Annotated in this window: 48 protein-coding genes (2 of these 48 running past the window's edge); 34 read left to right on the top strand and 14 right to left on the bottom strand. The window is 44.1% G+C overall.

What is annotated here, in order from left to right; all coding sequences use genetic code 11:
• From ACNQO6_RS02490 to ACNQO6_RS02430, 13 genes are all read left to right on the top strand, one after another.
• Positions 1-835, top strand: partial view of an amidase gene (locus ACNQO6_RS02490; protein ID WP_440207996.1) — the 3' portion only. Its footprint begins 278 nt before the window's first position; the window shows 835 of its 1,113 coding nt (coding positions 279-1,113); its start codon lies beyond the left edge, outside the window; the stop codon is at positions 833-835.
• 18 nt (positions 836-853) lie between these two features.
• Positions 854-2,020, top strand: a complete 1,167-nt coding sequence (locus ACNQO6_RS02485; protein WP_440207995.1) for an acyl-CoA dehydrogenase family protein — start codon at positions 854-856, stop codon at positions 2,018-2,020.
• 41 nt (positions 2,021-2,061) lie between these two features.
• Positions 2,062-2,589 carry a nuclear transport factor 2 family protein gene (locus tag ACNQO6_RS02480; protein WP_440207994.1) on the top strand — a complete coding sequence of 176 codons (528 nt, stop codon included), beginning with the start codon at positions 2,062-2,064 and terminating at the stop codon, positions 2,587-2,589.
• A 30-nt stretch (positions 2,590-2,619) separates the two neighbouring features.
• A complete protein-coding gene (locus ACNQO6_RS02475) occupies positions 2,620-3,900 on the top strand; it encodes an aromatic ring-hydroxylating oxygenase subunit alpha (RefSeq protein WP_005229177.1) in 1,281 nt (426 codons plus the stop codon).
• 10 nt (positions 3,901-3,910) lie between these two features.
• On the top strand, positions 3,911-4,396 hold the full coding sequence (locus ACNQO6_RS02470) for an aromatic-ring-hydroxylating dioxygenase subunit beta (RefSeq protein ID WP_440207993.1): 486 nt from the start codon (positions 3,911-3,913) through the stop codon (positions 4,394-4,396).
• A gap of 9 nt (positions 4,397-4,405) precedes the next feature.
• Entirely contained in the window at positions 4,406-5,143 is a 738-nt protein-coding gene (locus tag ACNQO6_RS02465) for an SDR family NAD(P)-dependent oxidoreductase (RefSeq protein WP_032867720.1), read from the top strand.
• Positions 5,144-5,177: 34 nt separating this feature from the next.
• Entirely contained in the window at positions 5,178-6,131 is a 954-nt protein-coding gene (locus ACNQO6_RS02460) for a PDR/VanB family oxidoreductase (RefSeq protein WP_440207992.1), read from the top strand.
• A 66-nt stretch (positions 6,132-6,197) separates the two neighbouring features.
• Positions 6,198-7,157 carry a p-hydroxyphenylacetate 3-hydroxylase reductase component gene (locus tag ACNQO6_RS02455; protein ID WP_440208071.1) on the top strand — a complete coding sequence of 320 codons (960 nt, stop codon included), beginning with the start codon at positions 6,198-6,200 and terminating at the stop codon, positions 7,155-7,157.
• A gap of 143 nt (positions 7,158-7,300) precedes the next feature.
• The gene (gene feaR, locus ACNQO6_RS02450; protein ID WP_440207991.1) at positions 7,301-8,215 is read left to right on the top strand and encodes a transcriptional regulator FeaR; all 915 of its coding nucleotides are present in this window, start codon (positions 7,301-7,303) and stop codon (positions 8,213-8,215) included.
• Between the two features lie 203 nt (positions 8,216-8,418).
• Positions 8,419-10,734 (top strand): primary-amine oxidase, encoded by a 2,316-nt coding sequence (tynA, locus tag ACNQO6_RS02445; RefSeq protein ID WP_440207990.1) that lies wholly within the window; start codon positions 8,419-8,421, stop codon positions 10,732-10,734.
• 143 nt (positions 10,735-10,877) lie between these two features.
• Positions 10,878-12,095: a hypothetical protein gene (locus tag ACNQO6_RS02440; protein WP_440208070.1), complete on the top strand. Its 1,218-nt coding sequence runs from the start codon at positions 10,878-10,880 to the stop codon at positions 12,093-12,095.
• Positions 12,096-12,161: 66 nt separating this feature from the next.
• The gene (locus ACNQO6_RS02435) at positions 12,162-13,769 is read left to right on the top strand and encodes a GMC family oxidoreductase (RefSeq protein WP_440207989.1); all 1,608 of its coding nucleotides are present in this window, start codon (positions 12,162-12,164) and stop codon (positions 13,767-13,769) included.
• A 44-nt stretch (positions 13,770-13,813) separates the two neighbouring features.
• Positions 13,814-15,301 (top strand): NAD-dependent phenylacetaldehyde dehydrogenase, encoded by a 1,488-nt coding sequence (locus ACNQO6_RS02430; RefSeq protein WP_440207988.1) that lies wholly within the window; start codon positions 13,814-13,816, stop codon positions 15,299-15,301.
• A 61-nt stretch (positions 15,302-15,362) separates the two neighbouring features.
• Here ACNQO6_RS02430 and ACNQO6_RS02425 read toward each other — a convergent pair whose 3' ends face one another.
• The 9 genes from ACNQO6_RS02425 to ACNQO6_RS02385 form a co-directional block, all read right to left on the bottom strand.
• A complete protein-coding gene (locus ACNQO6_RS02425; protein ID WP_440207987.1) occupies positions 15,363-17,777 on the bottom strand; it encodes a penicillin acylase family protein in 2,415 nt (804 codons plus the stop codon).
• A gap of 323 nt (positions 17,778-18,100) precedes the next feature.
• Positions 18,101-19,510 carry an MFS transporter gene (locus ACNQO6_RS02420; protein ID WP_440207986.1) on the bottom strand — a complete coding sequence of 470 codons (1,410 nt, stop codon included), beginning with the start codon at positions 19,508-19,510 and terminating at the stop codon, positions 18,101-18,103.
• A gap of 135 nt (positions 19,511-19,645) precedes the next feature.
• Positions 19,646-20,452 carry a 3-oxoadipate enol-lactonase gene (gene pcaD / locus ACNQO6_RS02415; protein ID WP_440207985.1) on the bottom strand — a complete coding sequence of 269 codons (807 nt, stop codon included), beginning with the start codon at positions 20,450-20,452 and terminating at the stop codon, positions 19,646-19,648.
• Positions 20,453-20,468: 16 nt separating this feature from the next.
• The gene (gene pcaF / locus ACNQO6_RS02410; protein WP_440207984.1) at positions 20,469-21,677 is read right to left on the bottom strand and encodes a 3-oxoadipyl-CoA thiolase; all 1,209 of its coding nucleotides are present in this window, start codon (positions 21,675-21,677) and stop codon (positions 20,469-20,471) included.
• Positions 21,678-22,278: 601 nt separating this feature from the next.
• Complete coding sequence (locus ACNQO6_RS02405; protein WP_440207983.1) at positions 22,279-22,932, bottom strand: 3-oxoacid CoA-transferase subunit B; 654 nt, start codon at positions 22,930-22,932, stop codon at positions 22,279-22,281.
• A complete protein-coding gene (locus ACNQO6_RS02400) occupies positions 22,929-23,618 on the bottom strand; it encodes a 3-oxoacid CoA-transferase subunit A (RefSeq protein ID WP_440207982.1) in 690 nt (229 codons plus the stop codon). The genes ACNQO6_RS02405 and ACNQO6_RS02400 overlap by 4 nt, the downstream gene beginning before the upstream one ends.
• Positions 23,619-23,738: 120 nt before the next feature.
• Positions 23,739-24,659: a catechol 1,2-dioxygenase gene (gene catA / locus ACNQO6_RS02395; RefSeq protein ID WP_005238934.1), complete on the bottom strand. Its 921-nt coding sequence runs from the start codon at positions 24,657-24,659 to the stop codon at positions 23,739-23,741.
• 120 nt (positions 24,660-24,779) lie between these two features.
• Positions 24,780-25,070 carry a muconolactone Delta-isomerase gene (gene catC / locus ACNQO6_RS02390; RefSeq protein ID WP_005238932.1) on the bottom strand — a complete coding sequence of 97 codons (291 nt, stop codon included), beginning with the start codon at positions 25,068-25,070 and terminating at the stop codon, positions 24,780-24,782.
• Between the two features lie 14 nt (positions 25,071-25,084).
• Positions 25,085-26,194, bottom strand: coding sequence for a muconate/chloromuconate family cycloisomerase (locus tag ACNQO6_RS02385; protein ID WP_440207981.1), 1,110 nt, complete (start codon positions 26,192-26,194; stop codon positions 25,085-25,087).
• Positions 26,195-26,298: 104 nt separating this feature from the next.
• Between ACNQO6_RS02385 and catM the strand changes: the two genes are divergently transcribed.
• The 7 genes from catM (at position 26,299) to ACNQO6_RS02350 (ending at position 34,733) form a co-directional block, all read left to right on the top strand.
• Positions 26,299-27,216, top strand: a complete 918-nt coding sequence (gene catM, locus ACNQO6_RS02380; RefSeq protein ID WP_199974977.1) for a cis,cis-muconate-binding transcription regulator CatM — start codon at positions 26,299-26,301, stop codon at positions 27,214-27,216.
• Positions 27,217-27,508: 292 nt separating this feature from the next.
• Positions 27,509-28,774: an OprD family outer membrane porin gene (locus tag ACNQO6_RS02375; RefSeq protein ID WP_440207980.1), complete on the top strand. Its 1,266-nt coding sequence runs from the start codon at positions 27,509-27,511 to the stop codon at positions 28,772-28,774.
• 421 nt (positions 28,775-29,195) lie between these two features.
• On the top strand, positions 29,196-29,543 hold the full coding sequence (locus ACNQO6_RS02370) for an iron transporter (RefSeq protein ID WP_343579289.1): 348 nt from the start codon (positions 29,196-29,198) through the stop codon (positions 29,541-29,543).
• A 4-nt stretch (positions 29,544-29,547) separates the two neighbouring features.
• Entirely contained in the window at positions 29,548-31,248 is a 1,701-nt protein-coding gene (locus tag ACNQO6_RS02365) for a PepSY-associated TM helix domain-containing protein (protein WP_440207979.1), read from the top strand.
• On the top strand, positions 31,245-31,580 hold the full coding sequence (locus ACNQO6_RS02360; RefSeq protein WP_343579287.1) for a DUF3325 domain-containing protein: 336 nt from the start codon (positions 31,245-31,247) through the stop codon (positions 31,578-31,580). The genes ACNQO6_RS02365 and ACNQO6_RS02360 overlap by 4 nt, the downstream gene beginning before the upstream one ends.
• 361 nt (positions 31,581-31,941) lie before the next feature.
• A complete protein-coding gene (locus ACNQO6_RS02355) occupies positions 31,942-34,410 on the top strand; it encodes an acyl-CoA dehydrogenase (RefSeq protein WP_440207978.1) in 2,469 nt (822 codons plus the stop codon).
• 212 nt (positions 34,411-34,622) lie between these two features.
• Positions 34,623-34,733, top strand: coding sequence for a hypothetical protein (locus ACNQO6_RS02350; RefSeq protein WP_005229212.1), 111 nt, complete (start codon positions 34,623-34,625; stop codon positions 34,731-34,733).
• 82 nt (positions 34,734-34,815) lie between these two features.
• Here the strand turns inward: ACNQO6_RS02350 and ACNQO6_RS02345 are convergent, their stop codons facing one another.
• Positions 34,816-35,511 carry an alpha/beta hydrolase gene (locus tag ACNQO6_RS02345; RefSeq protein ID WP_343579285.1) on the bottom strand — a complete coding sequence of 232 codons (696 nt, stop codon included), beginning with the start codon at positions 35,509-35,511 and terminating at the stop codon, positions 34,816-34,818.
• 200 nt (positions 35,512-35,711) lie between these two features.
• Between ACNQO6_RS02345 and ACNQO6_RS02340 the strand changes: the two genes are divergently transcribed.
• Positions 35,712-36,596 carry an AraC family transcriptional regulator gene (locus tag ACNQO6_RS02340; RefSeq protein ID WP_440207977.1) on the top strand — a complete coding sequence of 295 codons (885 nt, stop codon included), beginning with the start codon at positions 35,712-35,714 and terminating at the stop codon, positions 36,594-36,596.
• Between the two features lie 91 nt (positions 36,597-36,687).
• Here ACNQO6_RS02340 and ACNQO6_RS02335 read toward each other — a convergent pair whose 3' ends face one another.
• Positions 36,688-37,365 (bottom strand): hypothetical protein, encoded by a 678-nt coding sequence (locus ACNQO6_RS02335; protein WP_440207976.1) that lies wholly within the window; start codon positions 37,363-37,365, stop codon positions 36,688-36,690.
• 49 nt (positions 37,366-37,414) lie between these two features.
• Positions 37,415-39,586 carry a TonB-dependent siderophore receptor gene (locus tag ACNQO6_RS02330; RefSeq protein WP_440207975.1) on the bottom strand — a complete coding sequence of 724 codons (2,172 nt, stop codon included), beginning with the start codon at positions 39,584-39,586 and terminating at the stop codon, positions 37,415-37,417.
• A gap of 435 nt (positions 39,587-40,021) precedes the next feature.
• Between ACNQO6_RS02330 and ACNQO6_RS02325 the strand changes: the two genes are divergently transcribed.
• Together ACNQO6_RS02325 and ACNQO6_RS02320 are read left to right on the top strand one after the other, a co-directional pair.
• Positions 40,022-41,113, top strand: a complete 1,092-nt coding sequence (locus tag ACNQO6_RS02325) for an amidohydrolase family protein (protein WP_440207974.1) — start codon at positions 40,022-40,024, stop codon at positions 41,111-41,113.
• Positions 41,100-41,942: an SDR family NAD(P)-dependent oxidoreductase gene (locus ACNQO6_RS02320; protein WP_440207973.1), complete on the top strand. Its 843-nt coding sequence runs from the start codon at positions 41,100-41,102 to the stop codon at positions 41,940-41,942. The genes ACNQO6_RS02325 and ACNQO6_RS02320 overlap by 14 nt, the downstream gene beginning before the upstream one ends.
• A 225-nt stretch (positions 41,943-42,167) precedes the next feature.
• Here the strand turns inward: ACNQO6_RS02320 and trbK are convergent, their stop codons facing one another.
• Entirely contained in the window at positions 42,168-42,365 is a 198-nt protein-coding gene (gene trbK / locus ACNQO6_RS02315; RefSeq protein ID WP_440207972.1) for an entry exclusion lipoprotein TrbK, read from the bottom strand.
• 552 nt (positions 42,366-42,917) lie between these two features.
• On the opposite strand from trbK, the gene ACNQO6_RS02310 reads away from it, so the two are divergent.
• On the top strand, positions 42,918-44,618 hold the full coding sequence (locus ACNQO6_RS02310; RefSeq protein ID WP_440207971.1) for an NAD-dependent malic enzyme: 1,701 nt from the start codon (positions 42,918-42,920) through the stop codon (positions 44,616-44,618).
• A gap of 84 nt (positions 44,619-44,702) precedes the next feature.
• On the opposite strand, the gene ACNQO6_RS02305 is transcribed toward ACNQO6_RS02310, so the two are convergent.
• Positions 44,703-45,125, bottom strand: a complete 423-nt coding sequence (locus tag ACNQO6_RS02305) for an Lrp/AsnC family transcriptional regulator (protein ID WP_004771166.1) — start codon at positions 45,123-45,125, stop codon at positions 44,703-44,705.
• Positions 45,126-45,346: 221 nt separating this feature from the next.
• On the opposite strand from ACNQO6_RS02305, the gene ACNQO6_RS02300 reads away from it, so the two are divergent.
• From ACNQO6_RS02300 to ACNQO6_RS02255, 10 genes are all read left to right on the top strand, one after another.
• Positions 45,347-46,621, top strand: coding sequence for a Glu/Leu/Phe/Val family dehydrogenase (locus ACNQO6_RS02300; protein WP_104021888.1), 1,275 nt, complete (start codon positions 45,347-45,349; stop codon positions 46,619-46,621).
• Between the two features lie 82 nt (positions 46,622-46,703).
• On the top strand, positions 46,704-47,909 hold the full coding sequence (locus ACNQO6_RS02295; protein WP_343580585.1) for an aspartate aminotransferase family protein: 1,206 nt from the start codon (positions 46,704-46,706) through the stop codon (positions 47,907-47,909).
• Positions 47,910-47,930: 21 nt separating this feature from the next.
• Complete coding sequence (gene astA, locus ACNQO6_RS02290) at positions 47,931-48,974, top strand: arginine N-succinyltransferase (protein WP_440207970.1); 1,044 nt, start codon at positions 47,931-47,933, stop codon at positions 48,972-48,974.
• Positions 48,974-50,443 (top strand): succinylglutamate-semialdehyde dehydrogenase, encoded by a 1,470-nt coding sequence (gene astD, locus ACNQO6_RS02285; RefSeq protein ID WP_440207969.1) that lies wholly within the window; start codon positions 48,974-48,976, stop codon positions 50,441-50,443. Before astA ends, astD begins: the two co-directional genes overlap by 1 nt.
• Positions 50,444-50,475: 32 nt before the next feature.
• Complete coding sequence (gene astB, locus ACNQO6_RS02280; RefSeq protein ID WP_262755172.1) at positions 50,476-51,816, top strand: N-succinylarginine dihydrolase; 1,341 nt, start codon at positions 50,476-50,478, stop codon at positions 51,814-51,816.
• A gap of 33 nt (positions 51,817-51,849) precedes the next feature.
• Positions 51,850-52,824 (top strand): succinylglutamate desuccinylase, encoded by a 975-nt coding sequence (gene astE / locus ACNQO6_RS02275; RefSeq protein WP_440207968.1) that lies wholly within the window; start codon positions 51,850-51,852, stop codon positions 52,822-52,824.
• Between the two features lie 169 nt (positions 52,825-52,993).
• Complete coding sequence (locus ACNQO6_RS02270) at positions 52,994-54,484, top strand: amino acid permease (RefSeq protein WP_343580578.1); 1,491 nt, start codon at positions 52,994-52,996, stop codon at positions 54,482-54,484.
• 261 nt (positions 54,485-54,745) lie between these two features.
• On the top strand, positions 54,746-55,396 hold the full coding sequence (locus tag ACNQO6_RS02265; protein WP_343580576.1) for a paraquat-inducible protein A: 651 nt from the start codon (positions 54,746-54,748) through the stop codon (positions 55,394-55,396).
• Entirely contained in the window at positions 55,393-56,166 is a 774-nt protein-coding gene (locus tag ACNQO6_RS02260; RefSeq protein WP_440207967.1) for a paraquat-inducible protein A, read from the top strand. The genes ACNQO6_RS02265 and ACNQO6_RS02260 overlap by 4 nt, the downstream gene beginning before the upstream one ends.
• A 45-nt stretch (positions 56,167-56,211) precedes the next feature.
• Positions 56,212-57,671, top strand: partial view of a PqiB family protein gene (locus tag ACNQO6_RS02255; protein WP_343580571.1) — the 5' portion only. It continues 193 nt past the right edge of the window; 1,460 of the gene's 1,653 nt are visible here — the first part of the coding sequence; the start codon lies at positions 56,212-56,214; its stop codon lies beyond the right edge, outside the window.

Here is a 57,671-nt window from a genome sequence, read left to right as displayed (position 1 = left end):
GGGTGGTTCTTCGAGTGGCTCTGCGGCAGCGATTGCGGCTGGTCTGGCAGATTTCAGCTTGGGTACAGACACCGGTGGTTCCATTCGTATGCCAGCAGCGTGTTGCGGTGTGTATGGTTTAAAACCCACCTTTGGCCGTGTCAGCCGTGCTGGCGTACATCCTGCAAGCAGTTCACTAGATTGTGTTGGCCCTTTTGCAAACTCAGTTGAAATGCTTGAAAGCGCCATGCAAATCATTGATCCCACTTTTCATGCACAGGCTGAATTAGCACAGGCACCGAAACTGGCGTGGCTCAATGTCGATGCTGATTCAGCCGTGATTGAAACGATCCAGCAATATCTAACCCCAGCCAATTTGACAGTGTCAACTGTAACGGTGGAAGGCTTTGCAGCGGCCTTTGATGCGGGCATGCAGATTATTAATTATGAAAACTGGCAGGCTTACGGTGGCTTGACCCAAACAGGCTTGCTGGGTGCTGACGTCAATGGACGTTTGCTGAAAGCAGCTGACACCACATTGGCCCAAGTCAAACAGGCAGAACAGGTTAAAGCAGATTTTACCGCTGAGATTGATGCTTTGCTGACCCAATACGATGCCTTGATTTTACCGACTTTACCGCAGCTACCGCCTAAGGTTGCTGATGCTGAGAATACCGTGGCTTTTCTAAACCTTACGGGGCTGGTTCGACCATTTAATCTTTCTGGGCATCCTGCGATTTCAGTACCACTGGAAACTGAACAAGGTCTGCCAGTGGGTTTGCAAATTGTGGCGAAACGGAATGCGGATGAATGTTTGTGTGCGATTGCGAAATATATCGTGAAAGCTGCGCAATAAATGACAAGGAATTAGGGAATGAATCATTTAGCGACAAAGGAATGTGTAATGGATAGCAATACAACGCAATTAGATGCCTTATGTCAGGAAATTCGTGAACGTGCCTGCACAGGGGAGTTCGATAATCAGGCCTATGTCAGTCAGGACATTATCGAAAAACTCAAACAGATTGGGGTGTATCGTGCTTTGGTTCCAAAACGGTTTGGCGGCAATGAATGGTCTCCAAAACAGTTTTGTGAATTGATCGAACAATTGTCTAAGGCCGATGGCTCAGTTGGTTGGGTCGCCAGTTTTGGTATGAGTCCTGCCTATTTGGGCAGTTTGCCAGAAGCAACGCTTGAGCAGTTGTATAAAGATAGCCCTGATATTGTGTTTGCTGGTGGCATTTTCCCACCACAACCCGCTGAAATTACTGATGATGGCGTGGTGGTGAGTGGACGCTGGAAATTTTCCAGTGGCTGTATGGGGGCGGATATTGTCGGGGTCGGGATCTCTCCACAAAAGGACAACGAAGCCCAAGGTCTACCGCGTATGGCGGTGATGCCAGCCAATAAAGCACACATTGATATGACGTGGGACACCGTTGGTCTAAAAGGCACAGGCAGTCATGATCTGGTCGTCAAAGATGTGCTGGTGGCGAAAGAGTGGACCTTTGTCCGTGGCGAACCTTCAAAACTGCCTGAACCATTTTTTAAATATCCATCTTTATCTTTAGCCACTCAGGTCTTAACCGTAGTCGGGATTGGTGTGGCAGCCGCAGCGATCGAAGAATTTCAAAAACTTGCGCCAGGCAAGTCTTCAATTACTGGCGGTGCTGAAATTGCCAGCCGACCTGTAACCCAATATGAATTTGCTCAAGCCGAAGCTGAGTTTAAGGCTGCACGCGTCTGGTTCTACGACACCATGCAAATCGTCTGGAATGAAGTTGTCGCAGGACGTACCCCAAGCGCAGAACAAATTAGCGATATGCGTTTGTCATGTACTCATGTGGCCCGTGTCTGTGCCCGTGTCACGCGCAAAATCCAGATGCTGGCAGGCATGACCGCCATTTATACCCATAACCCGTTTAGCCGCTTTGTCAATGACACCAATGTGGTGACGCAGCATGCCTTTATGGGCGATGCCACTTTACAGAATGCAGGTTTGGTCAGCTTTGGCATGAAACCAGCACCTGGTTATTTATAAGCCGGATTGAATTAAAGAGTGTGATGGCAAGGATCAATGAGATGAATACGCAAGTGGATTTAACGGTTTTGTTACAACGTCTACAACAGCTTGAAGCCCAAAATGCGATTCGTAACTGCATTAACCGTTATATGGAAATTTGTGATGCCTTGAATGCCGATACCGACCTGAATGAATTGATGGATTTATTTGATCAGGACAGCATTTGGGAAGGCAGAGGCGAAAAATATGCCCAGTCTTTTGGTCGTTACGCTTCATGGCAAGCCATTTATGACATGTTCAAAAGCTATACCCAACAGCAGTCGCATTTTGTCATGAATGCGCATTTTGTCAGCTCAGAGCAAATCTATATCGAAGCAGATCAGGCCAATGCCAGCTGGTTGATGTTGCAAACCTCAACCTTCCGTGATGGGCGTAGCCATTTAAATGCCGCCAAGCTTACGGTGCAATTTAAACAGCAACGTGATGGTCGCTGGAAGATCAAACATTTTCAGACTGAAAACATTTTTAGTCGCCCTGTATCTCACTGGGACAGTACAGCCGCATTGCCAGTACCGTCGCAGCAATAACCAATGGATAGACCGAAAAGGATCGTGGATATGAACAGCAATATTATTCCAATGCAGAATATTGAGATGGATTACAGTAGCTTGGTGCAAAGTGATCGTGCGCATACCTCATTGTATAAAGACGAAAAAATCTTTGAAGATGAGATGGAAAAGATTTATTACAGTACTTGGGTGTGGGTGGCACATGCCAGTGAAATTCCTGATGCAGGCAGTTATAAGACCATCAATATTGGCAAGCAACCTGTGGTGGTGGTGCGTGATCGTAAGAAAAAAGTCCATGTCTTACTAAACCGCTGTCGCCATCGTGCTGCAACCGTGTGCGAACATAAAAAAGGTAAAACCAACAGTTTTGTTTGTCCATATCATGGCTGGAGCTATGCGCTAGACGGTTCATTACGTGGCGTGCCTTCTCCTGAAAGTTATGGCGAATGTCTGGATAAATCTGAATTTCCATTAATCAGCCTGCGTGTTGAAGAATACAACGGCATGATTTTCGCCACCTTTAAACAGGATATTGAACCATTAGAAGATTTCCTCGGCGCTGCGAAAAAATGGATCGACCTGTTTATGAAACAAGGTGCAGGTTATCCGATCAAGGTGTTGGGTGAGCATCGTTTCCGTTTCCCGGGGAACTGGAAAATTCAGTTGGAAAATACGACCGATGCTTACCACTTCCCATTGGTGCACAAGTCATTCCTCAGTTCAGTCGATGAAAAAACTGAAGAACTGTTTAACTTTGAAAATCAGCCCGGCTATGTCGAAGACCTCGGCAATGGTCACAGTGTGATGGTGATGATTCCTGAACTGGTTGACCTGGATGAAGAATTAATGGAACGTCCGATTCAGGAACGTTTTGAAGACCTGGCTCAAGCCTTGCGTGATGAAGGGCATGAAGAACTGGAAGTACGCCGTATTGTCCGCGCGGTGGGTGGTTCCGGATTTAACTTGAACATCTTCCCGAATATTGCCTGCTCAATGGCATTCTTCCGAGTGATGCAACCGATTTCGGTGAATGAAACTGAAATTCACCATTCCGTGATTACCATGGATGGTGGTCCACAAATTGCCAATCAGTATCGTTTACGTTTGCACGAACATTTCCAGGGCCCATTTGGATTTGGTACGCCAGATGATTCAGAAGCATGGGAGCGTGTACAACATGGTGCCAATGCGGGGAATGATTTATGGATCATGCTGAATCGCGGTCTGCCTGGTGAAGTCAAAACTGAAGATGGCTTAAAGAGCGATGTCAGTGCTGAAACAGGGATGCGTGCTGCTTATCAGCAGTGGAAAAAGTTGATGACGGCTTAAGGAGAGCGCCATGAAAATCGATCTAAATTTACTCAATGAAGTGACTGCATTTGTCTGGGCCGAAGCCGATATGCTGGACCATTCTGAACATGATACTTGGCTGGACCTGTGGAATGAAAAAGGCGTGTATATCATTCCGATTGATCCCAAACTGACTGATTATGAAAATAATCTGAACTATGCCTATGACGATCATCACATGCGTAAATTACGCGTTGCCCGTCTGGAAAATGGTGAGGCGATTTCAGCTTCGCCAAAAGCCAATACGGTACGTAGTGTGTCACGCGTTCGTATTCTCAAAGATGAAGATGGCGAAATTGTCTTACGTTGCGCACAAAACTTGCGTGAGTTCCGCAAAGAAAATCTGAAACATTATAGCGCTGACGTGACTTTCCATCTGGTTCGTGATGCGGAACAAGGCTTTAAGATCAATCGTAAAATTATCAATTTAGTGAACTCGACCGATAGCTTGGCGGGTATCAGTTACATTCTCTAGGAGCAAAAAATGAAACAGGTTGTTTTAGTCACAGGTGCCGCTTCAGGTTTAGGGAATGTCATTGCCGAATATTTTGCAGCGCAAGGGCATCAGGTGATCCTGTCTGCCAGTACTTTAGAGAAAGCAGAGCAAGCCAAAGCGCGTAGTCCACATGCAGAGAATCTGTTCCCGCTGAAACTGGATATCTCGGTTGAAGCCGATTTTCATGCTGCCGTGCAGTGGATTCAGCAGACATTCTCAAAACTGGATGTGTTAATCAACAATGCCACCATGACCAAAGCAACGCCTGTTTTAGACATTAGCGCGGCGGATTTTGACATGATCACGCAAGTGAATCAGCGTGGCACGTTCCAGTCTTGCCAGATCATCGGCAAATATATGGCAGCGCAAGGTTATGGTCGTATCGTCAATATGGCATCTCTGGCTGGACAAAATGGCGGTACGGCCACTGGTGCGCATTATGCAGCCACCAAAGGTGCCATTATCACCCTGACCAAAATCTTTGCCAAAGAGTTTGCAGCCAAAGGGGTGACGGTGAATGCGATTGCGCCTGGACCGATGGAATCACCGATTGTGCATAGCGTGGTCTCTGACGAAAAAATGGAACAGTTCATCCAGAATATCCCGGTCAAGGCACTCGGCAGCATGGCGTTTATTGCCGAGACTTGTGCTTTATTGGCCAGTCCAAGTGCAGCCTTCGTGACTGGGGCGACATGGGATATTAACGGTGGATTATTTATGCGTTAAGCCTTGGGCGAGATGCATATCAGGGAGAGAAATCATGACGAAACTGTATAACGTGGTGGTAAAAAACCGTCATGTCGAAGGTGGGAATGTTGCAGTCATGGAGTTTGAATCTGCAAATTCGAGCCTATTACCCAAAATTGAAGCAGGAGCGCATATTGATGTGCACCTCCCGAATGGCATGGTGCGTCAGTACTCATTATGCCAAAACCCGAATGATGTCGGTAAGTTCCGACTCGGCATTCTACGTGATCCAGAATCACGTGGTGGTTCAGTGTCGGCCTTTGATGATTTAAAGGATGGCATGCAGATTCAGGTCAGTGAACCGAAAAACCTGTTTCCTTTAGTGAAATCCAAACATGCGGTACTGATCGGTGGCGGTATCGGGATTACTCCCCTGATTACTATGGCCTATCAATTGGCACAGGAAGGCACTTCTTTTGAATTGCATTACTGTGGTGCAAGCCCTGAACGCTGTGCTTTTGTCGATGAAATTAAACATGGCATCCTGGCACCGTTTACGACCTTTCATTTTAAATCGGAAGGGGCCAGCCACCGTGAGTTTTTCCAATCCGCCATTCAAGACATTGATAAAGATAGCCATATCTATACCTGTGGCCCGAATGGATTTATGGATTGGGTGATCAATTTAGCCCTGATGCAGAATTTTCCCGAACAGCAAATCCATAAGGAATATTTTCAGGTTGAAGTTGAAACAGGTGGCGATGCATTTGAAGTCGTGGCGCAACAAAGTGGCAAGATCATTATGGTCAATGCAGAAGAAACCATTTTGCAGGCGTTGGCGCGTGAAGGCATCGAGATTGAAATGTCATGTGAACAAGGCGTTTGCGGTACCTGTATGTGCGATGTGATCGAAGGTGAACCTGATCATCGTGACGTGTATTTTACCGATGAAGAAAAAGCCAGTAATGAGCAGATATTGGTGTGCTGTTCACGTTCTAAGTCAGCACGATTGGTACTGGATATTTAAGCGATTTAATCAGGATAAATCGGTAGTAAATATCGGCCAGAAACAGGATAAAAGATTCAGGAGAGAATAATGAATTCACTAAAATCAATGGATGAAATCACAATAGATCCAATGCGATTCAGACGTGCTTTGGGGAATTTTGCCACAGGTGTCACCATTATGACCGCGCAAAATGATCAGGGTGAAAAGGTAGGGGTGACGGCTAATAGTTTTAATTCAGTGTCTTTAGATCCGGCGCTAATTTTATGGAGTATTGATAAGAACTCGTCCAGCTTCCCTGTATTTGAACAGGCTTCACATTTTGCAGTGAATATTTTATCGGGCTCGCAGATCGAGTTATCCAATAAATTTTCACGTCGTAATATCGATAAATATGAAGGCACCAGTTATCAGACTGGGGCAGGTCAGGCTCCGATTCTGGATCACTGTTCTGCGGTGTTTGAATGTGAGCGTCATGACATTATTGAAGGTGGTGATCACTGGATTATTATTGGCAAAGTGGTGCGTTTCCGTGATGAAGGACGTAGTCCACTGGTTTATCATCAAGGCGCTTACTCGGGTGTGATTCCTCATCCGTTACTCCAGTTAAAAGAGACGGTTGAAGCTGAAGACATTGGTGAAATGCATCAGGGCCATTTATATAGCAATGTTTGCTATCTGATGAGCCGTGCATTCAAGTTTTATCAGACCGATTATATTCCCAAGCAACTGGTAACTGGCTTCCGCACCAGCGAAGCACGTTTATTATTGGTGCTGGGTAGCGGGACTGCGTCGAATAAGGCAGATCTGCCACGTGATATTGCCATGCCGATGCGAGAAGTGGAGCAGGCTGCATCGATTTTGCAAAAAGATGGTTTGTTGATTGAGAGCGACGGATTTTTTAAACTGACCGAAAAAGGCAAAAAAACTGCACACTATCTATTTGATATTGCAGATAGCCATCAAAATGAGGTGTTTGAAAAATATTCAGATGAGCAAAAAGATATTTTTATTACCATGTTAAGAGACTTTGCTGGTGTAGCATAAGCAGGATGAGGCTGATAAGTTGAACTGATTTATCAGCTTTCTTATATCAACTCTCTAAGCAATCAATAAAAAGAATGTGCAAGGACGTATATTTGACAGAAAAATTTAAAGTGTGAATACCGTAGCAACAAGGACGTGAGCGGATGAACCAATATGTAAGTGATGCACTGTTAAGCTGGACGCATCATATTAAAAATGTGTGTGGTAATTTTGAAACGGATTTTGATGGTACCCGTAATTTATTCATTGGTGAGGTGCAATGTTTTTTATTAGGCGATACCGAGATTGCCTTCATTAAAAATAACGCCAATAAAATTGTCCGAAAGGCGGATGAAATCGATCGGGTCAATAATCGCTTCTGTTTTTTGATTTTGCAGAATTCGGGCAAAATGCTGCTCGAGTATAAAAATGAAACCTTAACCCTGAATGAAGGCGATATCGTTTTACTTGATCCCGTTGAAACCATTTCGATGTTTCCCCAGGGTTTGGTCAGTCAAATTTCGGTGCATTTGTCGCGGGAAAAGTTACTGAATGAGGGGATTAGTTCGGAATATTTTGGCAAACTCATTACCCAAAATATGAGCGGATTTTTACTCAAGAATATTCTGAAAAATATGTCGCCTGAAAATATTAATCTCTGGTATGCGACTGAGGATGGCAATGCCTTTGAAGATGCGCTGATTGCCCTAATCAAGCCGACCATTAATTATAAAAATATGAATCATGTCGATAATCTTTTAGAAAAAGCGGAGCGCTATATTATAGAAAACTTAGCCAAACCCGATCTTTCTCCCAAGCTCATTGCCGCACATATTGGGGTCTCGCTACGGCATCTTTATCGATTATTTGTGCAGGAAAACCTATCGATTAACAAATATATACAGCTCAAACGTTTGGAAAGAGTCAAAACAGATCTGCTGGATAAAAGAAATAAACAAAGTTCGATTACCCAACTTGCCTTGAAATGGGGCTTTTGGGATGGCGCGCATTTCTCCAAAATCTTTAAAAAAACCTACGGCATCTCTCCGAAAGAATTTAGAGAAACGATGTTGGCTTAAGCATTTTTGATGTCATTTTTAGACAAGTTCTAGGTCATTCCTGAACAAGCTAGACCGGTGCAACTGTGTTGAAATTAAATCAATAAGAGAAGGTTCGAACGATCGAAGAAAACCAAAATCGTAGATTGATCTTACCTGTTTCACACATCGGAAAGTGCATTTTAACGATCCTTAAAAGATCGTTCAGGGATAGACAGAAAAGGATGAAGATGATGCTTAAACAACAGTTATTTAAAGATATACAAAAAATACTGGCACTTAACCTATCCATCGCTGCGAGCTGTTGGGGCTTAACTACGCAGGCTTATGCGCATGGTGGGCATGCTGAAATGGTACCGCTTTATCAAAATATGAGTGAGCAGGGCGCCAAAGTCGTTAAAGATGATTTTACCAATAGCTATACCATCACCAAAGGTTCCATGCAGGTCAGAGCCAAACCTAATTCAGATCAGGTCTTGGTGAATGGAAAACCATTAAAACTGAGTGTCCCGTTACTCATTAAAGATGGCAAACCCGTTATTGGGAAAGACTTTTTCAATGAAGTGTTCCAGTCAGGTTTAGATCAAACTTTTAAAATTGAAAATACCTTTCATCCACTGAATAGCCTCAATACAGATGAAATCAAAAAGACTTTTGATGTGATTAATCGCTCAAAGTACGCCTATAAAAATATGCGTTTTGCCGAGTTAAAACTGAAAGAGCCAGAAAAGGCTAAAGTCTGGGATTTCTTTATCAATCATAAAGAATATAAAGATGACCGTGTGGCGTCGTTCATTTTATTGAAAGGCAATCAGGCGATTGAAGGTGAAGTGAATCTGAATACACAGCAAGTCACGAAATGGAATGTCCTTAAAGATACGCACGGTATGGTGTTATTGGATAACTTTGAGACGGTTCAGCGTGTGATTGAGGCCAGCAAAGAATATCAGGAGGCTTTACGTAAACGTGGCATCACCGATGTCAAGAAAGTGATTACCAATCCATTAACCGTTGGCTATTTTGGCGGTAAAGATGGCTTGGATAAACAGCTGAATGTTTTAAAAGTGGTGTCTTATCTGGATACGGGCGACGGTAACTATTGGGCGCACCCGATTGAAAATCTGGTCGCTGTGGTGGATCTGGATAAAGAAAAAATTATTAAAATCGAAGAAGGGGCAATGATTCCTGTGCCAATGGTAGATCGTCCTTATGCGACTAAAAATACCAGACCGCCAAAGATTAAGCCATTGAACATCAGTGAACCCGAAGGCAAGAACTTTACCATTACCGGACAAACCGTACATTGGGGCAACTGGTGTTTCCATGTCGCACTAGACTCTCGTGTGGGTCTGCAACTTTCAACCGTGACCTATAAAGATAAAGGTGTAAAACGCAAGGTCATGTATGAAGGTAATCTGGGCGGGATGGTGGTTCCTTATGGTGACCCAGATATGGGATGGTACTTTAAATCTTATCTAGACTCAGGCGAGTATGGGATGGGAACACTCACATCAGCCATTCAACTGGGGACTGATGCACCAGAAAATGCAGTTTTACTAGATGCGGTCATTGCTGACTATAAAGGCCAGCCACAAGTGATTCCAAATGCCATCGCTATTTTTGAGCGCTATGCAGGGCCTGAATATAAACATCAGGAAATTTTTGGTGATCAGGATGCCAGCGAAGCGCGCCGTGAACTCGTGGTACGCTGGATTAGTACGGTGGGTAATTACGATTATATGTTTGACTGGGTCTTTGCCCAAAATGGTGTAATTGGAATCAATGCGGGTGCGACAGGAATTGAAGCGGTTAAAGGTGTTAAAGCCCGTACCATGCATGACAGTACCGCCAAAGAAGATACCAAATATGGCACTCTGATTGACCATAATATCGTTGGAACAACCCATCAACACATCTATAACTTCCGCTTAGATATGGATGTAGATGGGGAAAACAACAGCTTTATGCATATGGATCCTGTGGTAAAGGCCAATGATCGAGGCGGTGTGCGTACAAGTACGATGCAAATTGACAGTAAAGTGATTAGCAATGAGCAAAATGCGGCTGAAAAATTTGATCCGTCTACCATTCGTTTACTCACGAATTTCAACAAGGAAAATAAATTAGGCAATCCGGTTTCCTATCAATTGATTCCTTTTGCTGGTGGAACACATCCCGTGGCGAAGGGTGCCAATTTTGCCCCAGATGAATGGCTATTCAAACGCCTCAACTTTATGGATAAGCAGATTTGGGTAACGCAATATAAGCCTGAGGAACGTTATCCTGAGGGTAAATATTCGAATCGTTCGACTCATGACACAGGTTTAGGCCAATTCATTAGCAACAATGACAATATTGAAAACAAAGACCTCGTGGTCTGGATGACGACAGGCACCACCCATGTGGCGCGCGCTGAAGAATGGCCGATCATGCCGACAGAGTGGGTTTATACCTTGATCAAACCGTGGAATTTCTTTGATAGTACCCCGACATTGAATTTGGGTGAAGAAGAGCAAAATACGCAGCACGACCATCACTAAAAGTGCAGATCAGCTAGAAAGGGTAATTTGAGGTTACCCCGAGCTGAGTGTCCAGCAGTCCGCTGACAAAAAAGGAATTTTGTATGAAAAATTTATTTTCTCAAGTTATGAGAGGGACTCTCTTTGTCTCATTTTTTTCAACTGTGCATGCAAGTGAGCTTGAAATTAAACCGATTTTTGAGGCAACTTTCGGTGCTTTTAGCAGTGCTAAAAGCTATAACGGTGAAAATCTAGAGGATGAACGAATCAATTGGCAAGAAGGCCATCTTAAATATGGTGCTAAAGGACAATATACATTTAATAACAACCAGCTCTATGCAAGCTTGAGCGGGATTAGCTCGGCAACCTTTGGGGATGGTGACGCAGGCCAAAATAGTAATGGTAAAGAGCGTAAAACCGATGTAAATGAATGGGTGATTGGCTTTAAAGATGGTACCCATAAAGATGAGTTAACGACCTATGATTTAAGTATCGGTCGACAAAATATCATGATTGGTGATGGTTTTTTTATTGCAGGTGATGCATTAAACCTCGGTAAAGTGCCTGCGGATGGGGCACTGGATCGAGGTGGGGCCTATTATCTGGCAGCCCGTCGAAGCTTTGATTTTACCAGTTTGCTTCAGTACAAACCGCAACAAGATATAACGCTAAAGCTGGCTTATTTAAAATCGGACAATAAAGCACAATTTTCACCTGAACTGTTTGTGACGGATCTGATCTATCAACTCAAAGATAAAGGCATTGGTTTTACTTATTTAGATGTCTTGGACCTTGATGATGCCGAACACATTTCAGGACGTCAGGATCTTAAGAATTATGCCTTACGCTTGAATTATCAAGTCTTGCCTGAACTGCAACTGAAGTCTGAATGGGTGGTTCAGGATAAACAGGACAGCACGGAAAATGCAGGCTATCTGGGGCTAAACTATAACTTCTTATCTACAAAATATACGCCGTCGCTAGGCTACCGTTTTAGCCATTTTTCGGATCAGTACGACCCCATGTTTTACGGCAATACGGTTGGATTTGGAACATGGTTTCAGGGAGAAGTTGCTGGAAACTATGCTGGTCCATTTAATAAAAATGCAGATATTCACCAAGTTTCTTACAGTATGAATCTAAAAGAAAATTTTATGCTGGGTGCTTTGGCCTATAAGTTTCAAACCGTAAATAAGTCTTTAGGCAATGTCGATGGGCATGAGCTGGATGTGTTTTCGGTTTGGTCGGTCAATCAAAAATTCAATGTTATTCCTTTAATCGGCCTCTATAAACCGAAACACGATATTCATAATAGCGGCACTCAAAACTACGATGACAAAACCAATGTGTATGCGCAGTTGATCTTGCAATACATCTATTAAATAAGATTGAAGCAGATCATATGTATTGACGGTACATTGATAGAAATAAGTTGAGGATGAAATCAGATGACTAAACAATATGACTACATCGTGATTGGTGCAGGCTCGGCAGGTTGTGTGGTTGCAACACGTTTATTACAAGCCAATGCAGGCTCGGTACTGGTATTAGAAGCGGGAGAAAAAGATAGCAGTCTATTCCATACCATCCCTGCGACAGTGGTTAAGGTATTCCAGCAAAAATCATGGCAATACATGACTGTTCCGCAGAAATATTGTAATCATCGTGAAATGATCCTTGCACAAGGAAAAGTGTTGGGAGGTGGAAGCTCGGTCAATGGCATGATCTATTGCCGAGGTCAACGTCAGGATTATGATTTATGGGCCTCGGAATGGGGATGCAATCATTGGTCTTATCAACATGTGCTGCCTTTTTTTAAGAAAGCAGAAAAAAATGAAAGTCTTGCTGATGAATATCATGGACAAGATGGCATTTTACCTGTCAGTGAAAACCGCTATCGCCATCCATTGACGCTTGCTTGTATTAAAGCAGGTCAACAAATGGGGATGAATTACGTCAATGATATTAATGGCTGGGATCAGGCGGGTGTAGGGTTTTATCAAACGACTACTCAAAACGGTTCTCGGGCCAGTACCTCAAAAACTTATTTAAAGTCAGTCGAAAACCACCCAGACCTTACGGTTATTACGGATGCTTTAGTTCATAAAATTGAAACTCAAGGGGATCAGGTGACTGGGGTGACTTATAGTATTGGCGGAAAATCACCGATTACGGTACAGGCTCAAAAAGAAGTCATTCTGAGTGCTGGTGCTATTGGCAGTCCTAAGGTTTTATTACTTTCGGGAATTGGTCCAAAACAGCACTTGGATGAACTTGGAATCGAATGTGTTCGTGACTTACCTGTGGGTGAAAATTTTCACGACCATTTGCATATGTCGGTTAATGCGACAGTAACAACCCATAATAGTCTGCTCGGTGAAGACCAAGGTTTAACCGCAGTACGACACTTTTTACAGTGGTGTTTTACCCGTTCAGGATTGTTAACCACCAATATTTTAGAGGGTGGTGGTTTTATTGACACCAACAACAACGGTCGACCTGATGTCCAATTTCATTTTTTACCTGTACTGGATAATTTCGATAATACCCCAGGTGAAAAAGCAGTTGCTCAGGCACATGGCCTCACTATTAAAGTCGGACATATACAGCCAAAAGCACGTGGGACTTTACGTTTAAGCAGTAAAGATCCAAAAGATTTACCTGTCATTGACCCTAATTATTTAGGTCATCAAGAAGATATTGATGCCAATATCCGTGCGGTACAGGCCGGACTTCGCCTATTACAACAGCCCGCATTGAAAGCGATTGTCAAAGAAGTGATTGAGCCTGAAAATCTCGATCCTGATGATATTGAAGGGATTGATACTTGGATGCGCCAGAACATTAAAACGGTTTATCACCCCGCAGGTAGCTGCAAAATGGGCAATGCTCCGCAAGATTCGGTCACAGATCAGAGCCTTAAAGTTCATGGTTTTAAAAATTTACGTGTCGTTGACTGTTCGATTTGTCCACAAGTTCCTAGCGGTAATACCAACGCGATTGCCATCATGATTGGTGAGCGCGGTGCAGACTTTATTTTGAATCAGGTCGCCTAGTTGCTGTCATAACAAAATTTTAGAAATGAAAAGAGGAAAAGAACATGAGTGAAGTTCAGGTTTTAGCAAGCGTACAGCAATTTATGGCACGTCAACATGGACATTTTATTGATGGAAAATCAGTTGCTGCTGAGCATTTAGATAAAGTGGATATTGTGAATCCATCGACTGAACAAGTGATTGCCCAAATTAGTATAGGCAGTCAACACGATGTCGCAAATGCGGTCGAAAGTGCTGAACATGCTTTTCATAATGCTTGGGCTGAAACGACACCATATGAACGTGGGGTTAAATTGAACAAGCTCGCCGATTTAATTGAGCAATATGGTGAAGAACTTGCACAGCTCGAGTCGTTATCTAGCGGAAAACTTATCAATATTTCTCGTCATCTTGAGGTCGCACAATCTGTTATTTTCTTAAGATATTTTGCTGGGTGGGCCACCAAAATCAATGGTCAAACCATGCAGCCCTCTATCCCGTCTATGCAAGGTGAACAATATACGGCCTTTACTTTAAGACAACCGATTGGTGTGGTTGCAGGAATTGTGCCCTGGAATTTTTCACTGATGATTGGTGTGTGGAAAATAGGCTCAGCATTAACCACAGGTTGTACCATTGTGCTTAAACCAAGTGAGTTTGCCAGCTTATCTTTATTACGTTTAGCTGAACTTGCCATCGAGGCCGGTATTCCGGCTGGTGTGATTAATGTGGTGACAGGTAAGGGTGATACAGGACAATATTTAATTGAATCGCCACTGGTTAAGAAAGTCTCATTTACAGGTTCAGTCCCAACAGGTATTGCGATTGGTAAACTTGCGATGAGTAGTGATTTAACCCGTGTCAGTCTGGAGTTGGGTGGTAAAAATGCGATAGCCATCTTGGCTGATGCAAATATTGATGAGATTTTACCGACTTTGTTGCAAGCAACTTTTGTACATCAAGGTCAGGTTTGTGCATCCCCAGAGCGTTTTTTTGTCCACCGTACAAAACATGATGAACTGGTCGAGAAACTCTCTAAAGCACTTTCTAGTTTAAAAATTGGATCGGCGATGGATGAGGGGAGTATGTTTGGCCCACTTGCTAACCAGCCACATTTTCATAAAGTAAAACATTATTTAGATATGGCAAAAGCCAATGACCAGATTATTGCGGGTGGTGAAGCTTTAGACCAGACCGGATATTTTGTACAGCCGACTTTAATTTCCTTCAAAAATACCGCTGATCCTTTATTTTCAGAAGAAACCTTTGGCCCAGTGGTTGGTGTAATGCCATTCGAAACTGAGGAAGAGCTTATTCAGTTGATGAATCAGTCGCGTTTTGGCTTAACCGCAAGTATCTGGACCAATGACTTATCTAAAGCTTTGCGGTTAATTCCTAAAATTGAAGCAGGAACTCTATGGGTCAATATGCATACGTTCTTGGATCCTTCCGTTCCATTTGGCGGGGTGAAAGCTTCGGGAATTGGTCGAGAATTTTCAGATGCATTTATTGAAGATTACACCGAATTAAAATCGGTGATGATTCGCTATTAACTGAAAACGAGGTTTGTCATTAAATAACAAACCTCGTTTTTAAGATCAGTTGAACTAAAAACTAATAATTTAACGTGATAGTTTGCTGGGTTGCTTGATCGATTTGCTTTTGACTCACCGCATCCTCTTTACATTTATAATTTTCAAATAAAGGCAGTTGATCTGCAAAGTGAGCATCCAGTTTTCCATTTTGATGGATAAAGCCACTTTGACCCGGGGCCAAAATTGAACACATGCTGACCTGATTTGGATTTAACACCACTCTAAAGGTCGCACTTCCCGTATTGCCATAGGTGCTGAGTTGTTGTTCATGTGAAGCATCCGCCCATGGAATACCGACCGAATTTTTGCTGGAAAAGGCCATGGTTGCCACTGGAATGTTCCAGTCATTCGGGTCAGTCGAATGATACTGTTTTGAAAGTTCAGTCAGTGCAGTTTCTAAGGCTTTTAACACCACATCATCTGCTGTTTGTCCTTTTAACAAATCAACCTTCTGGGGAACACTGGCCTGTTTTCCTTGCAGTGCATTCCAGATTAATTTTGAAGCACTGGCTGGCTGGGCACTACGCGGATCATGATTGACCGGATAAAGCGTATCGGTATAACGCTGATAAATATTTTCAGACAAGTTCGGTTTTAATACCAAGATAATCATCTGATTCAGCCATGCACGCATAATCGCTGGTGCTGCACCCTGATAATATTTTGCTTCACGATCTGGGCGTAATTTTAGATCCCATTCTGCCAACAGTGGTGCGACTTTTTTCGCTTGGGCCGAGGCTTTTTCGCTTTGTGCAGCCTTAATCATAGAGGGAATAAAATAGCGTGCATTCAGATCCGACCAGGCACCTGTTTTATTGATGTCCCAAATCTCTTGCTGGCTTAACTTGGGTTTGCTTTCCAAAGGTTCAATCAATTCATTGACACGATCAACATAAGAGAAATTTGAGGAATCGGAACGTAACCCTGCAAAGGCTTTATTATTCCAGCTACTGATATAACCTTTTTTGGGATTATATTGTTTAGGGTTATGTGAGAAATCGTAGAAACCCTGCCATTCCATTGAACCATCGCCAAGTGCAGGAAGCTGAATATGCTGGTTTTCAGGACGGATCGGTAAACGGCCTAAAGCAGCCACTCCGATATTATTTTGGGTATCGGCATAGAACCAGGTGATTGAAGCTGCAACACGTTTGGCTTGGGCAAGAAACTCATTCCAGTTGCTGGCTTTGGCTGCATTGGCCCAGCCTAATAAGCTTTCAATTTCTACACCTTCCCAACTCCGTTTTTGAGCATAGGCGGTGTGATTTTTTTCATCCCATGTACTGACGAAACCCTGTTTACTTTGATAAACATCTAAAATATGGTCGGCCTGATTTCTCACTTTTATTTTTACTTGTTTGTGCTCAAATGGAATATAAGCGCCTTTGTATAAATATTCTTTTGAATTGCTTGGATTTAAAGTGAGTTGGTAAACATCATTAGTATCCAGTGAACCGACGGTCGAGCCCCATGCGATTTTGCCATTGGTACCAAATAAAATTGCCGGTAAACCCACAGGGGTAATTCCGGTTAAGTCATAGCCAGCGCCGTGTAGTCCAATTGCATAGGTGATCGCAGGGGTATACCAGCCTTGTTGTGGACCATTATATAAAACAGTCTGGCCTTCAATGGTTTTATCTGCCTTCACTACCCAGGCATTGCTGGCTGTTGGAACACCATCAATCACGCTTTTTCCCATGGCAATACGGGCTTGGGCTAAATATGTTTCGGCCGCATGACTGGAAATCGGTAACACCTTTTTCGAGATAGTTTGCTGCCGTGCTGAAAACTGTGGGGCTTGTTCGGACTGAATAATGGTTGGCGCTTGGGGGTCATCTAACCAACGTAATTGTTGATAGACTTTAAGGCCCTCAGCTTGCCCTTTTTCTTTTTGCAGTTGGGTGAGTAAATCTAGATTTGCAACTTCAGAACTTGCTGAAAAAAAGCGGTTGAGGATGAGGCCGACCCAAACCATGGCGATATCTTCTGATGCCCAGAGGGAGGGTTTAAAATCATAATCAACAAATTCTTTGGGCATGAGTGCTGGATTGGCTAATACTTCTTTGACCCGTTGATTAAAACCTGCTGCATAGCCCTCAAAAATTGCACGGTCTTCAGGGGAGAGTTGTGCAATTTGTTGTCTGGTATTTTCTGGATTAAAGCGACTATGCGTGGCGATATCATATTGCAGATAGTCGGGACCCAATACTTCAGCCACAGTACCTAAACCTGTGCGCTTCGACATCTCCATCTGGAATAAACGATCGGTTGCAACCGCATAGCCATAGCCGTAAAACAGGCCAAAGCTATCTTTGGCATAAATATGAGGAGTACCAAAGTTATCTCGTTTGATGGTGATTAAATTTTTGGGCGGTGTCACGTCTGAATTTGAAGATGAGTGACAGCCGATGAAAAAGGCGCAACCTAGTGCCATGATTCCATTTTTCAGCACAGTCGGTTTATAAAAGGGGGGATGTGTGATCAATTTTAACGATCCTTATTGTTGCTATTGTTTAAATGTAATGTCGAGTCAATCTTCTGCTGGAAGCTGACGAGATATACCCATGAACATGCCTTGTTCATTAAATAAAATTATGATGATTTATCTATGTAATTTTCCATTACCTTATGGGTATATCTTTATACTTTATAAGACAAGGCTTTTATCAGTTGATTGAAAGATCGATATGAAAACTCAAAACAAAAAACATTTAGGTCTGTTGAGCTGACTCAGATGATTTACGGATAAAACAATGATTAGCGCATTAATTTTTTAGCCAGCCGATCCGGGTTGAGAAAGACCATATTGAGGATTCCCACCACAATCAGATAAACACCTATAGCGCTAAAACCCTGATTCATCCCCATGATTAAATTTTCTATCATCTGTGGACTAAGAGGAGCACCTTTGACCGGATTGATATAGCCTGCCTGATCCATCAAATAGCCGACCATGGTTGGGGAAATGATTCCGCCTATAGATGCAGTGGCCACCAGTGTTGCCATAACTGCGGCACGTTGCTGCGGGCATACACTATAACTGACCGTCATGGTCGCCAGCGGAAAGCACATCGAAAATCCGGCTGCTACCGTAATCAGGATAAGATTAAGATTTCCCGTTGAGAACGGAAGCATATAAAAGGCACCACCTGAACATAACAGCAGTAAGCCAAAAACAATCCCAAACGCGACATGAACACTTTGGCCTTTTTGTAGAAGTACCTTTGAAATATAGCCAGCAAGTGCCAAGGTAATGGCGCCTAAAATCCACGGAAAGCTTGAAATAAAAGCAATCATTTCAGGTGCGAATTGATGGGTCGATGCAATATATTTAACCGCCCAAGTGGTTAAAAAACCTAAAGACCAGAAGCAGCCCAAGCCAGCAAGCAAGGCAGCAATAAACATTTGAGAAAAAAACACGTTGAAAATCGGGACAGGTTTTAATTGATCTACAAAATCTATAATGCTTTGGCGACTAGTCTCAGCTTTTTTGGTTTCAGTAATAGAGGAAGCTGCTAAATTTGGGGCTTGATGAAAATGACTATAAGGTCCTTCTTTACAGATACAACGCCATAAAAGACTCCAGATGATGCCGACAATACCGAGAAAGCCAAAGGCCCAACGCCAGCCCCAATCCGGATGTGCAATGATATAAGCTAAAATAGGTGCTGCAATAATGGGGCCAAGCATGGTTCCTGAAGCGACCAGACTGCTTGGGAAACCACGGGCACTGGGTTCGAACCAACCTTGGACATGCGTCAAAGATATGGAAGAAGCAGGACCTTCTGCTGCACCGAGTACAATCCGAGTAATCAATAAGGTGGTTAAACCCCCACCGAAGAGCATAGGGAACTGTAATAGTGCCCAACTTGCGCCCATGATCAACAGTAGCCAGCGGGTTTGAACTTTTCCTGCGAGAAAGCCCACCGCAATTCCTGAGATTGCAAATAAGAAGAAAAAGGCACTGCCGATAAAACCAAATTGAGTTGCACTGAGTCCCAACTCAGCCATGACGGGCTCGGCAACAAGCGCTAAAACAGCTTTATCCGCGAAATTAATCATCTGAAACAGCACCAGCAGGGCGGTAATAAGCCAAGCCCGTTGCCTATTTGCAGAAGATAATAAGGATGCTGAAACCGTTTTATTTTGTAAATTGTTATTATGCATTGCATGATCCTTATGCAGAGACCCAAGACATATTGGTCAAAAAATAATGGCTAACCATTGATTTAAATAAATATATTGTCTTTGACAAAGCTTATTCAGGCGGTGCGTGTTTTTAGTTCTACGATCAAGCGCTGCTTATGAAGCAGCGCTTGATTTCAATTCGGTAGGGGTTATAAAGCTGAATACTGCCTGATTAAATGCATCGGCCTGTTCAATATTGGAAATATGTGAGGCACTGATTTGTACCAGTTGGGCATCCGCAATCTGCTGTTGCATAAACTGTCCATCTGCGACGGTAGTAACGGGGTCTTGGGTTCCGGCAATGATCAAAACAGGGAGATGGATGTCTTTGAGTTGATTTCGGACATCCGCTTTAGCCAAAGCCTCACAACAATTGGCATAACCATCTGCGCTGCCAGCACTTAAGTCGTTACATAGATTATTGACAATGGCAGGATGACTTTGGATAAAGGGATCTGTAAACCAGCGAGAAGCTGCTGTGGTGGCGATAGGACCTAAACCTTGCTTTCGAACCAATTGGGCCCGATCTAGCCAGGCCTGTTCCTGTCCAATTTTTGCTGCAGTATTGGCAATCACCACGTGGCTAAATCGTTTTGGATAATGAATTGCCAGCCATTGGCCAGTGATCCCACCCATGGAAATCCCGCAAAAACTGGCTTTTTCTATTTTTAAATGGTCGAGCAGGCGGATGACATCTTCACCCAGTTGTTGCAAGGTATATGGACCTGCTGGGGTAGAAGAGGATCCATGTCCACGAGTGTCATAACAGATTACATAAAAGCGTTGTTTAAAATAATTGAATTGCTGTTGCCACATCCCGTAGTTGGTCCCCAAAGAGTTGGAAAACACCAGTGCAGGGGCGTTGGGATCGCCAAAGGTTTGATAGTGAATTTGCGCATCGGCAGACTGAAAAACTGACATGTACTATTCCTTTATTTTAATCAATACGTTGAATAATCAAGGCAATCCCTTGACCGACACCAATACACATTGAACACAAGGCATACTGCCCCCTGATCTGTTCAAGCTGGTTTAGGGCCGTGGTCACCAGACGCGCACCAGAGGCACCGAGTGGATGACCCAAGGCAATTGCACCGCCATTCGGATTAACCCGTGCATCATCATCTGCCAAACCTAAATCACGGGTGACCGCCAAAGCCTGTGCCGCAAAAGCTTCATTCAGTTCAATCACATCCATCTGTTCTAACGTGAGATTGGCCTGTTTTAGCAGTTTCTTGATCGCAGGTGCAGGCGCAAAGCCCATAATCCGTGGTTCAACCCCAACCGTAGTCGCAGCAATAATTTTGGCGCGTGGTTTGAGCTGATATTTTTCCACTGCGTCGTCTGAAGCAATCAATACAGCCGCCGCACCGTCATTAATTCCAGAGGCATTACCTGCCGTCACGGTACCTTCAGCTTTGACTACACCTTTGAGTTTGGTTAAGGCTTGCAATGTGGTTGACGCACGTGGATGCTCATCACGATCCACCACAATGGCATCACCTTTACGCTGTGGAATCGTCACCGGGATGATTTCATTACTGAAGAAGCCTTTGGCTTGTGCAGTTGCAGTACGTTGTTGGCTGTTTAATGCAAACTGGTCCTGATCGGCACGGTTGATATTGAACTGTTCCGCCACGTTTTCTGCGGTTTGCGGCATAGTATCAACGCCATACAGCTCTTTGAGCTTTGGATTGATAAAACGCCATCCCATGGTGGTGTCTTCAATCTTTTGACTACGGCCAAAAGCACTGTCTGATTTGCCCATCACATAAGGGGCACGGCTCATGCTTTCTACGCCACCAGCAATAATCAGGTCGGCTTCATTGGCTTTAATCGCACGGGCAGCCATGGCAATCGCATCCAGTGATGAACCACACAAACGGTTCACTGTAGTAGCAGGCACCTGATACGGTACACCTGCTAATAGTGCTGACATACGTCCGACATTACGGTTGTCTTCACCCGCCTGATTGGCACAGCCATAGATGACATCATCGACCTGTTGCCAATCCACAGTTGGGTTACGTTGCATGAGTGCTTGGATTGGAACTGCTCCCAGATCGTCGGCACGGACAGGTGCAAGACCGCCTGCATAACGACCAAATGGGGTACGGATGGCATCGATGATATACGCGTTTTTCATTTTAAATCTTGTCCTTTACTTCAGGCCTTTCAGCCATTCTCCGTAGGTATCTCGCGGCGGCGGCATGGATGCCGCCCGTTGGACTGTGGTATATGGATATACCATCAGTCCTACAAAGGTTTTTGTTACTTTTGACCTTTCAAAAGTAAGGTATTGCCTATACAAACGGTTTTCGAAAATCACTTTCATTTATCGGCAGTGATGGTATTCGTCGCTTTCATTCATAAGAGTTAGTCACGACGGAGTCTTAAGGTGCTTAATCCAATACCCACAGCTAGTTCTCGTCACTTTTTTAAAAAAGTGACCAAAAACCTTTGTTACTCAGACACAACTTCCTTGTTGTGCTGAGTAACGGGGCGACATCCCTGTCGCCAATCACGATAGCAACTCTCAATTTATCTTCGAATATGTGAAAATCTCGATCTGAGGCTTTCCCATAAGCATTTCGCGATGGCGGCATGGATGCCGCCTGTTAGACTGTGGTATATGGATATACCATCAGTCTAACAAAGGATTTTTGTTACTTTTTATCCTTAAAAAGTAAGGCAATGCCTATACAAAAAGCCTTTGCTTTAACCCGTAATTATTGGCTGTGTAAACATTATCCTTGCGTCGCATCAATCAGTTTCGCACCCGTCAACGCCTGTAACTCTTCAAAGCTCAGACCATCCACTTTTTCAATCACTTTTAAACCGTCTGTGGTCACATCAATCACACACAGGTCGGTATAAATCCGATCGACACATTTCAAGCCTGTTGCCGGATAAGTAAGTGCTTCAACGATCTTCGGTTCACCTTGCTTGGTGTTGTGATCGGTAGTGATAAATACTTTCTTGGCACCGACAGCGAGGTCCATGGCACCGCCCACCGCAGGAATGGCATCTGCCGCACCGGTATGCCAGTTGGCCAGATCACCATTGGCCGCCACCTGGAATGCACCGAGTACCGCAATATCCAGATGTCCGCCACGCATCATGGCAAAGGAGTCACCATGATGGAAAAAGCTGCCACCCGTCAGCATGGTCACATATTCCTTGCCTGCATTAATCAATTCAGGATCTTCCTCACCTTTGGCAGGCGGTGGACCGAATGCGAGTAGGCCATTTTCCGAATGTAGGAATACATCTTTATCGGCTGGAAGATAGTTTGAAATCTTTGTTGGCAGACCGATGCCCAGATTGACATAAGCACCATCTGGAATATCTTGTGCGACACGTTCAGCGATCTGGTCACGGCTTAATTTTTGATAGCTCATTGTTCTGCTCCTATGCCATTGGCTGCATCGACAGCGACCACATGCTGTACAAAAATCCCGGGGGTAATGATATGTTCAGGATCAAGTTGACCGAGTTCAGCCAGTTCAGACACCTGCGCAATGGTGACATCTGCGGCCATTGCCATGATCGGGCCGAAGTTACGCGCAGATTTGTTATAGACCAGATTGCCCCAGCGATCGCCTTTGTGTGCTTTGATTAAGGCAAAGTCGGCTTTAATCGGATACTCAAGCACGTAGTCTTTACCATCGATATGACGGGTTTCTTTACCTTCTGCCAAAAGAGTACCAAAGCCAGTTGGGGTAAATACGGCACCGAGCCCCATTCCTGCGGCTTGAATACGACAGGCCAGATTGCCCTGTGGGACCAATTCCAGTTCAATCTTGCCGGCACGATACAGTTCATCGAAGACCCAGGAATCGGACTGACGCGGGAAAGAACAGATGATTTTACGAACCGCACCTGTTTTAAGCAGTTTGGCCAAACCGTAATCGCCATTGCCTGCATTGTTATTGACGATGACCAGATCCTTGATACCAAGCTCAATCAATCCATCAATCAGTTCAGCGGGTTGTCCTGCGGTGCCAAAGCCACCAATCATGATGGTTGCGCCATCCTTGATCTGTGACAGTGACTCAGTCAATGAGAGCGTACTTTTATCAATCATAAGGCCAACCTTTTATCCATGTTTTCAAATTTCTATACATACTGGTTTCGGTATAAACGGATATGTATAGAAATTTAAAAACTGTGAGCTAATTCATAGCTCACAGTAATTTGAGGGAAGTTAAGCACCAACGCGACGGCGGTCAACTTCGGTACTTGGCGCGCCTGTTTTTTCCTTCACCAGCTCCACATTAAAGGTAATGTGTTTAAATGGTTTATTGAGGCCACGACGAGCGATCTCAGCTTCATCGGTTACATCAACAGCAGTTGCAATGAGGCCTTCACGTGTTGCAAATGCGAAGTCATCCCACAGGTATTGATCACCTTCGATATTGAACTGTGTGGTTAATTTGCGATAACCCGGTGCAGACACAAAATAGTGCACATGAGAAGGGCGGTTACCATGACGGCCGAGTAAGTTCAGCACAGCTTGCGTGGTCCCTTCTGGTGGGCAGCCATAACCGACAGGCATGGTGGTTTGTGCCACGTAGCGACCATTGGCATCAGACAAAATGGTACGGCGTAAGTTAAAGTCTGATTGTGATTTATCAAAGAACGAATAATTGCCTAAGCTGTTGGCATGCCACACTTCAACTTTAGCACCTTCGATAATATTACCTTCAGGATCAGTCACGGTTCCTTCGATGAATAAGGTATCGACTTTATCCGATTCAGAACCATCATCCATACGGGCAAAACCGACAGATTCAGGCGCACCTGCAACATAGAGCGGACCTTCAATGGTGCGTGGTGTACCACCGGTAATACCTGCCTTGGCATCGGCTTCATCGGCACGTAAATCCAGATAATGTTCAAGCCCTAGACCTGCTGCCAATAAACCCAGCTCATTGGCCTGACCTGCATCAGTAAAGTATTCCAGACCTTTCCATAGTTCGCTTTGTGAAATATCTAGATCTTCAATCGCCTGAAAAAGATCACCGAGCAGACGAACCACGATTTGTTGTACACGTGGATTGACGTCGCCTGTGGCGGTATCCACATTCATTTTTTTAACCAGTGCATCGATTTCTTGACGGTTCATACATATTCTCCTGAAGTATGATAATTTTTGGTGGCTCGCGGACTTGCTATTTTTGCTGCTTGCTTGGCTTGCCACATTCCTTGTTCAAATTCGGTTTTTCACTTTGCCTGCTATACGCGTTTAGCTGTCATCTTCACGAATGGCAGAGGGATGACGGTTCAAGGCCATCACTTCGATATTCATGTAGGGATATAAAGGCAATCCCTGCAAAATATTGTGTAATTCCTCATTGCTATCCACATCAAAAATACTGATGTTTGAGTATTGTCCCGTGATGCGCCAGATATGACGCCATTTACCCTGACGTTGTAAATCTTGAGAATAAGCCTTTTCTACGGCTTTAATTTGATTGGCTTGTTCAACTGGCATATCCAGCGGGATGTTTACATCCATTCGTACGTGGAAAAGCATGTCAACTCCTTGAATTATTGACGACGCAGGTTGTCGATTTTGTCTTGATCCAGCTCAATGCCGAGGCCAGGCCCTGTTGGAAGCTTGAGCTCAAAATTGCCATATTGAAGCGGTGTTTTTAAAATTTCTTCCGTGAGTAACAGTGGGCCAAACAGTTCAGTTCCTGCTGCAAGATTACTAAAAGTAGAAAATGCATGTGCAGAAGCAATCGTCCCTACAGGTCCTTCCAGCATGGTGCCACCATATAGGTCGATCCCTGCCAGATTGGCAACTTTGGCAACATCACAGGCTTCAATCAGACCGCCAGACTGGGCAATTTTGACTGCAAACACTGAGGCCGCATTGGTTTTTGCCAGTTGATAAGCACTTTGCGGACCAGTTAACGATTCATCCGCCATAATGGCAATATCAAACTTACGGGTGAGGCGCTGCATAGCATCAATATTGTGAATTGCACACGGTTGCTCGATCAGATCAACACCGCCATCCTGAAGCATTTGAATCCCTTTAATCGCATTAAGTTCAGACCAGGCACGATTGACATCGACACGGATTGAAACGTCCTTGCCTAAGGCTTTTTTAATGGCCAGCACATGTTCAACATCTTGCTCCACCGGACGTGAACCGATTTTTAACTTGAAAATATTATGGCGTTTGAGTGCCACCATTTTTTCTGCTTCAGCAATATCTTTTTCGGTATTACCCGAAGCCAGTACCCACAGCACAGGCACGCTATCACGTAAGCGTCCACCCAAAACTTCACTGAGCGGCAAGCCCAGACGTTGTGCCTGAATATCCAGCAAGGCGGTCTGGATGGCGCATTTGGCAAAACGGTTCCCATTAATATTTTGCTGGATGGTTTTTAGGGTTTGAGCCACATTAAAACCGTCCAGTGTTTTTAACAATGGCGAAAAGTATTGCTCAATATTGGTTTTGACACTTTCAGGACTTTCTTCCCCATAACCTAACCCTCCAATGGTCGTTGCTTCGCCCCAACCGGTAAAACCATCTGCTGTGGTGATTTTAATCAGTACCAGGGTTTGGGTTTGCATGGTTGCAACCGCCATCTTATGCGGACGGATGGTTGGAATATCGACAAGTAAGGTTTCTATGGATTTATACATCTTTGGTATTTCTTCAATCTTTGCCTGTTTACATACCCTAAATTAATGTAATATTTAGAACTAGGCTGAATTTGGTATTTTTAGATACTTAAAAGGTATATTAAATGGAATTAAGACATCTTCGTTATTTCGTGACGGTGGTCGAGGAACAGAGCATTACCAAAGCGGCGGAAAAGTTATGTATTGCGCAGCCACCTTTGAGTCGCCAGATTCAAAAGCTGGAAGAGGAACTTGGTATCCTGTTATTTGAACGGGGCTCACGTCCAGTAAAAACCACCGAAGCGGGGCAATTCTTTTATCAGCACGCGGTGCAGATTTTGACCCATACCGCCCAAGCGGCTTCCATGGCAAAACGCATTAGCACAGTCAATAAGATCGTCCGTATTGGCTATGTCAGCTCCTTACTGTATGCGCTATTACCGCAGGTGATTTATTTATTTCGCCAAAATCATCCCGAGATTCAGGTCGAACTGATTGAACATGGCACCAAAGACCAGATTGAAGCGTTAAAACTGGGTAAAATTGATTTGGGTTTTGGACGGCTTAGAATTAGTGATCCAGCAATAAAACGGATTTTATTGCGTAAAGAAAAACTCAAACTAGCCATCCATAAAAATCATCATTTAACCCGGTTTATCGATCAGGGGATTTACCTGTCGCAGATTATTGATGAGCCTATTTTTTCTTATCCCGCCACACAAAAACCGAATTTCTCCACCTTGATCCAGTCAATTTTTACTGACTTGGGCCTGGTACCCAAAGATATGGTCGAGGTACGTGAAATCCATATGGCCTTAGGTCTGGTGTCATCTGGTGAGGGCATTTGTCTTATTCCTGAGAGTGCCAGCGATATTGGCATGAAAAATCTGGTCTATATACCAATTCTGGATTTGGAAGCCTATACCCCGATTTCACTGGCGGTACGCAATATGGATCAGAGTCCGTATCTGCCGCAGATACTGCAATGTATTAAACAGGTATTTGAAGAAGAGGGAATACCGATACAACTGGATGGTGATTAAGACCAGTCAAAAAACTAATGACTTTCAGAGCGGTCCTAAAGACCGCTTTTTTAATGCGATACGATGGTCAGCAGCTAAAACCAGACTTAAAAGGTATAACTATATACTTCGTTATCTATGGAAAATTACATTAATTATTCAAATAATAAGTCCAGCCTGAACTTTCTCTAAAGATATTTTCTTGAATTTTCGGATATTTAAAAGAAATGGGACTCAGGTCGGCAGGACTAGGCAAGTTGTGAAACTTTATTTACAGCAACAAGAATTTTAAAAACTCAGGAAAGGATTTCCCATGTTAATACCGAATAGGCTGTATAAAGCCCAGCGCGTGGCGTTATATACGCTTTTTGGCTGTCTGAATGTCAATGCGGCTTATGCCGACTTTCTAAAGGACAGTGAAAAGAGTATTTATTTACGAAATTTCTATGTCGAACGTGATTTTGAAGGCACAAATCAAGATCTGGGCAGTTGGTCACAAGGCTTATCAGGGCGGTTTGAGTCAGGCTATACCGATACACCGCTTCAAGTCGGTCTGGATTTAGGGTTTCAATATGCATTGCGTTTGAATAACCATAATGATGAACGGCTGGATACCGTGTTTAAATATGATCAGCATGAACGCCGTCAGGAACGTGATTACTTAAAATTGGGCGCGACCCTAAAATTGAAATATCACAATACCGAACTGAAAGTGGGGGAGCTTTTTCCTAAAACACCGGTACTGTTTATTGATGACTCACGGCAACTGGTTACCACCTATGCCGGTGCAATGCTGGAAAGCAAAGAGATTACGAATTTAAAAGTATCTGCGGGCCGTTTTACCCATGTGAATGCCCGTGATGATGACGAGTATCGAAAATTCACATTAGGCAACTCGACTGATCCGGCAAAAAGAAGTGATGGACTCAATTTTCTAGGTCTGGACTATAATTTCACGCCGAATTTATCCGGGGCTTACTGGTTTGGACAACTGGAAGATATTTATCAACAACACTATATCAATGCGGCCTATACAGAGCAGATTAAAAACAGCAAGTTAAAAGTGGATGCTCGCTATTTTAACTATAAAGAAGATGGTGACGCCTATTTCGGCGATATCGATACGCAATCGATTGGGCTGCAAGCCAGTGTTCAGAATGGGCCACATACTATTTTGACCGGTCTGCAAAAACATATGGGAGAGGACAATATTCCACTGTTAAATGGTTATGTCCCGCAAAGTTATTTACAGAGCTGGTCTGCGCTGGCCTTTTACAAAGCCAAAGAATTGACCTGGCATGTTTTATATAGTTATGACTTTAAAGAGCAGGGCATACCCGGATTAAAACTGACTTTACGCTATTTAAATGGCAGTGAAATCTATCGGGAAGGTTTCAAGGACAATAAAGAAACCGAGAAAAATGTCATCATCAATTACAGCGTCCCTGAAGGAAAACTCAAAGGTCTCGGCTTCGAATGGCGACATATTCGTGCCGATATTAAATATGGTGCAGGCAACAATCCTGGGACAGATTTTGTTGAAAACCGCATCATGACCACCTACACGCATAAGTTTTAATAGCCTACCACCCACCTGATTATCATTTTTCGGGTGGGTAAACTGCATTTCAACAGAATTTGCAGCATTGAATTTCCTGAATTTAGGTTAGTGCTTGACTCTGAATCGGCCTAAACCTCATATATTTTTTACTTCAATCACCTGTTTTTTCTCTTTCGATTAGTAAAATGCCTTCACATCAAGATTAAAATGAGACTAATTCTCATTATTATTGTTATTTTTGTTGAATTTGATTATGATGCGTTGATTTTTTAAGGCTGGTTTAAGCTTGGTCAGGTTTGCCATCTGAGCCATTAGACCGCTTGCCATGTACATGAGATGGGGGTGCTGCATGGGCGATCAGCTAAATCATCCATTTTTCTCATCGTTCTATAAAAGGTGAACATTATGTCGGCTGATGTCACTTTGCTTGGTGTTATTTATGACGATTGAAGCATCTGTGTCCTTGGTGTCAAACACCAGTGCGGTTAAAAAGAAGGTAGAGCAAGCATCAATGATTAAATATCGATTGATGATTTTTTCCCGTTTTATATTGGCTATTGTTGGGGGTTATTACTTTGCTGCAATTGCAGCAATGTTGATCGGTTTCTTATTTTCATCTGAGCCTTCCAGAGCGAATGCGGTTTTTAGTGCAACCATGCTGGCTTTTGTGGTGCATTGCATCCTGTTTATCTGGATATTTATGGTCAAATCGACCCTGAAAGTCTGGTTAGGTGTGATTATTCCTAGCCTGATCATGACATTGATGTATGGCTTGTTAAAAGGGTAAGGGCATGCGTGTTGATGGTAAGAATGAAGGCCCGCGCCAATCGATGTCATGGTTACATACCTGGACCAGTCTTTTACTGGGGTGGTTGCTCTATGCTGTTTTTCTGACAGGGACACTCAGTTTCTTTCAAAATGAAATTACAGTCTGGATGAAACCGGAATTGCATCAATCAGTAAATACAACTTCGCAGCAACAACAATTAACTTATGCCTTGCACTATTTAAATCAGAAAGGACACGCTGCCGAGAGCTGGAATATCCGTTTTGCCAATGAACGCCAACCCGCCATTATGCTGAATATCCGCAAGCCAGGTGAGGGACGCCGCCGTGGGGGCGAAATTTATCTAGATGCACAAACGGGGCAAGAAATTAAAGCCAGAGAAACCCGTGGTGGTAGTTTCCTTTATCGCTTTCATTTTGAACTATATGGTATGCCACGCATCTGGGGGCGCTGGATTGTTGGTATTGCAACCTTGTTCATGTTTGTTGCGATTATCAGTGGCATTATTACCCATAAAAAAATCTTCAAGGATTTCTTTACTTTCCGTCCAGCCAAAGTTCAGCGTTCATGGCTGGATGCGCACAATGCAACGGCCGTGTTTGCCTTGCCATTTCATCTCATGATTACCTTTAGCGGTTTATTACTATTAATGCATCTGTTTATGCCATGGGCAATGAACACGCACTATGGCAATGTTCGAAATTTTTATCAGATTTTAAATGAACCCGTTGCTCAAACTCCTGAACAGGTACGTTTACTGGCAGAGCAAAAGCAGAAACAGGCAGTTGAAGAAGGACGTGGCAATCGAGGTGGGGGCCGTGGTGGCGAGACTGAACAAGTCGCCCCCATGCTTGCAGCAGCACCCATGGTCAACCTAGTGGCATTAAGCCAGCAGGTTCAACACGGTTGGGGGGATAATCCGATTGCGTCGGTTCGGGTGAATCAACCGAATACCGTGAAAGCGGATGTACAATTTAATGCAACCCATACCACGACCTTGCTGGATCGGGAAAGCGTACCGTCACTCAAGTTTAATGCGGTGACTGGGCAACTGATCGACGAAGCCAAGCCTGTAAATTCGGCATCCAAAGCTATTTATACCTTAGTGACATGGCTGCATATGGCACGGGGTGTCGATTCGGTCTTACGCTGGTTGCTCTTTTTATCGGGTGTCTTAGGCACGCTGATGGTCGCTTCCGGTTTGATTTTGTGGGTGGTGAAGCGTATTCCAGAGGTGCAAAAGTTAGGTTATAAACCGTTTGGCCATCGTGTGGTTGAGGTCCTGAATATTACAGCGATTACAGGGCTACCGATTGCCTGTGCGGCGTACTTTTTTGCCAACCGTGTTATACCGGCACAATTGGCAGAGCGTTCTCCGCTGGAAATTAATGTGTTCTTTAGTGTCTGGTTATTGTGCTTGATGCATGCTGCTGTTCGGGCACACCGTCCAGCGTGGCTAGAGCAACTGGCCTTGGCTGCCGCAATGTTCCTGTTTATCCCCATTCTGAACTTCGTTACAGGTGGGCAGGCCTTATGGATGAGTAGCTATCATGGACAATGGATGATCGCCAGTTTTGATCTGGTCTGCATTATTTTAGGTCTGATTTTTATCTATTCTTATTACAAATTAAAGCGTTATCAAGGTCTCCCGGTTAAGCAGAAAAAACAGCCTAAGGTACAAATGGTACAGGAGCATACTGGATGACAGCATTGATGTTGTGGTGTGTTGCCGTGGTGGCATTATCGAGTCTGGCATGTGGGATGAGTAAGCATCAACGTGATATTTTTATATCCCCGATCTCGGCTCGAAACAGCCGACGTTTTGAAATTGTAGGCTGGGGGATGTTGTTGCTTTCTGCTGTAGCTGCAATTGACTTAAAAGGTGCTTCGATCGGTTTATCCGAATGGTTGGGTTGTATCAGCTTTGCTGCTTTGGTCGTGGGGCTGTTATTGACTTATCATCCTAAAAAGCTATTACAGGCCAATGTGATTGTGTCAGCCTTATTCATACTATTGTTAATGCTGTTTCTGATTTAGGCGAGATGGCATTGCATTTTAAAAAAAGAGCAAAGCAAAGTTTGCTCTTTTTTTATTTAAAGCCGACAAGGCTCAGGCTGAACGATCAAATTTTACAGCGCTTTAACCCATGCTGGCTGAAAGGCAGGCAGGATCAATTCAATGCTGTTGTTCGGCTAAAAAAGGGAATGCATTAAAGTTACGGGGAGAATATTGAGTGTCATCTCGATGAATTTATGTAAATTTTAGTAGTTAAGCAAGCAAATAAAGATTCGATATGTAGAATAAAAAATAATCATTTTATTAAAGAATTATCCTAACTATAAATTCACTCAGCATTTCTCATTTCTGCTTCATGCCGATCTGAGCCAAAGGAGTAAACATGATTGTATTATTCATATTGCTTGGTCTACTGATTCAGCTGCTTGTAATTTGGGCTCTCTTTTATTTTGAAGCCACGCGAAGCATTGGCTGTGTGGTGGCGATTGTCACTGCCATTCTGTGTAGTGTATTGATTACGCCGTGGAGTCTGTTACTGGGTGTACCTATTATTATCGCCAGTATTATTCTGCTGATTACGCCATTGCGTGAGGCTTTGATTAGCCGACCTGCTTTTAAAGTGTTGTCTAATGCCATGCCGAGTATGAGTACGACGGAAAGAGAAGCGTTGGATGCCGGTACCAGCTGGTGGGAAAAAGAACTGTTTATGGGGGCGCCGGATTGGGAAAAGTTTGATCAATATCCTTATCCCGTGTTATCGGCAGAAGAACAGGCTTTTTTAGAGAATGAAGTACAACAGCTTTGCTCAATGCTGGATGAATGGCAGATTCATCATCAGGACAAGGACCTGCCGCCAGAGGTGTGGCAGTTTATTAAGGACAATGGTTTCTTGGGGCTGATTATTCCTAAATCATTTGGTGGAAAGCAATTTACCCCCTTTGCACAAAGCCGCATTATGAGCAAGATTGCTTCCCGCTCACTAACTGCTGCGGTGAGCTGTATGGTACCCAATTCGCTTGGGCCAGGGGAGTTACTGCTACACTATGGTACAGAGGAGCAAAAACAACGTTATTTACCCGGGCTTGCCAATGGTACAGAAGTCCCTTGCTTTGGCTTGACCAGCCCTGAGGCGGGTTCGGATGCTGGTGCGATCCCGGATACCGGTGTGGTGTGTTATGGACAATATCAAGGCCAACAAGTATTAGGCCTGAAAATGAATTTCTCCAAGCGCTGGATTACCTTGGCCCCGATTGCGACCGTGATTGGTCTGGCTTTTAAGTTATATGATCCGGAAGGTTTGCTGGGCGATAAAACTAAAGTGGAATATGGCATTACCTGTGCCTTGATTCCGGCTGACCATGAAGGCATTCAGATCGGGCCCCGTCATAATCCGGGTGCGCCATTTATGAATGGTACGGTTGAAGGTCGTGATGTATTTATTCCTTTGGACTGGATTATTGGCGGTCAGCAAAATGCAGGTAAAGGCTGGCGGATGCTGATGGAATGTCTGGGTGTGGGGCGGGGTATTTCATTGCCTGCTTTGGCAACCGCAGCGGGAGAAATGAGTTATCTGCTGGTGGGTGCATTTGCCAGTGTCCGTCAACAGTTTAAAATTTCGGTTGGGCATTTTGAAGGGGTACAAGAGGCGACCAGTGATATCGCCAGTGATGCTTATATGCTGGAATCATTCCGTTATCTGGTGACCTGTGGTTTGAACCAAGGCGGAACCCCAGCAGTGATGACCGCCATGGCCAAATACTATGCCACCGAAACCATGCGTAAAGTGGTCAATCATGGCATGGACGTGGTGGGTGGACGGGCAATTCAGTTAGGCCCACGTAACTTCCTTGCCCTGACTTATCAATCCATTCCCGTTGCCATTACCGTAGAGGGCGCCAATATTCTGACCCGTTCTCTGATGATTTTCGGTCAGGGCTCAATGCGTTGCCATCCTTATCTGTTTGAAGAATTGCAGCTGTTACAGGCTGAAGATAAAGCCGCTGCTTTTAAGGAATTTTCACCATTATTGTTTAAACATCTGGCCTATACCTTCAATCGCGCAGCCAAAGCACTGGCATTTTCCATTACAGGTGGTTCAGATGAGGGCTCTAAACAGGCCGATGATTTTTCAAAAGCCTATTACAGTAAAATCAACCGTTTTAGTGCCGACTTTGCTTTAACAGCGGATATGGCACTGGGAATTCTGGCGGGTGATCTAAAACGCAAAGAAATGCTGTCCGGACGTTTGGCCGATATTCATGCGCATTTATTTATTGCGACGGCAATCCTGAAATATTATGAACAGGGTCAACGCACCGAAGCAGAAAGAAAACATGCCGAATTGGCCCTGAATAAAGCCTTGTATCAGGTGCAAGAAGCTTTCTTTGGCTTCTATGAAAATTTCCCGATGCCGCTTGCCGCCTGTATGGTGAAATTGCTTTGCTTCCCATTTGGCCGACCAATTGCAGCACCATCGGATCAATTGAAACAGGAGGTTGCTGCATTAATCATGCAAGAGCATGCGTTCCGGGATCAGTTGAAGCAACATGTCTATTACAACACGGATGCCAATGATGTAATGGGACGGATGGAATCGACATTCCAAAGCTTATTGCAACTGCAACCGTTGTGGAACAAGTTTAAAAAAGCAGAATCCAAAGATCAGTTCAGTGGTCTCACCTTTGAAGCGCATATTGCCAATGCAATCGAGACAGGATTTATCAGCACTGCTGAGGCGGAGTCACTTTTAGACTACAATGCCAAACGTTATGACAGTATGTTGACGGATATTTTTGATGAGCATTTAGTCGATGACCTGCCGCTGGAAAATCCTCATCTCCGCAACTTATGATTGAATCGTGTAAGCATAGATTGAAGCAGTCCTGAATGTATAAAAGATGAGGTTATGGCGCATCCTTTAAATCTATTCAGGGCTGTTTCCATAACAGTCTCGAGTTTTTAAGCTCATCTGTTATATTTTTTTTAGAAAACTCTGTGTCTTTTTTTGTTCTGTACCTTCCTGCACTATAACAGTATGAGTTGAGCAAAGCCAAAGGTGACATCATGAGTTTTTTGAAAAAAAAGAATAATGCCAGTTTTGTATTCTTCATTATTACACTATATGCCTTTTTGGGTTTTGGTATTGGCTATGTGATCTGGGAATATCTGTTATAAGCCGTGAAGCGAGTATGCTGTTGACGTTCAGAGTAATGAAGAAGGCTCTTTAGGGCATATTACTCCCTAAAGGCCTCAATCTTTACTGAGTTAAGAATTTCACAGCTTCTATAATTAAGGCCGTCACTTCTTTGGGTTGTGAAGCCAATGATGCGTGACTTGCGTTTAAAGAAATGACTTTTTGGGGATGGATACGATCAGACATGACAGCTTGGTTCTCTGGACTGATCATGCGGTCTTGGGTTGAGATTTGATACCATGATGGTTTGGTTTTCCAGGCAGGCTGCGTAATGTTATCGCCAAAAGTACTGGCCAAAGGGGCTTTTTGAGTCACGCCCATAGCAAAGCCTTCATCTTGACTGAGGTCCTGACAGAAACTTTCGTGAAATTTATCTACTTTTAACCAGAGATAACCATCACTATCGGGTTCTAGATTTGGCGCTGCAACAGGTAAATGTTGTTGAGTAATTGCGCCGGGACTTTCATTTTGATCGGGTGCAAAGGCAGCTATGTACACTAAACCCACGACATTCGGATGATTGCCAGCTTCGGTAATGACTGCTCCGCCGTAAGAATGGCCCACCAACAGGACATCTCCATCAACTTGGGCAATCATTTTCTGAGTTCGTTCCACGTCATCTGCGAGTGAGGTTAAGGGGAGTTCGACGGCACGTAAGGACTTATAGCCTTGATGGGACAATTCGTTAATCACTTTTGTCCAATGGGCGGCACCGCCCCAAAAACCATGTACGAGAATAATAGTAGGTTGAGTACTCATATTTATCTCCTGAATAAATTCTATTGTATTGAATTTTCTGTATTTAATAGGGGAAGATTTACAGTATAAAGAGGTAGGTGGGTGAGTGTTTTTTATACTAACCAGATCTTCTCAAAAGATTATTGACGTTTTGTTAGGCTTTCACAATAACTGAAACGCCAATGTTTTTGCAGAAACACTTTTAAGGACAAAAGCACAAAATGCGTGATGAGCAAGATAAGCAGACGTTAACCGATATCTTCTTTGATATTTATCGTTTTGCTGATATCTCGGGTGAAATCTATGGTGTGGAACAGCTTTCGGCACCCAAAAAGCTGTGTTTTCCCGCTCAATATGCCTATATCCATATTATTCAGCAGGCAAGCTGTCTATTTACAATCAAACGGCTACCAGTCAGCCTGATGTTGCAGCCCGGTGATATTCTCGTGTTGCCTGCCAAGTTGGAACATTCGTTCGAGGTGTGTAAGGGACAGACAGCAACTGCTGCTGTGATAAGCTGTATTTTCCGGTTGAATGGCATTTATGGTGAGGCAATCAGTGAAGGATTGCCGAGTTATATCCATGTGCCTTCCGCTCATGAAGCTGAAAAAGTTGCAGAATGGATCCCGATGACAGTTATGGCAATTCAGCTGGAACTTGAACATCCGACACTGGGTAGCCGAGTGATGTTGTCTCGAATTATCGATTTACTGCTGGTTTGGTCGATACGCTTTTGGTTGGCGAAGGACAACATGGAGCATAAAGGCTGGATTTCTGCATTACGTGATCCGATGATGAGCAAGGCTTTGTCTTTGCTACATACACAACCTGCGTATGAATGGGATGTAAATTCGCTTGCCCAACTTACTAAACAGTCCAGATCCGGCTTTTCCAAAAAATTTGTTGAATCGGTGGGCGTACCGCCGATGACATATTTAAAAAATTGGCGTATGAAATTGGCCAGCCGGTTGCTTAAGGAAACAGATCAAAATATTGCACAAGTTGCTGAATCCGTCGGTTATTCATCTCAAGCCGCTTTTAGTCGGGCCTTTACCCAAAGTTTTGGTTGTGCACCTAAAAACTTTAAGGCAACTATGAGTCAGTAAATAGCTTGGTGCATCAGAGAAGCCACATGGGTGTGCATGTAAACGGATACACGTTGAAATGCATCCGTTGATTGAGATACAGATTAGGATGTTAGCTGCTGAGTAACCACTGAATGGAGGCATCAAACAGTTTGAGGCCATCTTCTGAAAGATTGGTAAATGTCTCATTATTGAGAAAGAACATCAGCCGTTTTGCTGGTGCCAGCGATTCATAGTCCATGGTTGCACCTTTTTCGTAGCCCCAGATGGCCACTTTTTCAGGTTGCCCATAAATCGTTGCAATAATGGTCGCGCCTAATCCCGGCTTGCCCCAGCTCATGGGTGCCTGTGCTTGATAAACGTTGCGGGTTCCCGCAGGAAGATGCGCAGAGAGGGGATGCGGTGCATTGACCAGCCACAAGTAACGTTCTTTTTCGACTTCACCAAAATCGGTATCAATCCTCTTGCCGGTCATGGCCAGATCATCGAGATAATCATTTTCCCAAGTCATCAGTGGAATCGGGAGTTGGCGCCAGCCTGTTTTTAAATTTTTGGACGCAACCGTTGAAGAAAGGAGGACCAGATCAGGCTGGTTTAACTTGCTTGGCGAAACCGATTGATCCAGCATTTCAACGTGGTAGCCTTTGCTTTGCAAGTATTTCTGAATGGCGATATCGGTACTCGCTGACGCACTGTTCAGTTGTGAGATCAGCGCAATTCGGGTTTGAGCATACACAGCAGAGCTCAATAGCATGCCAAGCAACATAATGATAGAAAGAAACGTTTTCATCTTGATCTCAAACAAGGGCAGTGAACCCATCACTGCCTTGATTCCATAATTAGAATTTAAAGGTGGCACGTAATAGTGCTTGGCGAGCGTCACCTTGTGATACTGCCAGATTATTAACGCTGGCCGTATAGTAGGTTTTATCAAAGATATTATTTAAATTAAACTGGAAGTTCACTGCCTGTTTGGCAATGGTGGTGTCATAGCTGATAAAGGCATTGGCCAGGGCATATTCAGGCAGGTCAAAGGTATTCTCTGAGTCTCCGGCACGTTTACCGACATAATTACCGCTCAAGCCCAAACGTAAATGACCATTGTAGAGTTCGCCATAGTTATAAGCCAATGCCAGAGATGCGGTATCTCGTGCTACATTATTTAAGCGGTTACCTTGCAGACCAGTTTCATCTTCAGTGACTTTGGCATCGGTATAGGCATAGGTCAGGGTTGCATCGAGTTGATCGGTTAGACGTCCAGTTAAATCTAATTCAACGCCTTTGGAACGGACTGCACCTGTGGTATGCAGCTCTACTTCTTTGCTTGATGGGTTGGTGATTTTGGCAAGCACATTACGCTTTTTAATATCGTACAGCGCAAAATTGGCCTTAATACGGTCATTGAATTCGTATTTTGCACCAACTTCATAAGATTTTGCCTGTTCCGGTTGGACATCCGAGTCAATCACGGCATTGCCCCCTAAAGGTGCAATCGAGGAGTTCGGTTTAAGTGACTCGGTATAGCTGCCATAGAGTGAAAGCTGGTCATTCCATTGATAGACCAAGCCTGCATGCGGTAGCCAGGCATCATCATTGGTGTTGGTATTTTCCTTAAACGGTCTACCGCGGCCAGCAGTTTGTTGATAGTTCAGGTAACGTCCACCGAGCACGGCAATCCATTGTTCATTTAAATGGATCGCATCTTGCAGATAAAAACCATAGGTATGCAATTTATCGGTTTGATCACTATCAGATGCAACGATATTACGCGATGCTTCCACCGCACCAAAATCCGGATTTAAATAGTCGAGGGTTGAGGTATTGCCACGAACCATATCAGGACGGAAATATTTACGGTATTCAATATCTGAACCGATTTGAATATCATGCTTTAAACCAAACAAATTGGTTGAACCATTGAGATAGGCTTGGGCATTACTATCGATGCTTTTTGCATTTAAGGTCGCATCGGTACGACGTTTCACCGTATGATTTTTGCTATCTAACGAGGTGACGCGTAACTGGTTGGCATCATAGGTTTCGTAGTTATAGGTATAGCCGAAATGAGCTGACCAAGTGTCATTCATTTGATGATCAACCAGCAATTGTGTCAGATGATCTTCACCTTTCATCTGGTTAAAGGCTTCATCCAGACGCTGGTATTTTGAGATCGGCAACGCTTTTTTAGTGTTGGGGTCAAAAATGGTGGAGCGATCAAAAGGGACATCAAAATGACGATATTGATAGCTGAGATTGACTTTGGTCTGACCATTATCCCATGCCACTGATGGCGCAATTAAAGTCTGTTTGAGATTACCAAAATTACGCCAATAGTCTGCATCTGAATGATCGACAATAAAACGATAGGCAAAGTTACTGTCATTGATTGCGCCCGTAGTATCCAGACTTGCACCCACACCATTTTTACCCGCAGCAAAGCTTGAACCATAGATGGCCATTTCGGTTTTTTGGGTCATTTCAGGTTTTTTAGTTATTACATTGACCACACCGCCTGGGTCCATAATGCCATAAAGGAGTGAAGCAGGGCCTTTTAACACTTCAACCTGTTCAACTGCCGCATTCATGGTACGACCTTGTACAATTGGCATGCCATTCACCGTAATTGAACCATCACGGTTGTCACCAAAACCACGTTTCATGACTGTATCTTGGGTGCCGCCCAAGGTGTTGCCTTGGGTAATACCGCTGACTTGGGTCAGTGCATTATCCAGATTCGCAGGCAGATAATCTTTGACATATTGTTTGGAAACCACATTGACCGTTTGAGGCGTCTCTAGATTGTTGTGCTTACCTCTTAAGGTCGATGCGGTTTGTGTTCCGATATAGCTTGAGCTGGATTCCGCTTGTACTTTGATGGTGTCTAGCTGCGTGATTTGTGGCGTTGTTATGTCTGCCCAACTCAGCACAGGAAGACAAGACAGAAGCAATGAACCGCTATACTTTAAAATTTCAATCGTGATGAGATTTTTACGCGGAGAGAATGCAGACATAAGAATACCTGAGCGATACCGAAAAGCGGGTAGAGACTGGAGAGAAACGGCTTTCAATTGAATGACAATGTTGGCCAATACAGCGATAAAAGCGTGCCCAGTATATTTAAATAGGAATCATTTACAAGAACTTGCTAGAAAGATATGCCCTTGAAAAATTAACAGATTGATAATGCATGAGTTATTTTTAGATTTTTTATCCGGTCGTGTATCGACAATAGAACTAGATAATAAAATGATTTAATTTATTGTAATTCTTCATAAATTTATATTTTTAGAAAGGATGCAGTAAAAAATAAATGAATCACATTCATAATGTTATATTGAAATAAATCATTTTATTCATACTGACTTGTTCGGTAGGCTACAGTGATCAAATAGGATAAGTTAGATAAAGCATCGCCATTTTTAAAAATAATGATATCGAGTGAACGCATGGAAGAATTAGGCTTTTCGATCATTGATCCGCATATTCATCAATGGGACCCTTATCACACACCGCATTCTGCTGCTGTATTGGTAAAAACTTTAGGCAAATATCCCGCTGTTATGGATCGCGTAGTGCGTTTGGTCAAACCCAAGCCTTTATTAGAGACTTTAGGGATAACCCGATACGCACTGAATCCTTATTTACCCGCGCATTATCAACAGGATAGTGCTTTATTTCCTGTAGAGAGCGTAGTGCATGTCGAAGCGAACTGGCATCATCAGAAAGGCTTTGGTGTGGTGGAAGAAACTCACTGGATCAAGCAATTAGAGTTTAATCGTCACGGTTTAAAGCTGGGTGCTATCGTTGCCGCGGCTGATCCACGAGACCGAAAATTCAAAGACATTCTTAAAGCCCATCAGCAGGCCAGTCCACTATTTCGGGGCATTCGTAAAATGGCGGCCTGGCATGAGGATAGTGGGATTTATCGATGGTGTGATCGGCCGCATCTTTATCGTGACAAGAAATTCTTAAAAGGTTTTGAACAACTGGCTAACATGGATCTATCTTTTGATGCATGGGGATATTCCACACAGTTAGCAGAAATCACCAGTCTGGCGAAACAATTTCCTGACACCCGGATTGTGGTCGATCATCTGGCGACACCCGCTGGCTTGTTTGGGGCCGTGGGTAAGAAAACGGGAATTACAGCATCGCAGCGTGAGGTCATTTTTAAACAGTGGCAGCAAGACATAGCCATGCTGGCTGAACAGAAAAATGTCTATGCCAAAATTTCAGGCTTGATGATGCCGGTATTAGGACATCGCTTCTATCAACACAAACGCACTGCGACAGCTGCTGAAATCGTCAATTTACTGACACCGATGATTCAACATGCCGTTCAGGTCTTTGGCGTCAACCGCATTATGTATGCGTCTAATTTCCCGATGGATAAAGTCAATGCAACACTCAGTGAGTTGGTTCAGGCCTATATCCAGATACTTCGTCCCTATGGTGAACAGGCAATGTATGCCATGTTTAGACAAAACGCAGCCCATTTTTATCTACTTCATCTAGAGTCTAGCCATGAAAAATTTTAAACAGAAAGTCGCAGCCATTACCGGTGCAGGGTCAGGGATTGGTCGACAACTTGCCGTTTTACTGGCACAGCAAGGCGCCCATTTGGCTTTGAGTGATGTCAATGAACAGGGACTGCAAGAGACCAAGGCCTTGTTACAGCAATATCCTGTCAATGTCACCCTGACCCAACTCGATGTTTCTGATCAGGACGCAGTCCGTGAATGGGCAGAACAGAGTTTTAAGACACACGGCAAGATCAACCTGATTTTTAATAATGCCGGTGTAGCACTGGCGAGTACCGTCGAAGGGATGGAGTATGAGGAACTGGACTGGATCTTAAAAATTAACTTTTGGGGTGTGGTTTATGGTACCAAAGAATTTCTGCCTTATTTAAAGCAAAGTGGCGAAGGGCACATTGTGAATATTTCCAGCCTATTCGGTTTGACGGCTCAACCGACCCAAAGTGCCTATAATGCAACTAAATTTGCGGTTCGTGGTTTTACCGAGTCATTACGCCAAGAATTAAAACTGCAACAGAATGGGGTGAGCTCAACCTGTGTACATCCTGGCGGAATCCGCACCAATATTGCCAATAGTGCACGTATGAGTGACAGCATTCGGGCTTTGGGCATGAATCCTGCTAAAGCCAGTCAAGCCTTTAACAAAGTATTGAAAACACCACCTGAACAAGCTGCTCGAATCATTCTTGAGGCTGTGCAAGCGGATAAGGCACGGGTACTGATTGGAAATGATGCCAAAATCATTGATCTGATCCAGCGGATTACCCCGAGCCATTACTCACATGCATTGAGTTTCTTTAGCAAGAAATCCAAGAAAAAACGGGCTTAAAAGTCGGGATGATATGGATTAAAGTGAAACTGATATCTAATTGGAATCAGGTGACTTTGTTGTTGGGACTGGCATAAAAGAAGATTTAAAGAACGCTCTTTTATGCCGCTCCAGCTTAATCCAGACTCTCTACAATACGGACTATTACATTAGCATCATATTAAATTTTTGATTTTCGAAAGTTCTTATGTGGACTTATAAAACGCAATTAATATTCTTTATTATCTAGTAACCTTTATCACGGTTAGTATGTTGTGGTTTCGGATGACTAAAACATTTGTCGCTGAAATTTGCTCGGGCGAAATCATCCTTGATCTTTGCAATGTTTTCACGTTTACAGTTTTCATCATTAACCTCAGGTATCTTTTCTGAACAAGCTGAGACGAAGAAAGTAAAAAGAAGAATAACGCCTAATTTTTTCATATAATACAGAGCCTTTATATTTTAACTGTCTATTCGTTTCCGGGGGAAGTGAAATTGATTTTGAGGAATGCTTTCACTTAAAAGCATATAAAACTGAACTTTATTTGCAAGAGATAGGGAGATATTGTCCCATATGGTATGCTTTTAAATACTTTGAGGGTTACGAAGGATGCTCATGCCATTTGCATAACAGTACATAGCTTTCACTAACTAAGACTCTATAATTAAAACAACAGATTTACAGATCAGCTAAGCTTTCAGAGATTTAAGTCAGAAGAAAGTTGCACATCATCCTAGTTAAAACGATTTCACAACAATTCTATGGTCGACTTAGAAGAAAAATAATTCAAAATGTTACGTGATTGTTCAGAAAACGATCCAAAATAGGTGCTACTATTTATTTAATAAATGTTTAGCCACTTTACATACCGTCAGATTATTCGGTTTCGAGGGCGGATTAGTGTAAATTATTCACTTCGCCAAAATTCTTTTTGCATAAGAATTTAAGCAACGAAATTTTATATATTTGACGGATAATCTCAAGAGTAAGGTATGCCTGCGAACCCGAGTAAAATCAAAAAACCTTTATATATTCCCTATGCTGGGAATGCTCTTTTAGAACTTCCGCTGTTAAATAAAGGCTCTGCTTTCTCTGAAGAAGAAAGAGAAAATTTTAATTTACATGGTCTCGTTCCATACAATATTGAAAACATTGAAGAGCAAACCCAACGCTCTTATCAACAGTACCTTTCATTTGACAGTGACCTGAATAAGCATATTTATTTACGAAATATCCAAGACACCAATGAAACCCTGTTCTATCGTTTATTGAGTCAGCATTTAGATGAAATGCTACCGATTATCTATACCCCAACGGTAGGGGAAGCCTGTCAACGTTTCTCGGATATTTATCGCCGTCACCGTGGTATCTTCATTTCCTATCCAGAACGTCAGTACATTGACCAGATTATTCACAACGTGAATAAGAAAAATGTCAAAGTCATCGTGATTACCGACGGCGAACGCATTCTGGGCCTAGGCGATCAGGGCATTGGCGGTATGGGGATTCCCATCGGTAAATTATCACTGTATACCGCATGTGGGGGGATCAGTCCTGCCTATACCTTGCCGATTACCATTGATGTCGGAACCAACAACGAAGAATTGCTGAATGATCCAATCTATATGGGTTGGAAACAACCACGTATCCGGGGTGAGCAATACTATGAGTTCGTTGAGCAGATTATTACTGCGGTGCGCCAGCGTTGGCCAGATGTGCTGATTCAGTTTGAAGACTTTGCGCAAATGAATGCGATGCCTTTATTAACCCAGTATCGAGACAAGATTTGCTGTTTTAATGACGATATTCAAGGCACGGCGGCTGTAACAGCGGCAACCCTGATTGCGGCTTCTCGTTCACAAGGCAAGCAGCTTAAAGACCAAACCATTACTTTTGTTGGTGCGGGTTCGGCAGGTTGCGGTATCGCAGAGCAGATCGTTCGTCAAATGATGGATGAAGGGCTCAGTGATCATGAAGCACGTTCACGTATCTTTATGGTGGATCGTTTTGGCCTGATGACCGACCAACAGCCAAATTTACTCGATTTCCAGCAAAAACTGGCAACACCAACCAGTGCCATCAGTGACTGGGAATATACCGGTGAATATGTCGGTTTACTGGATGTGGTGAAAAATGCCAAACCAAGTATCCTGATTGGTGTTTCTGGTCAGGCGGGTTTGTTCAGTGAAGAAGTGATTAAAACCTTAGCGAAATACTATAAACATCCGATCGTTCTGCCACTATCGAACCCGACCTCACAAGTGGAAGCACAACCTAAAGATATTATCGAATGGACAGATGGCGCAGCGATTGTTGCTACAGGTAGTCCATTTGCGCCTGTTTATTATCAGGGCAAGGCCTATAGCATTGCACAATGTAATAATTCCTATATCTTCCCGGGAATTGGTCTGGGTGTCATCGCATGTGGCGCAACGCATATCAGTGACGCTATGCTGATGGCTGCTAGCACGGCTTTGGCAGATTGTTCGCCGCGCCTGAAAAACCCGGCAGCGGACTTATTGCCGAATATTAATGATATTCAGCAAGTATCCAAGTTTATTGCCTTTAAAGTTGCAAAAGCAGCGATGGCGGATGGCTTGGCCGTTCCGATGAGTAATGATGTGTTGAAAACAGTCATTGATGATAATTTCTGGACACCGGAATATCGCAGTTATCGTCGCGTCACTGCTTAAGCGATAAGTGATTTTTTAAAGGGCGCATGATCATTTCGATTATGCGCCCTTATTGATGTCTGCAATCTTTGACTTTTGATTTGATCAGGTTTTATAGGTCGACAGTAGAATACTGGTTTCACTGTTGTAAATACCTGAAATATTTCGGATTCGCTCCAAAGCCTTATCAAAATTTTCCAGACTGTCGGATTGTAACTCGACCAGAATATCCCACTTTCCATTGGTGGTATGCAGCCGTTCTACCGCAGATTCGAGACGCAATTCGCGGATCACGGCTTGGGCTTTGGTCCCTTCCACCATAATATTCATCCATGCCCGAATGATATTCTTCTCTGCACTGGGGCGGAAGCGCACCGTGTAACCGGTAATGACACCAGTCGATTCCATATATTCAATTCGTTTCTGTACGGTTGCGCGTGACACCCGTGTTTTGGCCGCCAGATCGGTAATGGACATCCGTGCATTGTCTTTGAGTAATCCTAATATAATATGATCGATATTGTTCATTTTGATATTTACTATTAGCAAATTGATAAAAAATAATTCATTTTAATCATTATAACGAATTTTGTGAATCAATTTGATTCTTAATAATAATCTTATACAAAACCCCAAGCATTTTTGATTCAGTGAAAAGAAGCACAATGCCGATTAGGGAGGATGGGGTAGGACGCCCTGAAAAAAGGGAATCTGTGAATAACAGGGACAATTGATTAATTAAGGAATAGATGATGTCTTTATCATATGCGGCTCAAAACGGTAGTGCTTGGCAAACCTTTCTCACTCAAGTTGATCGGGTAGCCCCTTATCTGGATGCCGACCTCAGCAACTTTATCAACACACTGAAAACCCCAAAACGTACCTTGATTGTTGATGTTCCAATCGTGATGGACGATGGTTCGATCCGTCATTTTGAAGGCTATCGTGTACAGCACAATTTGTCGCGTGGCCCGGGTAAAGGCGGTATTCGTTATCACCAAGATGTTGAATTGAATGAAGTTATGGCATTGTCTGCATGGATGACCATTAAAACTGCCGTATTGAATCTGCCATTCGGTGGGGCGAAAGGCGGTATCCGTGTAAATCCAAAAGAATTGTCGACACGTGAACTTGAGCGTTTAACCCGTCGTTTTACCAGCGAAATCAGTCCAATTATCGGACCACAAATTGATATTCCTGCGCCAGATGTCGGCACCAATGCCAACATTATGGGCTGGATGATGGACACTTATTCAAGTATCAAAGGCCATACGGTTACAGGTGTGGTTACAGGAAAACCAGTTCACTTAGGTGGTTCGCTGGGCCGTGTTCGTGCCACAGGCCGCGGTGTATTCGTAACTGGTATGCAGGTGGCAGAACGCATCAAATTACCAGTCGAAGGCAGTAAAGTGGCTGTACAGGGCTTTGGTAACGTGGGTAATGAAGCGGCTTATCTGTTCAGCCATGCCGGCGCAAAAATTGTGACCGTACAAGACCATACCGGCACCATCTTCAATGCAGAAGGTCTGGATGTGAAAGCACTACAAAAACATGTGGTGGAAACGGGCGGCGTGAAAGGCTTTGCCGATTCAACTGTGATTTCGGATGAAGAATTCTGGACAGTTGATATGGATATTCTGATTCCAGCAGCACTGGAAGGCCAGATCACGGTTGAACGTGCACAAAAACTCAAAGCCAAAATCGTACTTGAAGGCGCCAATGGTCCGACTTATCCAGAAGCGGATGATGTTTTCGTGAGCCGTAATATTACCGTTGTTCCAGATGTAATCTGCAACGCGGGTGGTGTAACCGTCAGTTATTTTGAATGGGTTCAGGATATGGCGAGCTACTTCTGGAGCGAAGACGAGATCAATGAACGTCTGGACAAATTGATGATTCAGGCGATTGCAGATGTCTGGAATACCGCAGCACAGAAAGAATGCAGCTTGCGTACCGCAGCTTATATTCTGGCGTGTGAACGTATTCTGAAAGCACGTAAAGAACGCGGGATTTTCCCGGGCTAATCAGTCCCTCAAACAATAAGCGTAAAGGGCTTGTTGAGCATTCAACAGGCCTGAAGATTAAAACAGGAAGTGAGTAAATAAAATGAGCGAAGTCGCAATTACACGTAGCAATTTTAATGATTGGATGGTGCCAGTTTTTGCCCCGGCAAATTTCATTTTAGTACGTGGTGAAGGTTCTCGTCTTTGGGATCAAAACGATAAAGAGTATATTGATTTCGCAGGCGGGATCGCGGTAAACGCTTTGGGTCATGCACATCCTGTGGCAGTCAATGCCCTAACTGAACAAGCGCAAAAGTTGTGGCATATTGGCAATGGTTATACCAACGAGCCGGTATTACGCCTTGCAAAGCAACTGGTTGACAGTACCTTTGCCGACAAAGTCTTTTTCTGTAATTCAGGTGCAGAAGCCAATGAAGCGGCGTTAAAACTGGCACGTAAAGTCGGTTTGCTCAGCGGCAATGCAAACAAGAACCAGATTGTTGCGTTTAAAAACGCCTTCCACGGTCGTACTTTATTTACGGTCACGGCGGGTGGTCAGCCAAAATATTCTCAAGACTTTGCACCATTACCAGGTGGCATTGAACATACGGCATTTAATGACCTTGAAGCAGCCAAAGCCGCGATCACTGAGAATACCTGTGCCGTGATTGTTGAACCGATTCAGGGTGAAGGCGGTGTGCTGCCAGCAGATATCGAATTCCTGAAAGGCTTACGCGCGCTATGTGATGAAAAAGGTGCGGTACTGATTTTTGATGAAGTCCAAACAGGTGTTGGCCGTACCGGTTCGCTTTATGCTTATATGAATACGGGCGTAACGCCTGACATTTTGACCACAGCAAAAGCATTGGGCGGTGGTTTCCCGATTGGTGCCATGATCACCACAGATCATTATGCCAACATGTATGCAGTGGGTGATCACGGTACTACCTATGGCGGCAATCCATTGGCCTGTGCCGTGGCAGGTGCGGTATTTGAATTTATCAATACACCAGAAGTGTTAGACGGCGTAAAACAACGTCATCAATATTTCATGGAGGCCTTAAATAAAATCAATGCGCAATATGGCCTGTTCAAAGAGATTCGCGGTCAAGGTCTATTAATTGGCTGCGTGCTAAAAGATGAACATGCCGGTAAAGCCAAAAATATTGTGACCTTAGCGGGTGAAGAAGGCTTATTGGCTTTGGTTGCAGGGGCTGATGTGGTTCGTTTCACACCATCATTGATCATTCCTCAACAGGATATTGATGAAGGTCTAAACCGTTTTGTTCGTGCATTAGCACGCCTCTAAGTCTACTGTGAGCATCTAACCATGATGATTGTTAGACATGCAGCGCATCGGGACTTAGATGATATTTATCGTTTAGCGCAACGAGCGGGGGAGTCGGGCATTGGCCTGACTTCCTTACCACAAAATAGAGACATTCTGGCTGAACGTATTACACGCACCACGCGTACTTTAGCGGGTCTGACCGAAAAGTGTGAGGCAAGTTATCTGTTTGTACTGGAAGACACCAGCATTCGCAAAATTGTGGGTGTAAGTGCAATTGAAGTTGCAGTCGGGCTCAATGAACCCTTCTACAACTTCCGTGTGGCAAAACAGGTGCATGCGTCTAAAGCCTTAAATGTGTATAAGACCCTGGATACCTTGTTTTTAAGTAATGACCATACGGGTTGCAGTGAACTCTGTACCTTATTCCTTGATCCTGAATATCGTAAAAACCAGAACGGTAAATTTCTATCCAAGGTCCGTTTTCTGTTTATTGCAGCCTTCCGTTCTTTTTTTGAAGAGCGACTGATTGCAGAAATGCGGGGTTTTTCCGACCAGAATGGACGGTCACCCTTTTGGGATTCACTCGGTTATCTATTTTTCAATATGGATTTTGCCGCAGCGGATTATCTCAGCGGTGTCGGGCAAAAAGCCTTTATTGCAGAGTTGATGCCGAGATTTCCAGTTTATGTGGACTTGCTGTCTTCAGAGGCACGTGAGGTGATTGCAGAAGTGCATCCCCATACGTTGCCAGCAGCCAAAGTGTTGATATCTGAAGGTCTTAAATATCAGGGTCATGTCGATATTTTTGATGCCGGACCAACACTGGAAGCCAATACGGCCGAGTTACGGGCGGTGAAAGAAAGTCGGTTGCTTAAAGTCAGACTCACTGAGCAGGTCGAAAGTACCGAGACGCATTTCCTGGTGGCCAATGACCAATATAAAGATTACGCCGTGCTGCTGATCAATAACAAAGTCGATGATAGCGAGACTTTGCATTTAACCGCAGCACAAGCACAGGCACTGAATATTGCTGAACACGATGAAGTACGGGTTTTAGCATTAGAAAAAATGGAGAACAACTAATGTCACAAGGTGCATTATTAATTGATGGTGCTTGGGTACAAGGACAAGGAAGCGCATTTCAAAAAACCAATCCGGTCAGCAATCAGCAAATTTGGTCGGGGCATGAAGCCAGTCAGGCTGATGTTGAACAGGCATGCCATGCCGCACGTCAGGCATTTCCAGCTTGGGCACGCTTAGCCTTAGAACAGCGTATCGCCATCATTGAGCGCTTTGCGGGTTTGTTGGAGCAAAATAAAACCCAGTTGGCTGAAGTGATTAGTCAGGAAACCAGTAAACCATTATGGGAAACCTTGACTGAAGTACAGTCGATGATCGGTAAAGTAGCGATTTCAATTCGTGCTTATCATCAACGTACAGGGTTTAGCGAAACTGAAATGCCAGATGGCGTGGCGTCGTTACGTCATCGTCCTCATGGTGTTCTGGCTGTATTTGGTCCCTATAATTTCCCGGGTCACTTACCGAATGGTCATATTGTTCCAGCATTGATTGCAGGTAATACCGTGGTATTTAAGCCAAGTGAACTCACGCCTTGGACTGCGGAAGAAACTGCAAAATTATGGCAACAGGCCGGTTTACCCAAAGGTGTGCTGAACATCGTGCAAGGTGGACGCAGCACAGGTGAAGCACTCGCTGCGGCTGAGCAGATTGACGGTTTACTGTTCACAGGCAGTGCCAATACCGGTTATCACTTGCATAAACAAATGGCAGGTGCGCCTGAAAAAATCCTTGCCTTGGAAATGGGCGGCAATAATGCCCTGATCATTGATGAAGCAACCGATATTGATGCGGTGGTGAATTTAGCTATCCAGTCTGCTTTCGTTTCTGCGGGACAACGTTGTACCTGTGCACGCCGCATTATTGTTAAACAGGGTGCCAATGGTGATGCTTTCATTCAACGTTTTGTTGAAGTCGCGAAGAACTTAGTCGTAGGAAGCTGGAATGCGGAACCGCAACCCTTTATGGGCGGGGTGATTTCTGCACATGCCGCGGAACAGATGTTGGCAGCACAAAGCAAACTGATTGCTTTGGGGGCAAAACCATTGCTGGAAATGACGCGTCCACAAGCAGACAGTTCATTGCTTACGGCGGGTATTTTAGACCTTACCCAAGTGACCGATATCCCTGATGATGAATACTTTGGTCCATTGACCACGATTTATCGTTATCACGGCTTTGATGAAGCCTTAAATATTGCCAATAATACCCGCTTTGGTTTGGCCGTGGGTCTGGTTTCACCTGACCGTGATTTATTTGATCGTGTATTGATTGAAGCGCGGGCAGGGATTGTGAACTGGAACAAGCCATTAACAGGTGCGTCAAGCGCTGCACCATTTGGTGGGGTGGGCGCATCAGGTAATCACCGTGCCAGTGCCTTCTATGCAGCAGACTATAGTGCATGGCCAATGGCATCACTGGAAAGTGATAGCGTTACTTTACCTTCAAAATTATCACCGGGCATTGTGCTGTAAGTCGGCTTGTATCGGGACACAGGGAGAAAAAAATGTCAGGTTATGAAATTAATTTTGATGGTTTAGTGGGACCGACCCATCATTATGCGGGTTTATCGTATGGCAATGTCGCATCGACTAAAAACCGGAATAATGCATCCAATCCGAAATTGGCCGCAAAGCAAGGCTTAAAGAAAATGAAAGCGCTTGCGGATTTGGGACTCAAGCAAGGCGTGTTTGCCCCACAAGAGCGTCCACATGTGCCAACGCTACGCCGTTTGGGTTTTACAGGCAGTGATATTGATGTCATTACCCAAGCCATGCGCACTGCGCCAGCATTGTTATCATCATTGAGTTCAGCATCATCAATGTGGACTGCGAACTCATGTACGGTGTCGCCATCGGCAGATAGCGCGGATGGTCGCATGCATTTTACTGCGGCAAACCTGAATAATAAGTTCCATCGATCAATTGAGCATCATACGACCACACGTATTCTTCAAGCAATGTTCAACAATGATGTATATTTCGCGCACCATGAAGCATTGCCTGAAGCAGCACTGTTCGGTGATGAAGGTGCAGCCAATCATAACCGCCTCGGTGGTGCTTATGATCAGGCCGGTGTACAGGTCTTTGTTTATGGTCAGCAACAACTCGGTGGAACTGTGGCACCGCAGAAATTCCCAGCACGCCAAACCCGTGAGGCGAGTGAAGCGATTGCGCGTTTACATCGTCTAGATGCCAAACGCACGGTGTTCATTCAGCAAAACCCGGATGTGATTGATCAGGGCGTATTCCATAACGATGTGATAGCGGTGAGTAATCAACAGGTGTTGTTCCATCATCAGCAGGCCTTTTTAAATCAGGCCGATGCATTACATGAAATCCGTGAAAAAATGGCGGGGATCGGGCAAGACTTTATCTCGATTGAAGTGCCGGAAAATCGGGTGAGTGTGGATGATGCAGTATCGACTTACTTGTTCAATAGCCAGATTCTGACCCGTGCAGATGGTGGCATGAGCATTGTGGTACCCGAAGAATCACGCCAGAACAAAGCCGTGTGGGACTATTTGAGTGACATGATTCAAATGGGTACGCCTATTGATGACATCAAGGTGTTTGATTTGCGTGAAAGTATGCGTAATGGCGGTGGCCCTGCATGTTTGCGTTTGCGTGTGGCGGTGAATGAGGCGGAACTTGCTGCGGTGAATCCAAACCTGTTTATGAATGATGCATTGTTCAAAACCCTGAATCAGTGGGTCGATCAGCATTATCGTGACGAGTTAACCCAGGACGATTTGGCCGATCCAAATTTATTGATCGAGAGTCGTACTGCACTGGATGAGCTCACCAAGATTCTGGGTTTAGGTTCGGTTTATCACTTCCAGAGATAAATATTTAATAACGGCTTTTAAGGATGAAAGTACATGGTTGATCTACTCGCGTTGACTTTGGCACAACAGCTACCTGAGCAAAAGCAAGGTGAAACGGCTGGATTTTCATGGCAATGGCTTGGTGAAGGGCTATTGCAATGTACGCCAAAAACGGCTTATCGAAAAACCATCGTACTTTCTGCCGGTATTCATGGCAATGAAACTGCACCGATCGAAATGCTGGCACAGATCATTCAGGATGTGTTTGCCGGCCAGCTGGCTTTGGCGGTTCGTGTGCTTTTCGTATTGGGCAATCCTGCTGCAATCCGACAAGGGGTTCGTTATCTTGAAAATGATATGAATCGGATGTTCTGCGGTGGATATCAGAATTTAATTCAGGATCAGGAAACTGCTCGGGCTGCACAATTGGAGCAGGCGGTAGCAGCCTTCTTTGAACAGGATCAGCTTGCGACGCAACGTTATCACTATGATTTGCATACCGCTATTCGCGCTTCGTTATTGCCCGTATTTGCCTTATTTCCGTATCAGACACAGCCTTATGATGACTTCCTGATTCAAAGCTTGAATGCTGCCAATCTAGATGCTTTGGTCTATCACAATGCGGCTGGAAAAACCTTCACCCATTTCAGCACTGAACGTTTTCAGGCCGCCAGCAGTACTTTGGAATTAGGCAAGGCCAAGCCGTTTGGTGAAAATGATCTGGCCGAATTTGCCAGTACTGACCTGATGCTGCGTGCAGTACTTTCAGAGCAGCCTTTACCGGTCAGACAGAAATCCGCTGTTCGCCAGTTTAAGGTAGTGGATTCCATTTTAAAGCAAAGTGAAGATTTTCAACTGAATCTGAGCGCGGATGCACCGAATTTTTCTACTTTCCAGCAAGGTGAAGAGATTGCAACACAGCAAGCCGGGGCCTATATTGCGCATGATCAGCAAGTCTGGATTTTATTCCCGAACTCGAATGTGAAAACAGGGCTTCGGGCTGGCTTGATATTAAAAGAAATCAAATAAGACCTCGCCATTGCAGTGGCTAGATGCCGTTATGGAATAGTAATACATGGAGTTTGAATATGGATGTTCAGTAGAACAAAACGCCTCAAGTAATATCATCTAGATATTCGTTTTTATGAATCAAAAGCAAGGACAGGTTGTCATAAGAATACAGTTGGAGTGACCATGTATGAGTAACAATAACGAAAAGACATTTCCATCGGGCCAGGCCCTGAGTGGACAATATGTACCACAGCAGGATGTCGCCAGTTTAGCGGGGTCTTCTAGCGCAGGGATTGAAGTCGGCAAACCATTGAAACGTGCCATGACCAAGCGTCATCTGGTGATGATTTCATTGGGTGGTGCAATCGGAACCGGATTATTTTTAGGCTCGGGTGACGTGATTTCTCAGGCTGGTCCCGTGGGCGCGATTTTTTCTTACCTGCTGGGTGGCGTGATTGCTTACATGGTGATGCTGTGTTTGGGCGAGTTGGCGGTACATATGCCGGTTTCCGGATCGTTTGGTGAGTATGCCAGAACCTATATTGGCCCAGGAACGGGCTATATGATTACCTGGTTGTACTGGCTGACCTGGACGGCAACGCTAGGCACCGAATTTACCGCTGCGGCCTTACTGATGCAGGAATGGTTTCCATCTATTTCCATGTGGACGTGGACCTTATTATTTGCAGGGCTGGTATTTACCCTGAATGTCAGTTCTACGCGGCTATTTGCGGAGTCTGAATTCTGGTTATCTTTGGTCAAGGTCTTGACCATTATCTGTTTTATTGGCTTGGGCTTAGCCGCAATTTTTGGCCTGATTTCCTATCATGGGCATGAGTCAGCGCCCTTGTTTAGTAAATTGACCGAACATGGCTGGTTCCCGAATGGGATTTTTCCGATTTTTGCGACCATGCTGATTGTAAATTTTGCCTTCTCAGGCACGGAACTGATCGGCGTGGCGGCAGGTGAGGCAGAAGAGCCAGCCAAAACCGTACCAAAAGCCATCAATGCGGCCATCTGGCGTTTATTGATTTTCTTTGTCGGGACCATTGTGGTGATCTGTGCGTTACTGCCGTATGAAATGGCAGGCTTAAATGCCAACAGTGTCAGCAATAGCCCATTTGTTACGGTCTTTAACTACATCGGCATTCCATATGCAGAAGACATTATCCGCTTTGTAATCATTACTGCGCTTTTATCTGCCGCAAACTCGGGTTTATTTGCAGCTTCACGCATGATGTGGTCATTGTCTGCCAAGAATCAATTGCCAAAAGTATTTTCAAAACTGACCCGTTCAGGTACACCGATTATTGCGATTATTGTCACTATGTTTGGTGCAATTCCGGGGTTATTGTCAGAACATTTTGCTCCTGAAACGATTTTCAAGAACTTACTCGGTGTTGCTGCTTTCACCATGGTGGTGGTGTGGATTTCGATTTGTGTGTGTCAATTTAACTTCCGCAGACAATGGATTAAATCAGGTAAGACCGTCAAAGACCTTAAGTTTGCTGCACCTTTATTTCCGTTAACCCCGATTCTAGGCGGTTTATTCTGCGTGATCACCTGTATCAGCATGGTGACAGATCCTTCAATGCAGGTTGGTTTTATCTGCTGTATTCTGTTCATTATTGCGTGTTATGCCAGCTATAATATTTTTTATAAAAACAAAATTAATTAAGCCATCTATTTCATCTAAAAATTATATTATCGACGGAGAGCTGCTAGATATTTTCTAGTGCCTCTCCTTTTTTTATGGATCAATATTTCGAAATGCAGTCAGTCACGCTTCGATCTGCTGATTGGATTTAATAAACAATTTAATTGCTGATATGTTTATATATTGTGTAACAATGATCGGCTGTAGTTGTGCTTGTGAACAGAAAAGGTATAACTGATATAAGTTTAAATACGAGAGAATTTTTACAATGGGCAGGGCGTTATGGCGAATAAAAACAATCAGCCCTTAGCAATCGGTCAGCAGGTCAGACTCACTGAACTGGCAGGTTGTGAAGAATGCGATGCGATTTACCGTAGGGTAGAGCTGTCAGCGGGTGAACGGGCTTACTGTACCTGTTGCGGTGCAGAATTGTATCGTAGAGGCCAGTCCTTTTCCGCGCTGCTGGCTTTAGTGATTACGGCATTAATCGTATTTGTGATTGCCAACAGTTTTCCGATTGTGATTGTGGAGCTGCAAGGCAATACCTCACAAACCACCTTGATCGGTGCGGCATGGACCATGTTCCATATTGATCGGGCACTGGTCGGGGTATTGATCCTGATTACGACCTTTATTGTCCCTTTGCTTGAATTGCTACTGCTTAGTTATGTACTGTCCTGTATCACTCTATTTCAGCGTCGGCCAAAATATTTAACTCCAGCACTCCGGATGCTGTTTTTATTCCGTACTTGGGGCATGGTTGAAGTCTTTTTAATCGGGGTGTTGGTCACCTTGGTCAAACTGGTCGGAATGGTAACCGTGATTCCGGGGGTGGCGCTCTGGGCATTTACCTTATTAAGTGTATTGTTGGTCTATATTGCTTCGGTAAAGATCAAGGACCTCTGGGACGAAGTTGATCGGAGTCTTGGATGAATAATGATAAAGACGACGAAATCGGAATGATGGCGCCTCATCTTGCTGCTGCTGATTTAAAGGTTAAAAACTATCTCAGGGCAAAAGAGGTGGGCTTGATCCAGTGCCATTGTTGCGGCTTACTCAACGTTGCTGCGAATAAAGCGGTTGAGGAACAGCATGTACATTGTTCTAGATGTAACAGCAGCTTGCATGTACGTAAGCCCCAAAGTTTAAATCGCACCTTCGCTTTGGTGGTCGCGGCTGCTATTTTATATATTCCAGCCAATGTCTTACCCATGACGGTTACAGATTCATTATTGGGCCGTCAGCAAGATACCATTATCAGTGGGGTCATTTATTTTTGGCAAAATGGCGATTATCTGGTGTCTGTGGTTATTTTTATGGCCAGTATTTTTATCCCGATTTTAAAACTACTGATTCTGGTCTTTCTACTGGTGGCGGTATCCATGCAGTCCTCTGCAAAATTGCATTTTTCACCTGAACATTGTGCATTGTTGTATCGGATTGTTGAGTTTATTGGACGCTGGTCGATGATTGATGTATTTGTAGTGGCATTATTGACCGCATTGATCCAGATCCAGTCGCTTGCCACCATTCTGGCAGGGCCCGGTGCGGTGGCCTTTGGGGCTGTAGTGGTCTTAACCATGTTTGCTTCAATGAGTTTTGACCCGCGGATTATTTGGGATAATTATTTCAAGGCAAATTCAGTGCATGACCCACAGGCTGAAGATTTAAAGACAAGCACGATTCATCAACTGAAAAGTTAAAACTGTATAAAAACCCTGTTTTTGACCCATAAAAGAACGAACACTATGTCAGAAAATACACACCATAGCCAAGATTCCGAAGCGAGCCTGAACGAGTTAACTCAACAGGATCCGGTTCTTGCGGAACCTGAAAAAAAGAAAGGGCGCTGGAGACCTGCGTTGATCTGGCTGGTTCCCTTTATTGCACTTTTAATTGCGCTTTCACTTGCTGCCAAAGCGGTGCTGGATACTGGTCCGACCATTCAAGTGTCATTTCGTACTGCAGAGGGCTTGGTCGCAGGGAAAACCACGGTTCGCTATAAACAGGTAGATATTGGTCTGGTGCGCCAGATCGATTTGTCGGATGATCGTTCCCATGTCATTGCCAAAATTGAATTTCGTAAAGATGCCAGTAATTTTGCGGCGAAAGATTCTCGTTTCTGGGTAGTGCGACCGCGTATCGGTACGGGCGGGATATCCGGCATTGATACCTTGTTATCGGGGGCTTATATTGAAGTGGATGGGGGCAAGGCCGAAGAAAAGCAGGAAGACTTTATTGGACTTGAGGTGCCACCAGTGGTTTCCTCGGATATACCGGGGAAAGTATTTTTCTTAAAAGCACAGGATTTAGGTTCACTGGATATTGGGGCGCCGATCTACTACCGCAGAATTAATGTCGGGCAAATTACGGCGTATAAACTGGCGAATGATGGAAAAAGTGTAGAACTACAAACATTTATTCAATCACCTTATGATAAGTTCGTGACCACCGATGCACGCTTCTGGCAGGCCAGCGGGGTAGATGTCACCCTGAATGCTTCAGGGTTTAATCTGGATACCCAATCCCTTGCGAGTATTGTGGCGGGCGGGATTGCATTCGGTTATCCAGAAAACTCTTCCGCGGGCATTGCGCCTAACCATAGTTATTTTACCTTGTCAGACTCTCGCAAAGAGGCCATGAAAGAGCCTGATGGTAAACCGCGTCCGATTATCATGTATTTTGATCATTCTTTACGAGGGTTAACTGCAGGTGCACCAATCGACTTTATGGGCATCGAAATCGGAAATGTCAAAGCCATCAATGTGGAGTTTAATCAGAATTATACCCAGTTGCGTATGCGCGTGGATGCGGTGATTTATCCATCACGTTTGGCTCATGGTAAAGAACTTGATCCAGATGGTGAAATTTTTAAATACTTTATTGAGAGAGGTTGGCGTGCTCAAATGCGTACAGGCAATCTGTTAACAGGGCAGAACTACATTGCATTTGATAAATTTCCAAAAGCCAAGCCTGCTGCTTTGATCATGCGTCCAGATGGGCGGGCCGAGGTGCCAACCACTGCGACAGAGCTGAGTGGATTACAGGCGCAAGTGTCACAGATTGCCGATAAGGTAAGTAAGTTCCCGCTTGAAGAGATTGGCCAGGATGTACGTAAAACCTTAAATAATATGAATACCACCATCGAATCAACTGACAAACTGGTAAAACAGCTGGATGGTAAAGTGGCCCCTGGTTTACAGGCAAC

This window comes from Acinetobacter calcoaceticus (assembly GCF_051947995.1).
In the GTDB taxonomy this organism is placed as follows: domain Bacteria; phylum Pseudomonadota; class Gammaproteobacteria; order Pseudomonadales; family Moraxellaceae; genus Acinetobacter.
The sequence above is the reverse complement of the archived record's forward strand: the minus strand, read 5'-3'. Positions and strand labels throughout refer to the sequence as shown.

Excerpts from the sequence above, each read along its gene's own strand:
- ACNQO6_RS02485 (WP_440207995.1), top strand. The coding sequence starts at position 854 with ATGAATCATTTAGCGACAAAGGAATGTGTAATGGATAGCAATACAACG.
- ACNQO6_RS02480 (WP_440207994.1), top strand. The coding sequence starts at position 2,062 with ATGAATACGCAAGTGGATTTAACGGTTTTGTTACAACGTCTACAACAG.
- ACNQO6_RS02475 (WP_005229177.1), top strand. The coding sequence starts at position 2,620 with ATGAACAGCAATATTATTCCAATGCAGAATATTGAGATGGATTACAGT.
- ACNQO6_RS02470 (WP_440207993.1), top strand. The coding sequence starts at position 3,911 with ATGAAAATCGATCTAAATTTACTCAATGAAGTGACTGCATTTGTCTGG.
- ACNQO6_RS02465 (WP_032867720.1), top strand. The coding sequence starts at position 4,406 with ATGAAACAGGTTGTTTTAGTCACAGGTGCCGCTTCAGGTTTAGGGAAT.
- ACNQO6_RS02460 (WP_440207992.1), top strand. The coding sequence starts at position 5,178 with ATGACGAAACTGTATAACGTGGTGGTAAAAAACCGTCATGTCGAAGGT.
- feaR (WP_440207991.1), top strand. The coding sequence starts at position 7,301 with ATGAACCAATATGTAAGTGATGCACTGTTAAGCTGGACGCATCATATT.
- tynA (WP_440207990.1), top strand. The coding sequence starts at position 8,419 with ATGAAGATGATGCTTAAACAACAGTTATTTAAAGATATACAAAAAATA.
- ACNQO6_RS02435 (WP_440207989.1), top strand. The coding sequence starts at position 12,162 with ATGACTAAACAATATGACTACATCGTGATTGGTGCAGGCTCGGCAGGT.
- ACNQO6_RS02430 (WP_440207988.1), top strand. The coding sequence starts at position 13,814 with ATGAGTGAAGTTCAGGTTTTAGCAAGCGTACAGCAATTTATGGCACGT.
- ACNQO6_RS02425 (WP_440207987.1), bottom strand. The coding sequence starts at position 17,777 with ATGGCACTAGGTTGCGCCTTTTTCATCGGCTGTCACTCATCTTCAAAT.
- ACNQO6_RS02420 (WP_440207986.1), bottom strand. The coding sequence starts at position 19,510 with ATGCATAATAACAATTTACAAAATAAAACGGTTTCAGCATCCTTATTA.
- pcaD (WP_440207985.1), bottom strand. The coding sequence starts at position 20,452 with ATGTCAGTTTTTCAGTCTGCCGATGCGCAAATTCACTATCAAACCTTT.
- pcaF (WP_440207984.1), bottom strand. The coding sequence starts at position 21,677 with ATGAAAAACGCGTATATCATCGATGCCATCCGTACCCCATTTGGTCGT.
- ACNQO6_RS02405 (WP_440207983.1), bottom strand. The coding sequence starts at position 22,932 with ATGAGCTATCAAAAATTAAGCCGTGACCAGATCGCTGAACGTGTCGCA.
- ACNQO6_RS02400 (WP_440207982.1), bottom strand. The coding sequence starts at position 23,618 with ATGATTGATAAAAGTACGCTCTCATTGACTGAGTCACTGTCACAGATC.
- catA (WP_005238934.1), bottom strand. The coding sequence starts at position 24,659 with ATGAACCGTCAAGAAATCGATGCACTGGTTAAAAAAATGAATGTGGAT.
- catC (WP_005238932.1), bottom strand. The coding sequence starts at position 25,070 with ATGCTTTTCCACGTACGAATGGATGTAAACATCCCGCTGGATATGCCA.
- ACNQO6_RS02385 (WP_440207981.1), bottom strand. The coding sequence starts at position 26,194 with ATGTATAAATCCATAGAAACCTTACTTGTCGATATTCCAACCATCCGT.
- catM (WP_199974977.1), top strand. The coding sequence starts at position 26,299 with ATGGAATTAAGACATCTTCGTTATTTCGTGACGGTGGTCGAGGAACAG.
- ACNQO6_RS02375 (WP_440207980.1), top strand. The coding sequence starts at position 27,509 with ATGTTAATACCGAATAGGCTGTATAAAGCCCAGCGCGTGGCGTTATAT.
- ACNQO6_RS02370 (WP_343579289.1), top strand. The coding sequence starts at position 29,196 with ATGACGATTGAAGCATCTGTGTCCTTGGTGTCAAACACCAGTGCGGTT.
- ACNQO6_RS02365 (WP_440207979.1), top strand. The coding sequence starts at position 29,548 with ATGCGTGTTGATGGTAAGAATGAAGGCCCGCGCCAATCGATGTCATGG.
- ACNQO6_RS02360 (WP_343579287.1), top strand. The coding sequence starts at position 31,245 with ATGACAGCATTGATGTTGTGGTGTGTTGCCGTGGTGGCATTATCGAGT.
- ACNQO6_RS02355 (WP_440207978.1), top strand. The coding sequence starts at position 31,942 with ATGATTGTATTATTCATATTGCTTGGTCTACTGATTCAGCTGCTTGTA.
- ACNQO6_RS02350 (WP_005229212.1), top strand. The coding sequence starts at position 34,623 with ATGAGTTTTTTGAAAAAAAAGAATAATGCCAGTTTTGTATTCTTCATT.
- ACNQO6_RS02345 (WP_343579285.1), bottom strand. The coding sequence starts at position 35,511 with ATGAGTACTCAACCTACTATTATTCTCGTACATGGTTTTTGGGGCGGT.
- ACNQO6_RS02340 (WP_440207977.1), top strand. The coding sequence starts at position 35,712 with ATGCGTGATGAGCAAGATAAGCAGACGTTAACCGATATCTTCTTTGAT.
- ACNQO6_RS02335 (WP_440207976.1), bottom strand. The coding sequence starts at position 37,365 with ATGAAAACGTTTCTTTCTATCATTATGTTGCTTGGCATGCTATTGAGC.
- ACNQO6_RS02330 (WP_440207975.1), bottom strand. The coding sequence starts at position 39,586 with ATGTCTGCATTCTCTCCGCGTAAAAATCTCATCACGATTGAAATTTTA.
- ACNQO6_RS02325 (WP_440207974.1), top strand. The coding sequence starts at position 40,022 with ATGGAAGAATTAGGCTTTTCGATCATTGATCCGCATATTCATCAATGG.
- ACNQO6_RS02320 (WP_440207973.1), top strand. The coding sequence starts at position 41,100 with ATGAAAAATTTTAAACAGAAAGTCGCAGCCATTACCGGTGCAGGGTCA.
- trbK (WP_440207972.1), bottom strand. The coding sequence starts at position 42,365 with ATGAAAAAATTAGGCGTTATTCTTCTTTTTACTTTCTTCGTCTCAGCT.
- ACNQO6_RS02310 (WP_440207971.1), top strand. The coding sequence starts at position 42,918 with ATGCCTGCGAACCCGAGTAAAATCAAAAAACCTTTATATATTCCCTAT.
- ACNQO6_RS02305 (WP_004771166.1), bottom strand. The coding sequence starts at position 45,125 with ATGAACAATATCGATCATATTATATTAGGATTACTCAAAGACAATGCA.
- ACNQO6_RS02300 (WP_104021888.1), top strand. The coding sequence starts at position 45,347 with ATGATGTCTTTATCATATGCGGCTCAAAACGGTAGTGCTTGGCAAACC.
- ACNQO6_RS02295 (WP_343580585.1), top strand. The coding sequence starts at position 46,704 with ATGAGCGAAGTCGCAATTACACGTAGCAATTTTAATGATTGGATGGTG.
- astA (WP_440207970.1), top strand. The coding sequence starts at position 47,931 with ATGATGATTGTTAGACATGCAGCGCATCGGGACTTAGATGATATTTAT.
- astD (WP_440207969.1), top strand. The coding sequence starts at position 48,974 with ATGTCACAAGGTGCATTATTAATTGATGGTGCTTGGGTACAAGGACAA.
- astB (WP_262755172.1), top strand. The coding sequence starts at position 50,476 with ATGTCAGGTTATGAAATTAATTTTGATGGTTTAGTGGGACCGACCCAT.
- astE (WP_440207968.1), top strand. The coding sequence starts at position 51,850 with ATGGTTGATCTACTCGCGTTGACTTTGGCACAACAGCTACCTGAGCAA.
- ACNQO6_RS02270 (WP_343580578.1), top strand. The coding sequence starts at position 52,994 with ATGAGTAACAATAACGAAAAGACATTTCCATCGGGCCAGGCCCTGAGT.
- ACNQO6_RS02265 (WP_343580576.1), top strand. The coding sequence starts at position 54,746 with ATGGCGAATAAAAACAATCAGCCCTTAGCAATCGGTCAGCAGGTCAGA.
- ACNQO6_RS02260 (WP_440207967.1), top strand. The coding sequence starts at position 55,393 with ATGAATAATGATAAAGACGACGAAATCGGAATGATGGCGCCTCATCTT.